Source organism: Panacagrimonas perspica, from assembly GCF_004364935.1.
Lineage (GTDB): Bacteria > Pseudomonadota > Gammaproteobacteria > Nevskiales > Nevskiaceae > Panacagrimonas > Panacagrimonas perspica.
Genome location: NZ_SOBT01000008.1, coordinates 574,138 through 623,434 on the forward strand (window position 1 = coordinate 574,138; position 49,297 = coordinate 623,434).

General features: G+C 64.0%; 33 protein-coding genes, 1 other RNA gene and 2 pseudogenes (1 of these 36 cut by a window edge). 6 read left to right on the top strand and 30 right to left on the bottom strand.

Translation table 11 applies throughout. The features are described from left to right. From DFR24_RS02580 to DFR24_RS02680, 21 genes are all read right to left on the bottom strand, one after another. On the bottom strand, positions 1 to 664 hold the 5' portion of the coding sequence (locus tag DFR24_RS02580) for a DUF3540 domain-containing protein (RefSeq protein ID WP_133879780.1). Its footprint begins 14 nt before the window's first position; the window shows 664 of its 678 coding nt (coding positions 1-664); it begins with the start codon at positions 662 to 664; the stop codon falls past the left edge of the window. 22 nt (positions 665 to 686) lie between these two features. Then, entirely contained in the window at positions 687 to 1,757 is a 1,071-nt protein-coding gene (locus DFR24_RS02585) for a pentapeptide repeat-containing protein (protein ID WP_133879781.1), read from the bottom strand. A gap of 3 nt (positions 1,758 to 1,760) precedes the next feature. Next, positions 1,761 to 4,364: a DUF2169 family type VI secretion system accessory protein gene (locus DFR24_RS02590; RefSeq protein ID WP_133879782.1), complete on the bottom strand. Its 2,604-nt coding sequence runs from the start codon at positions 4,362 to 4,364 to the stop codon at positions 1,761 to 1,763. 62 nt (positions 4,365 to 4,426) lie between these two features. Continuing rightward, positions 4,427 to 7,204 (bottom strand): type VI secretion system Vgr family protein, encoded by a 2,778-nt coding sequence (locus tag DFR24_RS02595; RefSeq protein ID WP_162850995.1) that lies wholly within the window; start codon positions 7,202 to 7,204, stop codon positions 4,427 to 4,429. Positions 7,205 to 7,345: 141 nt separating this feature from the next. Continuing rightward, complete coding sequence (locus DFR24_RS02600) at positions 7,346 to 8,710, bottom strand: tetratricopeptide repeat protein (RefSeq protein ID WP_133879784.1); 1,365 nt, start codon at positions 8,708 to 8,710, stop codon at positions 7,346 to 7,348. Positions 8,711 to 8,713: 3 nt separating this feature from the next. Then, positions 8,714 to 10,060, bottom strand: a complete 1,347-nt coding sequence (locus tag DFR24_RS02605; protein ID WP_133879785.1) for a tetratricopeptide repeat protein — start codon at positions 10,058 to 10,060, stop codon at positions 8,714 to 8,716. An 18-nt stretch (positions 10,061 to 10,078) separates the two neighbouring features. After that, a complete protein-coding gene (gene tssH / locus DFR24_RS02610) occupies positions 10,079 to 12,823 on the bottom strand; it encodes a type VI secretion system ATPase TssH (RefSeq protein WP_133879786.1) in 2,745 nt (914 codons plus the stop codon). A 16-nt stretch (positions 12,824 to 12,839) separates the two neighbouring features. After that, the gene (tssG, locus tag DFR24_RS02615; protein WP_210772627.1) at positions 12,840 to 13,859 is read right to left on the bottom strand and encodes a type VI secretion system baseplate subunit TssG; all 1,020 of its coding nucleotides are present in this window, start codon (positions 13,857 to 13,859) and stop codon (positions 12,840 to 12,842) included. Continuing rightward, a complete protein-coding gene (gene tssF / locus DFR24_RS02620; RefSeq protein ID WP_133879788.1) occupies positions 13,856 to 15,733 on the bottom strand; it encodes a type VI secretion system baseplate subunit TssF in 1,878 nt (625 codons plus the stop codon). Before tssF ends, tssG begins: the two co-directional genes overlap by 4 nt. Positions 15,734 to 15,738: 5 nt before the next feature. Beyond that, entirely contained in the window at positions 15,739 to 16,251 is a 513-nt protein-coding gene (gene tssE, locus DFR24_RS02625; RefSeq protein WP_133879789.1) for a type VI secretion system baseplate subunit TssE, read from the bottom strand. A gap of 113 nt (positions 16,252 to 16,364) precedes the next feature. Further along, complete coding sequence (locus DFR24_RS02630) at positions 16,365 to 17,177, bottom strand: type VI secretion system accessory protein TagJ (RefSeq protein ID WP_133879790.1); 813 nt, start codon at positions 17,175 to 17,177, stop codon at positions 16,365 to 16,367. A gap of 15 nt (positions 17,178 to 17,192) precedes the next feature. Further along, positions 17,193 to 17,726 (bottom strand): Hcp family type VI secretion system effector, encoded by a 534-nt coding sequence (locus DFR24_RS02635; RefSeq protein ID WP_133879791.1) that lies wholly within the window; start codon positions 17,724 to 17,726, stop codon positions 17,193 to 17,195. Positions 17,727 to 17,821: 95 nt separating this feature from the next. Then, a complete protein-coding gene (locus DFR24_RS02640) occupies positions 17,822 to 18,304 on the bottom strand; it encodes an Hcp family type VI secretion system effector (RefSeq protein ID WP_133879792.1) in 483 nt (160 codons plus the stop codon). A gap of 188 nt (positions 18,305 to 18,492) precedes the next feature. Continuing rightward, positions 18,493 to 19,989, bottom strand: a complete 1,497-nt coding sequence (gene tssC / locus DFR24_RS02645) for a type VI secretion system contractile sheath large subunit (protein WP_133879793.1) — start codon at positions 19,987 to 19,989, stop codon at positions 18,493 to 18,495. Positions 19,990 to 20,021: 32 nt separating this feature from the next. Next, positions 20,022 to 20,549, bottom strand: coding sequence for a type VI secretion system contractile sheath small subunit (gene tssB, locus DFR24_RS02650; RefSeq protein ID WP_133879794.1), 528 nt, complete (start codon positions 20,547 to 20,549; stop codon positions 20,022 to 20,024). Between the two features lie 250 nt (positions 20,550 to 20,799). Next, the gene (tssA, locus tag DFR24_RS02655) at positions 20,800 to 21,831 is read right to left on the bottom strand and encodes a type VI secretion system protein TssA (protein ID WP_133879795.1); all 1,032 of its coding nucleotides are present in this window, start codon (positions 21,829 to 21,831) and stop codon (positions 20,800 to 20,802) included. Between the two features lie 21 nt (positions 21,832 to 21,852). Further along, positions 21,853 to 22,947, bottom strand: coding sequence for a hypothetical protein (locus DFR24_RS02660; protein ID WP_133879796.1), 1,095 nt, complete (start codon positions 22,945 to 22,947; stop codon positions 21,853 to 21,855). A 194-nt stretch (positions 22,948 to 23,141) separates the two neighbouring features. Continuing rightward, a complete protein-coding gene (locus DFR24_RS02665; protein WP_133879797.1) occupies positions 23,142 to 23,816 on the bottom strand; it encodes a hypothetical protein in 675 nt (224 codons plus the stop codon). Then, positions 23,816 to 28,477, bottom strand: coding sequence for a bifunctional serine/threonine-protein kinase/formylglycine-generating enzyme family protein (locus DFR24_RS02670; protein WP_133879798.1), 4,662 nt, complete (start codon positions 28,475 to 28,477; stop codon positions 23,816 to 23,818). The genes DFR24_RS02665 and DFR24_RS02670 overlap by 1 nt, the downstream gene beginning before the upstream one ends. Positions 28,478 to 28,484: 7 nt before the next feature. After that, positions 28,485 to 29,162 carry a PP2C family protein-serine/threonine phosphatase gene (locus DFR24_RS02675; protein WP_162850996.1) on the bottom strand — a complete coding sequence of 226 codons (678 nt, stop codon included), beginning with the start codon at positions 29,160 to 29,162 and terminating at the stop codon, positions 28,485 to 28,487. A gap of 171 nt (positions 29,163 to 29,333) precedes the next feature. Beyond that, the gene (locus DFR24_RS02680; RefSeq protein WP_133879800.1) at positions 29,334 to 29,747 is read right to left on the bottom strand and encodes an SRPBCC family protein; all 414 of its coding nucleotides are present in this window, start codon (positions 29,745 to 29,747) and stop codon (positions 29,334 to 29,336) included. Positions 29,748 to 30,283: 536 nt separating this feature from the next. Between DFR24_RS02680 and DFR24_RS02685 the strand changes: the two genes are divergently transcribed. Continuing rightward, positions 30,284 to 30,790, top strand: coding sequence for a hypothetical protein (locus tag DFR24_RS02685; RefSeq protein ID WP_133879801.1), 507 nt, complete (start codon positions 30,284 to 30,286; stop codon positions 30,788 to 30,790). Positions 30,791 to 31,116: 326 nt separating this feature from the next. Here the strand turns inward: DFR24_RS02685 and DFR24_RS02690 are convergent. The 8 genes and pseudogenes from DFR24_RS02690 to smpB form a co-directional block, all read right to left on the bottom strand. Then, a pseudogene (locus tag DFR24_RS02690) lies at positions 31,117 to 31,626 on the bottom strand (IS3 family transposase); the annotation flags it as partial. Positions 31,627 to 31,632: 6 nt separating this feature from the next. Then, a pseudogene (locus DFR24_RS24815) lies at positions 31,633 to 31,800 on the bottom strand (helix-turn-helix transcriptional regulator); the annotation flags it as partial. Positions 31,801 to 31,941: 141 nt separating this feature from the next. Continuing rightward, positions 31,942 to 32,406: an Arm DNA-binding domain-containing protein gene (locus DFR24_RS25485; RefSeq protein ID WP_133879803.1), complete on the bottom strand. Its 465-nt coding sequence runs from the start codon at positions 32,404 to 32,406 to the stop codon at positions 31,942 to 31,944. Positions 32,407 to 32,570: 164 nt separating this feature from the next. Further along, positions 32,571 to 32,923, bottom strand: a transfer-messenger RNA (tmRNA) gene (ssrA, locus tag DFR24_RS02700). 101 nt (positions 32,924 to 33,024) lie between these two features. Then, a complete protein-coding gene (locus DFR24_RS02705) occupies positions 33,025 to 34,245 on the bottom strand; it encodes a TolC family protein (RefSeq protein WP_133879804.1) in 1,221 nt (406 codons plus the stop codon). A 282-nt stretch (positions 34,246 to 34,527) separates the two neighbouring features. Then, positions 34,528 to 35,709: an HlyD family type I secretion periplasmic adaptor subunit gene (locus tag DFR24_RS02710; protein WP_133879805.1), complete on the bottom strand. Its 1,182-nt coding sequence runs from the start codon at positions 35,707 to 35,709 to the stop codon at positions 34,528 to 34,530. Next, the gene (locus tag DFR24_RS02715; protein ID WP_162850997.1) at positions 35,706 to 37,886 is read right to left on the bottom strand and encodes an ATP-binding cassette domain-containing protein; all 2,181 of its coding nucleotides are present in this window, start codon (positions 37,884 to 37,886) and stop codon (positions 35,706 to 35,708) included. Before DFR24_RS02715 ends, DFR24_RS02710 begins: the two co-directional genes overlap by 4 nt. 250 nt (positions 37,887 to 38,136) lie before the next feature. Beyond that, positions 38,137 to 38,646 (bottom strand): SsrA-binding protein SmpB, encoded by a 510-nt coding sequence (gene smpB, locus DFR24_RS02720; protein ID WP_133879807.1) that lies wholly within the window; start codon positions 38,644 to 38,646, stop codon positions 38,137 to 38,139. Between the two features lie 67 nt (positions 38,647 to 38,713). Between smpB and DFR24_RS02725 the strand changes: the two genes are divergently transcribed. From DFR24_RS02725 to DFR24_RS02735, 3 genes are all read left to right on the top strand, one after another. After that, positions 38,714 to 39,658, top strand: coding sequence for a glucokinase (locus tag DFR24_RS02725; RefSeq protein ID WP_162850998.1), 945 nt, complete (start codon positions 38,714 to 38,716; stop codon positions 39,656 to 39,658). Positions 39,659 to 39,881: 223 nt separating this feature from the next. Then, on the top strand, positions 39,882 to 41,270 hold the full coding sequence (locus tag DFR24_RS02730) for a sodium-dependent transporter (protein WP_133879809.1): 1,389 nt from the start codon (positions 39,882 to 39,884) through the stop codon (positions 41,268 to 41,270). A 5-nt stretch (positions 41,271 to 41,275) separates the two neighbouring features. Then, positions 41,276 to 41,563 (top strand): RnfH family protein, encoded by a 288-nt coding sequence (locus DFR24_RS02735; RefSeq protein ID WP_133881435.1) that lies wholly within the window; start codon positions 41,276 to 41,278, stop codon positions 41,561 to 41,563. Here DFR24_RS02735 and DFR24_RS02740 read toward each other — a convergent pair. Continuing rightward, positions 41,538 to 41,978: an outer membrane protein assembly factor BamE gene (locus tag DFR24_RS02740; protein ID WP_133879810.1), complete on the bottom strand. Its 441-nt coding sequence runs from the start codon at positions 41,976 to 41,978 to the stop codon at positions 41,538 to 41,540. The genes DFR24_RS02735 and DFR24_RS02740 overlap by 26 nt on opposite strands. 62 nt (positions 41,979 to 42,040) lie before the next feature. Here DFR24_RS02740 and fur point away from each other — a divergent pair, with 62 nt between their 5' ends. After that, positions 42,041 to 42,475 carry a ferric iron uptake transcriptional regulator gene (gene fur, locus DFR24_RS02745; RefSeq protein ID WP_133879811.1) on the top strand — a complete coding sequence of 145 codons (435 nt, stop codon included), beginning with the start codon at positions 42,041 to 42,043 and terminating at the stop codon, positions 42,473 to 42,475. 667 nt (positions 42,476 to 43,142) lie between these two features. Continuing rightward, the coding region (locus tag DFR24_RS02750; protein WP_133879812.1) for an Ig-like domain-containing protein at positions 43,143 to 49,297 on the top strand (6,155 nt) is incomplete at its 3' end.

Genomic DNA, 49,297 nt, shown 5'->3' on the forward strand with positions numbered 1-49,297 from the left:
TTTGCGAACCGGTGGTCTTGACCATCTTCTCGCCGTTGACGAAGACGTGCTCACCCGTCTGGCGAAGGATCTGTTTGGCCTGGACTTCGACGTAGTCACCACTGACGCGATCCATGCCTTCGGTCCTGCGCGAGTGCTGCTTGCTGTAGTGCATCACGCGATCGAACACGGTGTTGAGGACGGCGCCGACGAGCTTCATCGTATTGCCGATCACCTTGAATTCCCGGCCCATCACGATGGCTTCATCGGAATGGAGTTCGGCGCGTTGCGTGTTCAGCACGAACGCCGCCGTCTTGAATCCAAGCGAGCCCGACGCGACGGTGAGGGCAGCCTCGCCAGTGTCGATACAGGTGGGGCCGTTGAGTCGCAGCGTGTGACTCGTGCCCTCCTCGCGTTGCAGCACCGCGGTGATCCACAGCTGGTCCGGCGCCACGATCAGGGCGGCCACCGTGTCGCCGATCGTCGGTTCCAGCAGGCAACTGACGGCCCGTCGACCCGGGCCCGTCAGCGTGCCGCTGGCGATGGTGAACTGGTCGCCGTCGACTGCGGTGATGATGCCGACGCAGTGCGTCGCCGAGATCGGCCGTTCCCGACGCGTCGAAGGAGCGGCGCGGCCCGGCGACGTGGCGGTGGAAGGGAGGCGGTCTGTTTCGAGAACATTCATGGCGTACTCCAGGTATCGGGTTTCATCGCGTGGCGGCGGCGACGGGCGGCGCCCAGTCTTCCGCCTGCGCGAGCGTGGCGTCGGTTTCGAGCGCGCGTGCACGATCGGAGAACTGGGCGTCCTGCGTCTGCGCGCGGTGCAGCTTGGTGCGGAACATTCGCGCCTGGCGAGCGTCCACGCCCGTCAGATCCGCGTGGCTGAAATCCGCGTAGGTCAACTCGGCGGCGCGCAGCATCGCGCCGGGCAGCTTCGCATGCCCAAAATGGCATTGGAAAAGGTCGGCTTCGTCGAAGCGGGCGCCCGGCAGTTCGCAGGCGCTGAACAGTGATTCGCGGAACGAACTGCGGCTGAAGTTGACGTTACGGCCCTTGGTCTCGCCGAAGAGCACGTGCTTGCCATGGGCGCCGCTGAAGTCGCAGTCGGTCAGCGTCGAACCCTGGAAATTGCACTGCTGCATCGGCACGTCGCGGAAGCTCGATCCGGACAAGTCCAGTCCATTGAACTGGCAGCATTCGAGCGTGAGGCCGACGAACGACTTCGCCTTCAGATCGGTCTTGGCGAACGTGACGCGCTTGAGGTCCGCGCCCTGCAAGGTCATGCCGTCGGCCTTGCACTCGTACACCGTGCTGTGCAGCCAGCGCGTCACGTCGGCGTTGACGTCGACCAGGCTCGAGTTCAGCAGGTTTCCGGACTCCAGGTTGGCGCCGGTGATCGCGCTGCCGTCCAGCACACACTTGGTGAACGAGGCCATCGTGAGATCGGTCTTGCTCAACTGGACGGACAGCAGCGAAGACTCGTTGAACAGGGAGGCGTGGAGATCGGCGCCGTACAGATTCGCCCGGTCCAGCTTGCAAGTGCTGAACACGGCGTTGCGGGCATCCACGCCGGTCATCAGGGCATCGACGAAGGTGCACCGATCGAACACCGACTCGCGCATCATCGCGCCGCGCAAATCACACCCGTCGAAGCAGCAACCGGTGAACACGCCACCGGCCAGATAAGCCTCGTGCAGCACGACGTCGGAGAAGTTCTTGTTCTCGATCGTCTCGCCCATCACCAAGGCGATGGCCAGCAGCTTCTTGTCCATGGCCATGCGTCAGCTGCCTGCAGCATCGCGCTGCGCGGGGCGCAGGCGAGGGTAGATGCGGGCGCGTTCCAGCAGCGCGCCTTCGAGCCGGACATCGGCGTCGAGATGGACGCGTGACAGGTCACTGCCGAACAGGTTGACGTCGCGCAGGTCGGCGCCGCGCAGATCCGCACCGCCGAGAATCGCGTCCTTCAGATCGGCCTGGGCGAAGCGTGCGCCGGCGAGATTGGCTTTTCGGAAAAAAGCACCCTTGGCGCTGGCCTGGCGCAGGTCGGCACCGGCGAGATTGGAATTGGCGAAATGAACGCCGTCGAGCATGGCTCGAACGAAGATGGCGCCTTCCAGATCGCACAGCCCGAGATTCGCGCCCTTGAGCAGTGCCCCGGCGAAGGACGTCCGCTTCATCGCGCTCTCCGTGGTGAACACCGCACCCGGCATCCTGGCCTGGATGAAACGCGCCCCGTCCAGCTTGCAGCCGACGAAGTTGGCAGTCTCGAGATTGGCTGCTTGGAAGTTCGCCCCTCGAAGATCGCACTCGACGAACATGCTGGTTTTGAGATTGGCCCCGGCGAAGTTCACGGTGCGCAGGTCGAGCTGGTGAAACGTCAGGTTCGGCGCGTCGGCGCCGGTCCAGTCGACGTTGCTCCACCTGCTCTCCAGCAGGTTGGCCTGCGAGATGCGCGTCCCGCGGAAGTCGGCGTTGGTCAGGACGCTGCGCATCAGGATCGTGCCTTCCAGTTGCGCTTGGTCGAGCACGGTTCCCTGCAGATTCGCTGCGCCCAGGTTGGCGCCCGTGAAATTGGTGCGGATCGCGATCGCGTCGCGAAGGTTGGCATGAGCGAGCACGGTGCTGATGAAGATCGCCCTGGAAAGATTAGATCCACTCAGATTCGCGCTTTCGAGCCACGCTCCTGTGAAGTCGAGTCCCCGCAGATCCATTCCGGACAGATCGGCGCCGGTCAGATCCATGGTGAGAAACGAGCGCACTCCCCGTTGGAGCAGCCACTCGAACTCGGCGCGGCAAGTGGCGGCGGCTTCGCCCTTCAGCGGGGCCACCGGCAACTGCAGGTGCGCTCCTTCCAGGTAGTTCACCTGATCCGATAGATCCAGCTGCTGCAACTTGGGCGCGATCGTGGCGCCGTCGAACGGTTTGCCCGCGTTGGTGGCCGCGTTCCGGGCTTGCTCCAAGAGCGCGATGCCCTTGAGTTTCGGAGGCCCGGGCGGGATCAACGTGGCCGGGTCGACCTTCATCTCGAGAAATTTTTCGAGTACCGTGAGGGCGTCGTCGACCGCGGCCCACTCCTGCTCCTCCTGTTGACGCCGCAACTTCTTGTAGTACTGCGCCATCTCGGCGGGCTTGGGCTTCGGTTCTGGCGCCGGCATCACCACGCCGAGCGCATCCGGATCTTTTCCTCGCGCTTTCAGTTCTTCGCGCGCGATGGCGACATCGATGCCGGCGCGGTTGCGTTGAGCTTCTTCCTTGAGGCCCTCCATCTTGAACGCCTTCTGCGCGTCTTCTTCGGAAGGATCCACGACATCGAGGCCGGCCGGAATCAGATCTTCGTCATTGAGAATCTCGAACGCCTTGTCGCGGCCCTGCGTGCGCTTGGTCAGCACATCGAGGTAGTGCGCATCGGAGCGGGCATGGCCTTCCCCGATACGCTCGACCGCTCCGAGGATGTGCTGGATGTCCGCACCATCGTCCTCGGCGCACTCGGCCAGACCGTGGAAGATCAGCACCATCCGCTCTGCGTGCGGGAAGAACCACACGGTCGACAGCCGCATCGAGACTTCACGCAGTTTCGATTCGATGCCAGCCTCGGTCTTGACCTGTCGGGCAGCGAAAGCGCGCACGCGCAGCCCCGGCAAATGACCTTCGATCAGAGGGCGGCTCGGATGCAGGTTCTCGAGCGCGTAGGGCTCGTCACCGCGTAGCGGCGATTCGAACCACTGATCGCGCGGCGCCATGTTGAAGTATTTCCAGTTGATGTCCGGCGGAAAACCCGGCGCGTGCTCCTTGGTCCAGGCCTCGTCGTACGTACCTCTCATGGCGACGCGCTGGGGATGGAGCAGGTCGATCGCGCCGTAGCAGGCGGGCACCACGGCCTGGTCCGGGGCCTGGATGCGAGAGGCGGGATGCTCGAGGTTGGGCAACCATCGAAGACCTTCTTCGGTGACGCGGCCCTTGCCCTGTGGATTGGCTGGAAAGTCCGGCCCGCCGTAGGCCTTGCTCCAAGTCAGTGGCATGCGCTCGAACGGAGCCGGCTGACTGACGTTCTTCCCATCCCAGTAGCGGTCACCGAACGCGAGAACGGTCTTCTCGACGTTCCCGAGCCTCGCCCTGACCGCGACGGCCTGACGCTGGTCGGGCTGCGTGTAGGCGTTACCGTGAACGAGGAACTCGGACGTCAGCTTGGAGACGCCCTCGTCGATCACCGGCACCGCCATCTCGGAACCCAGAAAGGTCCACAGCGATTGCTCTCCCCAGACCGTTCCCGCCTCACTCTGGGCGAACGGAACATGCAGGTACGCCGAGATGCTCATCCCAAAGCGCTTGCGGTACTCGATCGGCTTGAAGAAAAGGCCGAGCTGTTTGGGCTTCAGGGGCAGCATGTAGGGCGATGGGGCGTCGGACTGAAAGTGGCGCGGGCGATGGATATGAAAAACGTCTTGCGTTATTCCGGCTTGGGCTCGGGCTTGTCGATCGAGGCGTCTTCGTCAGCCTTTGTTCGTTCCTCGTAGGTTGTCTCCGGCGCAGACGACGGTTCGACGGCCACCAACCCGCCGATCGCGAGTGTCGCCGCTCCGGATGCCCCTCCTGGTCCACCCACCAAGCCTCCAGCGACCGCCGCCGTCGTCACGATGCCTACGTTGGCGACCATCCCCAGTTTTGCGCCCTGTTCTCCCGCGTTTGCCGCGTCCTGGAACTTTCCGTTGGCCGCCATGTTGTTGAGTCGAGCCGCCAGGCCTGGGAATCCGGCTTTTTCGGCGTCCCGGGCCGCGTCTTTCAATTGCTGTTTTGCAGCCGCGTACTGATCGCTCAGTTCGCCGAAACCCATGGCAAAACTCTTTGTCCCGACGAGCACGCCTGCAACGACCCCGAGAGTGGCCGCCGCCATCTGCCCGGGAGTGAAGGCGCCAACCCCGCCCGCGCCGCCACCGGGGCTGATGGATTTCATTGTCCGCATTTCGAGATCCGGACCGGCGGCGGTGGTGATCTTTGCGGCGAGCACGTTCTCCATTTCGACGGCCAGCTTGTTGGTGAGCGCTGCGCCGACGACGGACTCCATGGAAACCGACAACTGCGAGCTGCGAGACAGACCGATCATCGTATCGCTGGCACACCCGATGTAGCCGCTGGTGTTTCCGCCCAGGACGGTCGTATTGCTCTCCATGCTCACCATGTTGATGTTGCCGGTGGCGAGCAGGTCGATGTCGCCCGCGCTGATCGACTGGATCTTGGCGGCCATCATCTTGAGCGGGCCCGACGGCACGCCGATGATCTTCGAGTTGGCGCCCGACACATGCTCCTCGATGTGCGGCGCTGCCAATACGATGGCGACGCCGGAGCTCAGGGTGACGGTCCCGTCGGCCCCGGTGGTGAGATTGCCGGTGACCTTGTGGTTGTCGTCGCCCGTCACGACGTCCTTGCGACCGGCACTGAAGATGGTGGTGGCGGCTCCTGTGGCCGTGAGCTCGTAGGTGCCTCCGACCGTCGTGTTCTGGTTGGCGTCGATCTTGATGTCCTGGTTGCCCACGACATTGATCTTCTGGTTGACCTTGACGACGTGCGACTCGTTGTTCTTGACCTCGACCGAACGATCGCGCGTCACCGTCAATTTCTGATCACGCTGCACGATCGTGGTTTGATCGCGCTGAACGGTGAGCGTCTGATCGCGTTCGACGACGGTCGCGTCGTCGTTCTCGACATGACTGCTCATGTCCTTCTCGGCATGAATGGTCAGCATCTCGCTGCCCTTCTTGTCCTCGAAGCGGATCTCGTTGAAGTTCTGTGGATCGCCGCCCTTGCTCGAACGCGACTTGATGCCGGTCTGCGTGGCGTTGGCCGGCAGGTCGTACGGAGGCATCTGGTCGCCGTTGTAGACACGGCCAGTGATGATCGGCTGGTCCGGGTCGCCCTCGAGGAAGTCGACGATGACTTCCTGGAGGATGCGCGGGATCGCGATCATTCCCCACTTCTTGCCGGCCCAGGGATGCGATACGCGGATCCAGCAGGAGCGGTTCTCCTCCTTGCCGTCCTTGGGCTCGTGACGGTCCCAATGGAATTTGACCTTCACACGGCCGAACTCGTCGACGTAGATCTCTTCGCCTTCCGGACCGACCACGGTCGCGGTCTGCGGACCCTGGACGATGGGCTTGGGTGTGGAGCGACGCGGGCGGAACTGTTGCTTGGCCGGAACCACGGAGAACGAACAACCGTAAGTGGCTTCTTCTCCGCCGGTGGCTTCGTGAGCGTTGTACGCCAGGTTGTACGAGGCTCGCGTCACGAGATACTGCGCGTTGTGCGTCGGATGATTCGTGATCGTCAGCAGGGTGCCGACCCTGAGTGCGCGCGCATTGGTGGTGGCGCTGGCAGCCTCGTAGCCGGTCTGCAATTCTTCGAGGCGCACGCCGGCGTATTGCTCGCCGTCCGAATTCTCGACGTAGCCCCCCGGGTAATCGAAGACCTGAGCGGAGGTGAGCGCGGGCTCCTTGACGTTGGGCTTCTTGGCCCGCACCGGCTTGGGCGGCGTCTTGAAGTCGTAGTCCCAGGTTTCGACTTCGCCGCTACGCATTTCATGCGAGTGCTGCCAGCGGCTGACGTATTCGGCGCCCGGTCGAGTGCGGACACTCTCGTGGTAGTAGGGCAGGGTGCCGAACTTCGGCGTTTCCTTGTGCGTGCTGAACAGGTCGACCAGCACCATCTTGTGCTCGGTCTCGGTGTGCTCGAAGTGGTAGTAGATGCCTTCGTGCTCCATCAGGCGGCTGATGAAGTTGAAGTCGCTCTCGCGGTACTGGACGCAGTACTCCCACTTTCGGTACTGGCCGGCGAGCTTGTCGTCGATGGCCACCAGCTGCGGATAGTCCTCGAAGACCTTGTTCAGGATCTCCGGAACCGTCATGTCCTGGAAGATGCGGCAATCGGTCTTGCGCGTCAGGATCCAGGTCCACGGCCGGATGACGGCCTGGTAGGCGTAGTGCTTGCCGTTGTACGCGCCCGAAGAAAAGCGCGTGACGTACCCGTTGAAGCAACGCGCTTCGCCGTCCGACTGTTCGATCTTCACCGTCATGCCCTGACCGAGCATCTGGTCGGGCTTGATGTCGGGCTTGGTGCTGAGCAGGTCGACCCGGTACTCGAAGAGACGGCCCAGGCTTTCTTCGCCGCTCATCTGCTTGAACAGCAGATCCGGCCCGAGTGGGGTGACAACCTCCATGACACGGTTCATCGACATCGCCCTACTCCTTTGATTCGTGTTGCACCGCGATCGGCGTGCCCCACGATGGTCCCGCATTTGGAGCCGTTCGGGGTGACCGCCGGCCATCCGCTCGTGACGGCGTTCGCAAGCCACGGCCGAGGATCTGCGAAGCGCATCTCATGGCAGGTCCCGGCGGGCGGCAACGACCAGTCCGTGGACGGGTTCGCGATTCTCGCTGCGCAGGACGTCCTGCGTGATCCGGACGTCCTGGAACCCTGCCGCTCGCACGGCGCGTTCGACGTAGACGTCCCGATGTGCGTAACGGCCATGGTACTGCAGGCGATGATCCATCGATCCGTCCCGCAGATGCTCGACGCTGAAGAAAACCCAGCCGCCAGGACGCAGGGCCCGGTAAGCTGCGTGGAGCGCATCATCGATCGCTCCGAAATAGCAGAGCGTGTCAGCACTCGTGACCACGTCGAAGGCGCCGGGATGTGCATCGAGCCAGGCGACGAGTTCACCTTCCTGCAGGTCGTCATAGAGCTTCCGGCCCGCTGCCAGTTCCAGCATCTTCGGCGACAGGTCGACGCCGACGAGGCGCGAGCACAGCGGTTTGATCAGTTCCGCGAGCAGGCCGGTGCCGCAGCCGGCGTCCAGGACTTCCAGAGCAGCGCTGCCGGCAGGAACGCAATCCCGCATCAGGGCGTCGATCAGCGCCGGGGCGCGATACCCGAGCGATGCCAGGTTCTTGTCGAACGTGATGGCGAAATCGTCAAACATCTTGCGCACGTAGGTATCGTCCGCGCGCTGCGGCACCGACTCGGCTCCGCCGCAGGCCGCCAGGAGGTGTTGCGCCGCTGCGTTGTCGGGATCCCGCTCGAGGATTTCCCGATAGCAGACGGCCGCTTCTTCGAGCCTGCCTTGTCTGCAGAGCGCCCTGGCCAGGGTTGCCCGGACCCTGTCGATCCGCGGTGACAGGTCGACTGCGGTGCGATAGTGCCCCAGCGCCTTGTCGATCTCGCCTTGCGCAACGAGCGTTCTCGCAAGGCCGATGTGCAGGCTGGACTGGTGTTGCGCGTCCACGCCGGAAAGGTCTCGCGCGAGCGCCTCCTCGAAGACCTGCCGCGCGTCGGGGATCCGCTCCAGTGCGATGTAGAGGCGGCCCTGCGTGGTTCGCGGAGGAATCGCTTCTGGTGTGAGGAGCAGCGCCTTGTCGAGGTGCTTCTGGCAAGCCGCATGATCGCCCCGCGTCAGCATCATCAGCGCGAGATTGGCGTGCGCGTCGGCGTAGTCCGGCGTGATGTCCAGTGCCCGCTGCACGTGACGGATGCCGGCGTCCAGGTCACCGTTCTGGTATTCGAGCATGCCGAAGAAGTGCTGGGCGTCCGCGTATCGGGGCGCTCGTTCCAGCGCGCGACGATAGGTCGCGCGGGCCTCCTGCAGCTTGCCGGTACGGTGCAACTGGATGGCTTCTCGCGTGAGCGCTATCGCGCGCTCGGGTATCGCCGCAGAGGATCGACTGGCGTGACTGCGACGCGTCACGGCTCAGGCGGGCCGTCGGGCTGCGCAAACGAGGCCGGGGACGGGCTTCGCCATTTCCATCCGCAATGTCACCTTCTCGATGACAGGCTCTTCGAATCCTGCGCGAGCCAATACCGCCCGAACGTAATCTTCCCGATGTGCGTAGCGGCCGTTGAACTGCAGGCGATGACCGTCCTCCTGGTCGAGTCCGTCTTCGACGGAGAAGATCAGCCAGCCGCCCGGAGTGAGTGCGCCGTGGGCCGCGAGCGCGACCGGATCGATGTCACCGAAGTAGCACAGCGTGTCGGCGCTCGCGATCACCTGATACTGACCGGACAGCGACTGCAGGTGGGCGGTGAGCTCGGCCTCGATCAGCTCGTCGTAGATGCCCAGCGTGCCGGCCTTCCGCAGCATGCCTCCGGAGAGATCCACGCCGTCCAGACGCCGCACGATCGTGTGGATCTGCTTGCCGAACAGTCCGGTTCCGCAACCGGCATCCAGAAGGTCGATGACCCCCGGGGACGGCCCCAGAATCCGTTTGAGCAGATCTGCGAGCAGTTCCGGCGCGCAATACCGCAATTCCGCGAGCTTGGTGTCGAAGCTGTCGGCGAAGTCGTCGAAGACCTCGCGCACATACCCGTCCGGAGCCCGCTCCGGCGCGGGCTCACCGCCGAGCGAGACGTAGATGTGCTGGAACGACAGGTTGTCGGGTTCGATTGCGACGAGCTTGGCTGCCTCGGCGCGCGCCAGATCCAGATAGCCGAGATGGGCCATTCCGATGACGGCCCTGCTGCGCATGCTGGTCAGGTTGCTGAAATCGCCGGCGAGCCGGTCGTTGGTCAGCGCCTCGTCCGTTTTGCCCAGCAAACGCAGCAGATTGCCCATGGCATGCGAGACCAGGGGATGGTGCGGCACCTCGTCCTGCAGCGCTTGCAACATCTTCAGCGCGTCATCCATCCGGCCTTGATTGCGGCGCAGGACTGCCAGGTTCACCCGCGGCGGGATCTGCTTCGGATCGAGCTCGATGGCGCGCGCAAGCTGCGTCTCCGCCCCGGCGTAGTCGTTGCGCAGCATCAACGCGAGTCCGAGATTGGCGTGCGCGTCGTGGTACTCGGGGGCCGACTCCACCGACCCGCGCAGCGCCGCCAGCCCGTTATCGAAATCGCCCAGCTGGCAGTAAATGGCGCCGCTGTGATTCAACGCCACTGCGTGATGGGGCTCGGCCTGCAGGATCTGCTGCAGAATTTCGAGCGCCCCCTCGGCATTGCCCTCCTTGCGCAGGTCCTGTGCCCACTCCAGCGCCTCGTCGAGCGTCAGGGTCTTGGTGACATCTTCTTCAGCCTTCGCACCGCGCGGCGTCACGGGATTCATCGGATCGTCCGGTCGCGCTCAGTCGAAGGAATACACGAACTGACCATCGGCTGCGCTGACCTGCACCTTCGGAATCGGCTTGCCCTCCATCATGCGATTGAGGAACTCACGCGAGATGTCCGGCAGCATCGTGTTGGTCAGGATCGCGTCGATCATGCGGCCGCCCGATTCGCTCTCGGTGCAGCGCGACACGACCAGCTTGACCACGTCTTCGCCGTACTCGAACGGAATCTTGTAGCGGGCCTCGACGCGCTTCTTGATGCGGTTGAGCTGCAGCTTGACGATCTCGCCCAGCATCGCGTCGGACAGCGGGTAGTAGGGAATCGTGACAAGGCGTCCCAGCAGTGCCGGCGGGAAGACCTTGAGCAGCGGCTCGCGCAGCGCCTTGGCCATGCCCTCGGGGTCTGGCATCAGCTCCGGGTCCTTGCACATGCCGGCGATCATGTCGGTGCCGGCGTTGGTGGTGAGCAGGATCAGTGTGTTCTTGAAGTCGATCAGGCGGCCTTCGCCGTCTTCCATCATTCCCTTGTCGAACACCTGGAAGAAGATCTCGTGCACGTCCGGATGCGCCTTCTCCACCTCGTCGAGCAGCACGACGGAGTAAGGCTTGCGTCGGACCGCCTCGGTCAGCACACCGCCTTCACCGTAACCGACATAGCCTGGAGGCGCACCCTTGAGCGAGGAGACCGTGTGTGCCTCCTGGTACTCGCTCATGTTGATGATGATCATGTTCTGCTCGCCGCCGTACAGGGCTTCGGCGAGTGCGATTGCGGTTTCGGTCTTGCCCACGCCCGAAGTGCCGGCCAGCATGAACACGCCGATCGGCTTCTGCGGATTATCGAGGCCGGCGCGAGAGGTCTGGATGCGCTTGGAGATCATCTCCATCGCGTGGTCCTGACCGATGACGCGCTTGGCGAGCAGCTTGGGCAGCTTGAGGATCGTGTCGATCTCGTTGCGCGCCATGCGGCCCACCGGGATGCCGGTCCAGTCGCCGACGACACTGGCGACCGCCTGGTAGTCGACGGTGGGCAGCATCAGGGGAGATTCGCCCTGCAACTCGGTGAGCTTGCCCTGCACGTCCTTGAGTTTGGCCAGCGCCTCGGCGCGTTCAGCCTCGGTCAGCGGCTTCTCTTCCGGCGCAGCATCGGCTGCAGGGGCGGGAGTCCTGACCTCGGCTTCGAGCTTGCTGCCGGTGCCTTCGACCGGGTTGGCGCCGCGTCGCAGCTTGGCGCGCAGGTCGAGCAACTCGGTGACGAGCGTCTTTTCTTCTTCCCAGCGCTTTTCGAGATCGACCAGGCGGGTCTTAGCGACCACCAGCAACTCGTTGGCCGCTGTTTCGCGCTCGCCCACGTCGATGCCGATCGCCTTCTCGCGGCCGATGATGCCGAGTTCGGTGTCGAGCGAATCGATGTGCTTGCGGGTGTCGTCGACTTCCGGCGGGGTGGCGTGCAGGCTCACGGCGACGCGGGCGCAAGCGGTATCGATCAGGCTCACGGACTTGTCGGGAAGCTGACGTGCGGGGATGTAACGGCTGGACAGCTTGACCGCGGCCTCGAGCGCTTCGTCGAGGATCTGCACCTTGTGGTGCTTCTCCATCGTGCTGGCGACACCGCGCATCATCAGTACGGCTTTCTTCTCGTCCGGCTCGTCAACCGTGACGCTCTGGAAGCGACGGGTGAGGGCGGGGTCCTTCTCGATGTGCTTCTTGTATTCGGCGAACGTCGTGGCGCCGACCGTGCGCAGGGTGCCGCGCGCCAGGGCGGGCTTCAGCAGGTTCGCAGCGTCGCCCGTTCCGGCCTGGCCACCGGCGCCTACCAGCGTGTGGGTTTCATCGACGAACAGGATGATGGGCTTCGGCGAGGCCTGGACCTCTTCGATGACCGAGCGCAGGCGCTGTTCGAACTCGCCCTTCATGCTCGCACCGGCCTGCAGCAGACCCACGTCGAGCGCGAGCAGGCGCACTTCCTTGAGCGACGGCGGCACGTCGCCGCGCGCGATGCGCTGCGCGAAGCCTTCGACCACCGCGGTCTTGCCGACGCCGGCCTCGCCGATGAGGATCGGGTTGTTCTGGCGGCGGCGCATCAGGATGTCGACGACCTGGCGGATCTCGTCGTCACGGCCGACGATCGGATCCATCTTGCCGCTGCGAGCCTGCTCGGTGAGATCGGTCGTGAATTTCTTGAGGGCTTCCTGCTTGCCCATCTGCGCGGGCGCCATCGCGCCACTGGCCTCGCCCGGCGCGGCGCCGCCCGCCATCGACGACCCGTCACTGGGAGCCAGACCTTCTTCCGCCGAACCCTGCACGATCTTGTGGAAGTCGTCGGCCAGCGCTTCGGGCTTGATCTTCTCGAACTGCTTGGAGATGCCGAGCAGGGCGTTGCGCAGCGAGTTGGTCTTGAGCATGCCGACCATCAGATGGCCGGTGCGCACCGCGCCTTCGCCGAACATCAGCGTGCCGTAGACCCAGCCACGCTCCACCGAGGATTCGAGATGCGGGGAGAGATCCGAGATCGCCGTGGAGCCGCGCGGCAGGCGATCCATCGCCGAGGTGATGTCCTTGGCCAGCACCGAATTGTCTACACCGAAGTGCTTCAGGATCTTCTGCCAGTCGCCGTTCTCGGTCTGTGCGATCTGCGCCACCCAGTGGACGAGTTCCACGTACGGATTGCCGCGGAGCTTGCACAGCACCGTGGCGCCTTCGACCGTCTTGTACGCCGTGCTGTTGAGTTTCCCGAACAGGGTCACGCGGCTGATTTCGCTCATTTGTCTCTCCAGTTGTTCAAGTTGTCGGGATGGCCGTTGCCCTTTCGGCATCCAGTATCAAATCGGCGGCAGGAACATTCTTCTGATAGGACCCTGCCCAGGTCGTCCAGCCGAGACGTCCGAATTGCCCGAGCTTCGCGCGGGGGACTTCCTCAGCCTTCAGCGAAAGCCGAGCGTCCCAGTCCAGTTCGTAGCAGAGGTACTGGCGCAGGATCGCAACGAAACTCTGCAGTGACTGTCCCGAAGGCAGCAGGGATTCGTACTGCGCCAGCGTCAAGGGCCCGACGTGGACGCGAAGCTTGTGCTGACGATCCCAGACCCGGCTGCCGATCACGGCGCCGACGCCGAGCTGCGCACCGCTGCCGAGTTGGCCAAGCCGGGTGCGCTCGGATTCCGGCAACGCCATCCAGTGACCGACGAAGTTCTCGACGCGGACGGGCAGGCCGAAATAACCCTGGAGAATGGAAGCGAGTCCGTCAGCGTTGCGAACCTGCCGCGAAAGCCAGCCGGAGAAGAACAGCTTGACGTGATCGCCGGCCGGATCGCGTTTCTGCAGTGATGAATCACCAATGCCGACCAGGCTGCCCACGTAGTCCGCGAAGCGATCATCGCGCGGACGGTCGAAACTCGCGGTCGGCTGCGCCTGCGACCAGGCGCGGTAGAAGAGGGCAAGGAAACGATGATGGAAAACGTCGAGGAATCGCGCGAGCGTGCGATCACCGCGATGCAGGATGCGTTCTCGTACGAATTCGGTGAGGTGCAGCGGGAGCGAACCGTTGGGACCCAGAAATCCGAAGAATCGCTGCAGCAATCGCGGCGGCTTCTTCGAATCCGCCGGCTCGAGGACCGAGATCGTCGAGGGCGCGAATGCCAGCGAAGGCTCCTGCGCGAAGCGGACCGGTTCATCCTGGGGACGCGCGGCGGTTCCGGTTCGCGGCTTCTTCGGATGAAGGGTCTCGAGCTTGCGCAGTGCAAAGAAGAAGTCGTGATCGAACGGCTTCTCTTGAAGCTTCTGCAGGTATTCCTCAGGTGTCACAGGATCGCCCGTCCGCCTACGCGTGCACGCCAGAGCATGATTTCTCCTCGCGCGACACCGCGCAGCGCTGTCTCCGTGAACGCGTTGACGGAGACGTAACGCGCGAAGAAGCGCTCCATCACGCTGCCGAACAGGAATGCGCTGGCGCCCTGGAAGGCCATCTCGTCGACTTCGACTTCAATATGCAGACCGCGGCCGAAGGTGATCGGACCCGGCATCGGCAGGCGACGCACGAGCGGGCGCACCTTGATGGAGCGCAGCCCGTCGATCTGCTTGCCGGTGGCGGCGTCGCCACCCGTGGCGTAGAGCCCCAACAACTCACGCATCGCGGCAGCGCCGGCCTGCGGTTGCTGATCGAGCAGCGTGAGGTAATTGAGCGACAGGTGATTGATGAAGCGCCATGCGCCGCTCCCTTGCTCACGAAGCGCGGTGTGAGGCCGCGAAGGCCCCTTGACGCACAGGGTGCCGGTGATCGGCGCCATGGTGTCGAGCGTGAAATCGGTCTTGCCGGTCCCGAGCGGCATGTGCAGCGGCAGATCGCGATTGGTGCAGAGCGCGGTGATGGATAGCTGCTTGAGCGCCTCAGGATAGGGGGCTTCCTCTGCATCGACCAGCGAGATGAACACTTCGCTGCCGATATAGCTCGACCGGAATCCGCGACGTTTCTGCCCCTCGGACAACAATCGCGGTTCGCGATCGATCGAGAAGTACGCGGCGTGTTCGGTGCGACTTCCCTGGTAGGCCGCGTAGAAGGGAAGGAAGCGCCTCTCGCCCTGTACGCCTTCGCCGTAGCCTGACACCGTCTGCAGATCGTGGATTTCGAAGTCCATCGGTCGCGTGCGGTCCACCACCACGTGGTATTCGTGCGTGCCGGGCGTCAGATGTACGCGGTCCGTGCGCTTCGGAAAGAGGTTGATCGCAGGCGTGCAGAAAAGGCTGAAGTGGCTGGCGTCGACGACGCTCTCGAGACTGGGAGTACCGCGCGAGAACAGCAGGACGATTTCGAGTTCGTTGTCTGCGCAGCGGGACGCGATCTGCGACAGGCCGCTCAGTTCCAGAAACAGGAATCGCTGTGGAAACGAGTGATATTCCTGCAGCAATCGATAACCCTGGAAGCCGCGCACGGTGACCGGCAGCAGGGCCTGGTCGTCCTCGTAGCCCATCGGCTGCACGCTCTCGGGGCCGAGCCAGTGGTGCCAGCCGGCGGGCCGGCGCGCGTCGATACCCAGGACGCCGATACACGAGCCCAGCGTCAGTTCGTGCAACTGATAGGCGATTTCGTCGGCGCCCGAAAGATAGATCGGAAGGCGATCGAACTTCAGCTGGTTGAACTTGAGGCCACCGCCGCAGCGCAGACGCAGGCGGACTCCGCCCTTGATTCGGCGCGCGTCGCGAAGCCCGGTCAGCGGCAGATCCGGTGCGTAGGAAAAATACTGGGCTTGAGTCACCTCGATCGGAAGCAGGGTGACGTTCTGCGATGTCCTGAACTCGCAAGCCGTGCTGTCGCCCTTTCCCAGCAGGCTCTTCATCGAGGTGCCGCGGGCGATGTTGAAGCCGGATGCCAGCACGGCATCGCCGAGGTTGGGAGCAAACCGCGCCACGATCATGGCCGGTGTCGGCGCCAGGTACTGGGGGTAGACGATCTCGAGCAGCCGTTCCGTGAAGCGCGGGAATTCCGCATCGAGCTTGAGCTGCACGCGCGCCGCTAGAAATGCGGCTCCTTCCATCAGGCGTTCGACGTAAGGGTCGACCACCTCGACGCCATCCATGCCCAGGCGCGCCGCGATCTTCGGGAATTGCCGTGCAAACTCCGCACCCATCTCGCGCAGGTGCGCCAGCTCTCCGTTGTAATGACGTAACAGGCGTGGATCCATGGGCTCTAGGCGTTCACGTCCTGGACGATGGTTTCGTTGGTTTCCAGATCCACCGCGGTGCGCAGCAGGATCTCGAGGGGCACGGGTTGAGCCCAGAGCTTGCCGCGAATCTCGATCTGGATCTGATTGTGATGATCGAGCACGCTTTCCGAAAGAATGGCTGCAATCTGCAGCGTCTCCGGAATGATGCGTGGTTCGAACGCCAGAATCGCATCTCGGATGCGCGCTTCGAGATCGCCGGCGTTGAGACTGGACACCGTCGTTCCCGACAGGGCGGGGAGTCCATAATTGAGCACCGATCGATGAGCGTGCGGAAACCGGACCGGGTCGATCAGGCTGCTCCCGCTGGGCTGGGACGCATTGAACAACCAGGCGAGATCCCTGAGAACGGCGATGCGCAGCATGCGGCCGGTGATCAGGCGCGCATCACGCGCTTCCACCGGCTTGTCGGCGTCGTCGTCGATCAGCCTGTCGAGCAGGGCAGGCTGCAGCTTTTCCTGGGTTGTGAGGGTCGCCATGTGTCTTCAACGGGCAGATCGGATCGGACACATCTTCGGGGCCGGTAGCTTGGATACGAACTAGGGTGCCTGCCGGGAGAGTGGGCTCGGGAGATGGCGTCGCTTTGACGCGCTCAGGTTTCGGGCGAGGTGTCGAACAGGATTTCGCGCACTTGCAGCAGCGGATACTCGCCATTATCCGTTCCCAGCAGACGCTGGCCCAGTCCGTGATAGCCGCCGTCGGCCGACTCTTCCCAGACAGTCTTGCGCGAAAGCGCGATCAGTCCGTCGGATGATGCCTCCGAACCCGGATAGCGCACCGGCAGCATCGCCAGCACTTCGCCGCCGTTGGAGAACTGCAGATTGGCGGGCAGCCATATGCAATCCCGCAGATCGGTGGGAGCTTCGATGGTCAGCTTCGTCAGGCGCGAGAACGGAATCCAGTAGTAGCGGCCATTGACGATCGCTTCAAGGACGGGGCCCAGGCGCGTGTCCGCGTCGGCAATCCAGCTGAAGGCTTCGCCGTCGATCTTTCCCGTCGTGGCGGGAGCTTCTTCAAAGGCCTGCGCGCGCAATCGGGTTGCGGCGTCGGCTTCGCCAGCGCCTGCCCGGAGCTGGGATTCGATCAACAGGGCCAACCACGCTTGCGGCTCACCGAACAGCATGGGCGACTTGCGGCCTGAGAACACTTCGCGGCGCACCAGTTCGCAACCGATGGCGGCCGTGTACATCTCGCGCATCGGAAGCGCGGCTGCATCCATTTCGGCGCAGAGATTGAGCTGATTGAGCGCACGCTCCCACTGTCCTTGCACGCACAGGAGCTGGAACAGGAAAACGCGCAACTTTGCGTCCGATGCCTTGCTCCGCACCTGCGTTTGCAAGGCTGCAAGTGCGCCGGCGGGATCGCCGGATTTCAGAAGGGTTTCCGCGTCGGGCGTAGCGTTCATGCGTGCTGCTCCAGGTCAGGAACCCTCATACCAATTGTCGATAAAGGTCTTGGTTGCGCCACCCGCCGCCGAGTTCGTCTGCGGCGAGTAATTGATTTCAATCTTCTGGTACACGATCTCCACGACCTCACGCCCGTTGGGGGAGGCGGCGTTCGGGTCGGGATCGGGGAATTCGAGATCGAGACGGCTTACGCGTCCGTTCGAAAGCTTGATCACAAGATAAGGCAGTGCAGCCACGCCGGCTGCCTTGCGGGCCGTCAACGTCAGTTCCTTGACGACCTGGTTGGTCGCCAATGCGCTCGCTAACGGCGCCGTTGCACCATCGATGCTCTTGAACAATCTGAGGGGTTTGTGTTGGCGCCTGCCGCTCGCCTGGCCCGAGGAAATCTCGCTGGCACTCGACATGCCCCAGGAAAACCCGCTGATCTGGATCTCACCCTTGTGCTTTTCTTCCGACGCCTCGCCCTGGATGACGCCGGCCTTGTCCGTTTTCAGTGTGACGAACAGATCGACGTTCTGCTTGACGTTCGAACTGGTACTGGCTTGCATGGTGCGGGGTCTCCAGGCGGTCCGATCAATCGATGCAGGCGGCGATATGCGCCGCCTGCATCGAGTTGCTGTCGCCGATCGTCAGAAAAACGGACTCAGGTGGCCTTCTGAGTCTGAATGTTGTAGCTGACCGGGATCACGGCACCGAGCGATCCGTCCGCCTTCTGCGGCGCGTAGCTCATCTTCACCGAGATGAACGCCAGGCTGAAACTGTCGGGCTGAATCCCGACTCCCTCGGAGCCGCCACCCGCGTACGAGGTGACGATGAGGTTTTCAAACTCCAGGAAGTAGAACTCCTGGCCGTGGTCGCCCTGCTTGCGCACCGTCAGCTTGGCCGATTTGATGGGCTTGCCGGTGCAGCAGAGCTTGAAGAGATTGGGCGAGGCCACCGACGTCGCAGCAACCACGCTGATGTCCTGCAAGGAAACCTTGCCTGCGCCCAGGCCCGTGCCTGTGGTCACCATAGCCGGGTTGTGAGCGCCCCAGCTGAAGGAAAGAACGTCGATTTCGTCCGTGTGCTTTGCATCCTGCGACTCGCCCTTGATGCCGTCCAGCTTGAGAAACATATCACCAGCCATGGAAATCTCCTTGTATTGACCGAACCTTGTTCTTGCTAAAAAGAGCCGCGCTTTGACGAATTGTCGAGCGCGGCCATCTGTTCACCACGAATCCAGCTTAGAGACATCAATCGTCGCCTACCGAGACCTCATTCACGCTTCGAGAAGAATCCGGTTTGCGACGTGATGCGGCTCCCAAATCGCCTCGATCAACCGCCGCCCTTTGCGGACGGCAGCTTCGAAACCAGGCGCAACGACACCGTGAGCCCTTCAAGCTGGTAGTGCGGACGCAGGAAAAACTTGGACGAGTAGTAGCCGGGATTGCCTTCCACTTCCTCGACGACGACTTCCGCCGCGGCCAGCGGACGCTGTGCCTTGGTGGTCTCCGACGAATTCGCTGGGTCGCCATCGACGTAGTTCATGATCCAGTCCTGCAGCCAGCGCTGCATGTCGTGGCGCTCCTTGAACGAACCCACCTTGTCGCGAACGATGCACTTGAGGTAGTGCGCGAAGCGGCAGGTTGCGAACAGGTAAGGCAGGCGCGCCGCGAGGTTGGCGTTGGCGGTGGCGTCCGGATCATCGTACTCGGTGGGCTTCTGCAACGACTGCGCGCCGATGAAGGCGGCGAAGTCCGAGTTCTTGCGATGGACCAGCGGCATGAATCCGGCCTTGGCCAGTTCGGCCTCGCGGCGATCGCTGATGGCGATTTCCGTGGGGCACTTCATGTCGACGCCGCCGTCATCGGTCGGGAACGTGTGCGAGGGAAGACCTTCGACCGCGCCGCCCGACTCGATGCCGCGGATGCGCGAGCACCAGCCGTACATCTTGAACGAACGGTTGATGTTCACGGCCATCGCGTACGCCGCGTTGGACCAGGTGTACCTGGAATGGTCCGCAGCACCGGTATCTTCCTCGAAGTCGAACTCCTCGACCGGATTGGTCTTGGCGCCGTACGGCAGTCGCGACAGGAAGCGCGGCATCGCAAGGCCGATGTAACGAGCGTCGTCGCTTTCGCGAAGCGAGCGCCACGCTGCGTATTCCGGCGTCGTGAAGATCTTGGTCAGATCGCGCGGATTGGCCAGGTCCTGCCAGCTGTCCATCTGCATGACGGTGGGCGAGGCCGCCGCGATGAAGGGCGTGTGCGCCGCGGCCGAAACCTTCGCCATTTCGCCGAGCAGTTCGACGTCTGGAGGGCTCTGGTCGAAGTAGTAGTCACCGACCAGGCAGCCGAACGGCTCGCCGCCGAACTGACCGTATTCCTGCTCGTAGATCTTCTTGAACAGCGGGCTCTGATCCCAGGCCGTGCCCTTGAACTTCTTCAGCGTCTTGCCGAGATCCTGCTTGCTGATGTTGAAGACGCGGATCTTGAGCTGCTCGTCGGTCTCGGTGTTGTTGACCAGGTGATGCAGGCCGCGCCATCCGCCTTCCAGCTTCTGGAAATCGTCGTGGTGCATGATCAGGTTGATCTGGTCGGACAGCTTGCGGTCCAGAGCGGCGATCATCGCCTCGATGCTCTTGACCACGTCCGAGCCGATGAGCTTGGTGTTGACCAGCGCCTGCTGGGCAAGCGTCTGCACCGCCTGTTCGACGGCGGAGGTGGCCTCTTCGGTCTTCGGTTTGAATTCCTTGCGCAGCAACGAACCCAGTTCGTTGCCTTCGAAGGTGACGCCCTGCAGGACGCCTTGTTGTTCGGTTGCTTCTGCCATTTCTGCTCTCCGGAATACGGGCGTTGGGTCGGTTATTCGGACTTCGCGCCGCCGTCAGCCGGGGCATCCGTGGGCTTGGCGCTCGCGGCCAGCGACTGCAGCAGCGCCGGGTCCTTGAGCATCTTGGCCACGAGTTCCTCGGCGTTGGTCTTGCCGTCCATGTAGGTGATCAGGTTCGAGAGCTGCTTGCGCGCTTCGAGCAGCTTGTTGAGCGAGTCGACCTTGCCCGCGATGGCGGCCGGGGAGAAGTCGTCCATGCTCTCGAACGTGATGTCCACGCTCATGTTGCCTTCGCCGGTCAGCGCGTTCGGCACCTGGAACGCGACGCGCGGCTTCATCGACTTCATGCGGCTGTCGAAGTTGTCCACGTCGATATCGAGGAACTTGCGGTCCGCCACCGGGGCGAGAGGGTCTGCCGGCTTGCCGGACAGGTCTGCGAGCACGCCCATGACGAACGGGAGCTGGACCTTCTTTTCGGCGCCGTACAGCTCGACGTCGTATTCGATCTGAACGCGCGGTGCGCGATTTCGAGCGATGAATTTCTGACTGCTGGGGGGCATAACCTGTCTCCTTGAATGGCCGAAAATGAGTCCTGGCGCGGACGAGGTCGCCCGCGTGTTTCACCGCCTGAAGTGTCTCCCTACGCTTCCCGGGATCATGTGCGCGATCCTCGAATGGTGCTGCATTCTTGCGCGCACGTTGATGGGGAGCCTGCCCGTCCGATCCTACGCCCGCGATACGCAGCTTGCCAACGTGTTTTTTCCGTTGAAGGCGAGGAACGGTTGCAGGACTGTGAACTGGCTCTCGACATCATTCCTCGTCCCGGACTCCGGTCACGTTGCGGGCCTGATTGAGACCGTCGGGGGCAAGTTCTTTGAGGATGTCGATGAACGACATTTCCATGAGCCGCTTGGCCCGCTGGATCAGGAGCGGGGCAGGGTTGCTGGGCTCGGTGCGTGCCAGGAAGTCCGAAATCTTGTCCATCAGCATGATGGCGTCCTGACGTGAGCGGATGGCTCCGGTCGTGTTGATGCCGGTTCCACCGCCACCGCCGCCCTCGTCTCCACCGAAGCCCGAGCCGTCGCCATCACCGCCGTCGCCACCCGACATGGAAGCCGCCACCCGGGTCACCACCTGGGAGAGCGTGAACAGCGATCCGATCAGAGGTTTGAAGTCCAGCGACCGGTCGGATCCCACCTGTTCGTCGAGAAACGAGGAAAGCCCCTTCGCAGCGGCCAGCGTGCTGGTGACGGTTTCGACGAAACCCGGATCGGCGGAAATGGCGGCCGCGATCTGCTGATCAACCTGGGACTGTGACGGCACTGCCTCGTCGGATCGGGCCGCCGCCTTGCCTGCGGCGACTTCGACCTGACGCAATGTCAGATCGCCGAGCGCGCGTGACGCGAAGAGCTGGGCGCCGCGTGCGAGCCGTTGCAGGCCGCCCGGATCCGCCAGCGCGGACATCGCATTGAGGCGCATCGTCGGGTCGTTGCCGTCGGATGCATCCAGCATCGGGTGGACGGTATCCCAGTATCGTTCCACCAGTTGATGGACGAGCTGCAGGCCGGACAACAGGCCCGGGAACTGGTGGAGGCGCACCTGTGCCTGAGCCAGCAGGCTGGCGCTGCGCACATCCTTCGAGCGCCCCAGCAGTCCCTCCGCGCGATTCCCGACGTCGAGCCAGTCGGGTTCTTCGGCAGGAATGATCGTGTCGCCGAACTGCTGTTCGGGTTTGCCCTGAGCGGCCCGTTCCAGTGCTTGCCACTCCGCGTCGTACTCCAGATCCGGACCGGCGGGGGAGGCGTCGTCGATCGGCGCGAGCAAGGCTTCGATATCGAGCATGTTGAAAATTCCCTTCTGTGGTTATTCGCGCTGATCTTCCGGCGGCAGGATACCGGTGCCTTCGATCGAGAAGATCAGCGATTGGGTGGCGAACTGGCTGCTGTCGAGCTTGAAGCTCACACATTCCTCGAACGAGGACTGTATCGATCCTACGTTGCTGCTGAGCACGCTGTTGGCGCCCAGGCCCAGCACACGGCTGCTTTCGTTGAGGCTGCCGAAGACACCCGAGACGAAGGCAACTGCGCTCGTGCTGGTGAAATCGACCGCCACGACCCCGCCATCCACCGACAGTGGCAGCGTGATCAGTCCGACGTTGCCGCCGGAAATGATGCCAGCGCTGATGCTCCCGCCTGCACCGTTGGCGGTGAGCGCAACGTTGTTCCCGGTGCCGGTTGCGACGACACGGCTCGCGTCGATGGCGCCGGTGGTGGCGGACACGATGATCCCGCCGGCGGTGTTGCCGACGTCGGCGAGTTCCACGCCGTCGGTCTCGACGATCCCGATAGCGGCACCGGCGGAAGCGGTGAGGGTGTCGACGTTCGTATTGAGTGTGATCCCGTCGACGGCCGTCACGTCCAGATCGGCGGCTGTCACGTGCGTGCCGACACCGCTGCCGGCGGCGCTTGTGTTGATCGTTCCTTCGTTGACGACCCGTTCGTCGGGAGTCACGCCAGTGGCGTTCAGAACGATATCGACAGGTCCGGTGAGAGGATCGGTGTTGCCGGCGCTGCCCACGTTGATGATGCCGCTCGCCCCGAGCATGACACCCGCCGGGTTGAACCGCGTGTCGAACCGCTGCATGGAGACGTCGACGGACGTCACGTGGAGCGCATCGTCCGACAACGTCCGCAGCGGCACGTTGTCGTCGAAATTCTTGAAGATCATGTTGGCATTGCGGGCCTGGTACGCCAGGCCGCCGCTTGCCGTGAAGACGCGCGAGCGATGCATGTCCCAGCGCAGACCGAGTTCCTGCAGATCGTTTTCACCGTCGAGTTGTGAGCTGAGCGAGCTTGCGGCGACGAAGGCGGCTTTTTCGGCGCGGATGTAGGCGCGCAGCTCAGGTATCGCGATGGGCACGCTGTAGCTGGCCGATCCGAACGTCGTTCCGATTCGCACGCGCCTTGTTCTCCCTGGTCGCTACCGATCAGCGACCCTCATTCCGAGGGGCGCCCTTTGATTGCCGAGTCGTAGCGGCGCCGCATTTTGCGGCTGACTAAATGTCAGTGCGAGAACTACGACTGTCAATGCGTCGTAGCACATATTCGTGTGATGCCCATCATGTGCATCGGCACCTTCGGCGTCCGCTGAAATCAGCGGCTGCGAATGGCCGCCTGCACCTGTTCGAGCCGCTGCACGCGCGCCTGGAGATCGACCGACTGCTCCACCGATTCGGCCTCACGTGCGTCGCGCAGGCGGCGATCGGTTTCGCCGCGCAGCAACCAGATCCGGGAATCTTCACTGACCGCGTCGACTGCGGCGGGAGGGAGCTGGGTCCATCGTTGCAGGAAGGTCGCGACGTCCCCGTCGGTCCACTCGGTGCTGAGCAGGTCAGATGCGACCGTCAAAGGCGTTTCGGCTCCAGCGACGGGTGCGGCTGCCATTGCGGCGGCGGCCGTCGGATTGGGTCGCGTGGAAGGGGTTGCCGGCCGAAAAAACATCCACCAGGCCGCGATCGCCAGGACGACGAGGACGCCGATTGCAGAGGCGGCCAGCACGACGGCGGAGGGGCGTCGCGTCGTGTTGCCGGCGCCCGCTGCCGGTCGAGCCAAAGGAGCCTGCTCCGGCAGCGGAAGCTCTTCAGGTGCGTCGAGGATCGTGACCTCGTGGCCCGTCAGCGCGCCGGGTGTGGTCGTCGTCTGGCGTTCTTCGAAATCGAGCAGGAGCTTGCGTCGCACCGCGCGGAACCCGGCACGGTCGATGGCGCCGGAGCGTAATTTCTCGTCCAGTCGCGTCAGCTCCCGGTTGACCTCGTTGGCGCTGGTCATTAGTCGAGTTCGCGTACGAGTCGGAAGCCGGTGGCCTCATCCGGGCCGCTGAAGGCGCGGCGGGCGTCCGCATCGCAATCCCGCGGTTCGTCCACGTAGCTGCCTCCGACGGCGACGAAGCTGCCGCCGTTGTCGACGATCTCCCGTACGTTGCCGACGGTGTTCACCAGGCCCCAGCCGTTCATGACCCCGGCATTGACCTGGCGCGGAGCAGTGGTGATGACCTTGTCGCCCTGCATGACGCGGCAATAGCCTTCGACCAGCGGATCCTGACCGCCCTGCGTGGCGGCATGCTTCCACTCGGCCTCGGTCGGCAGCCGGTAGCGACGACCGGTCGCCGTGCTGATCCACTTCGCAAAATTCCTGGCGTCGTTGGCGCCGACGCGCGTGGCCGGCAGCAGGCTGTCGCCGCCCGGCGCAGAGCAGGAGCCGGTGGCCCTGCAATACATCGCGTAATGCAGGTTCGAGATCTCCATCTGCGTGATGCCGAAGGTGCCCATTCCCGCCACCACGACGATGGTCGGGCCCTTGTCGCCGAGCAGCGGGTCCGTGCACTGGCCGCGCGAGCGCGTGCCATGACCCGAGAAGCTCTTCTTGCAAGGATCCGGACCCGAGGCGGCATTGGGCCCCGGTGTCGGAGTGGGTAACGGCACGGGAGTCGGTGAGGGTGTCGGGACCGGGGTCGGCGTCGGAGTGGGGGTAGGCGTGGGCGTGGGCGCAGGTGCACCGGTCTCGAGCGCACGGTACTTGGCATACAGGCCCTGATCGCTCTTCTTCACCACCGCGATGCACTGACCGCGGCGGCCGTCTGTGATCGATCCGCGCCGCCTGGTTTCGCGTTCCAGGTCGGCGCCGCAGCCGGCGACCTCGTAGCGCTCCCGAGCGGCCAGCAGCGCGGACGTGCGCAGCACGGCCAGACCGCGTTCCACCGTCTTGAGCGCGCTGTCGTAATCGTTCTTTGCAGCGAAGCGGTCAGCCAGTTTGAAAGCGCCTTCGGCGATCTGCTTGGGGCCTTCGGTGTTGGCGTAGTTGTTCTCGGGTTCGAGCTTCCGAAGCTGCTGCAGGGCGCTGATGGCGTCGGGCAATTCGGCCGCGGCGGACTTCAACGCGATGGTGCGCTCGAGCTCTTCGATCTTGAACTTCTTCTGCTGCTGTTCGCGCGTCGCGCCGTCCTGTCGTTCGAGTTCCTCGAAGCGTGCGCGTGCGGCACGCAGCGAGGTCGACTGCGGTGCGCGCTTGGCGCCGGCTTCGGCGAGTTGCCGGGCGGCGGCATAGCTCTTCTCCTGGCCCAGCTTGTCGATGCGCTCGCCGTAGGCCGCGCCGAGCGATTCGATCAACTGCGGCAACGTCGGGTCGGACATGCCCTTGGTTGCAGCCAGTGCATTGTCGACCGCTTTCTGCCATTCCGGCGTGAAGCTCTTCTGGCGGATCAGGTTGTCCAGATTCGCGATCTGGGAAGCCTGTGCCTTGCGTCGACCTTCTTCGACCTTGCCCGGCAACGCGACGAGGCGGGCATCGCCGGCACCGATCACCGCCGCTCGTGCGGCAAGAGGTTCGGCCCGGACGAAATCACCGGCGTCGATCGTTTCAGAAACTGTCTTCTCGATGGCCTGCGCGAACGCTTCGCGCCGGCTGTCGACGCTTCCGGCGTCCGCCTTGCCGGCGACCGTCTTGAACGCGTTGTCCACCTCGTTGATCCAGGCGGTCGTCGCGGCCGGGCGCCCGATCAGCTGATCGATGCGCGCCAGGTTGAGGCGCAGGCGATCCGCCTCGGTGGCCGCCTGGGAAATGCGCTGGTCACTTGCCGCGCTGACGGCCCGGAGCTGGCGTTCGAGACGTTCATCATTGGGCAGCAGTTCGAGGCCCAGTCGAGCGGATTCGGCCGCGGACTCCAGGCTGTCCGAGCGCTGGCTGGCACTGCTCTGCGCCAGCAGCATGTTGCCCAGCGAGCTGCCCAGCTTGCGCAGATCGGCGTCGTCTTCACCGACCGACTCACGCGCGGCGAGCCATGCATCGCGGATGCGGGTGCGCCATTCCGACGTGTCGGCCGCGGCATTGAGCAGTGCGGCCACGGCGTCGATGCGCTGCTTGCGCTGCGCCCGTGCCGCGGCAAGACGCTGTTCGTCGTCGGCCATCGAGGCGATCTGTTCGCGACGCGTCTCGACATCCGCTTCCAGCGGCTTGAGAGCCGATGGCGAGAGATAGCCTCGCGCCAGCTCGATGCGCTTGAGTGCCGTGGCAACCTGCGCGGACGGTTCGAGTTGCGGGTCGCTCAGGCTTTCGCGAATGCCACGCTCGAAGCCCTGGATGATGCGGCCATCCTTCAGCAGAGGCTGGGACGGATCGATGACGCGGACCGCTGCGAGGATCGACAGCAGCGCGCTTCCGTCATCGGCGGAATTCTTGAACAGGCCCACGTCGATCTGCTTGCTGAAATCGTCGTTCAGACTGGATAGCTGGGTGTTGCGGTCGGCTTCGAGTCCATCGCGCAGGTCGTTGACCCAGGCCGAATCGGAACCGTACTGGCTCACCGCCAGATCGACGATGGTCTTGGCCTTGTTGTAGTCGTACCGGCCCTGTTTCGGATTCCAATGGCGGGCGAGGCTGCCGTAGAAGATGCCCTTGATCTCGTCGCGACGTTCATCGCGAATGCGCTTCTGATCGTCCGGGTCGATCTTGCCGAGACGCTCGACAAGAACGGCTGCGTCGGCGCACTCGGAGTTGCCGAGACATTTCTCGACGCTGCGCACCTTGCTGCCGTAGACCAGCGCCACGACCATCCAGATCAGGAAGATCAGCGCCACCAGGCCGCCAGCGCCCATCGCGATCAGCGGCAGGGCTTTCTCGCGCTTGGTGCGCGGGCGCAGACCCTCGACGAACTCGCCAGCCGTCGCGATGCGGTCTTCGCGACGGAATGCGAGGCCGCGTTGAAGTGTTCGCCATTGCAGGCTGGTCAGCGTCAGGATGCGCTTGGGCACCAGCCCCTGCTTCATCGCCTGCTCGGCATTGACCTTGTTGAATGGATGGGTGCCGCCGAGCAGTTCGTACGTCACGCAGGCCAGCGCGTAGAGATCGTCCTGCGGCTCCGGATCGCGGCCCTGGAGCATTTCAAGACTGGCGTACGCAGGTGTCAGTGCGCCCAGCGTGCCGGCATCGAAAACAGTCTGTTCGCCGACGGAGTCCGATCGCTGCTTGCCGGCGCGAGCGATACCGAAGTCGAACACCTTGGGTACGCGTGCCGACGTCAGCATCACGTTGCCGGGTTTGAAGTCCGAGTGCACCACGCCTTCGCGATGCGCGCGTTCCAGGCCTCGTCCCATGCCTTCGATGATCGGGAAGGCTTCTTCGATCGGCATGTTCTTGCCGTCGAGACTGCGAATGAGGTTCTTGAGATCCTCACCGTCGACGTACTCCATCGTCATGAAGACGATCGAGCCATCCTTGTCGAAATCGTAGACGCGCACGATGTTGTCGTGCGCAAGCTGCTGTGACCGGCGCGATTCGCGCTGCAGCGCGATCAGCGAATCAGGATGCTGCCGGAACTCATCATTAAGAACCTTGACCGCCACCCGTGGGTTGCGATCACGCGCCTCGATCTTGCGTTCGTCGACGGCGAGGAAAACCACGCCCATGCCGCCGGTTCCGATTTTCTTTTCGAGGACGAAGCGATCCTTTAGGCGGGAGCCGACGTCGACTTTTTCCTCGGGAGCATCCGCACTGGCAAGCTTGCGCCAGGAGCGCGCGCTCCCGCTGCTGGCCCCGCTGGTACTGCTGCCGGTCTGCGATCCCGTCCGCGAGCCCGTGTGCGACCCGGTGACCGAGTCCGGCACAGGGGAGGCGGGAGGCCGTTCAGTCGTCGGGCGCTTGTCGGCAGGCAGCAGGCGAGTGCCGTCCACGCTGAACTGACCGGAACGCGCCATCTGCGTGGCGTCGTCGTACGGGGGCGGCGGCGTGGGCGGGACGACGGGAGGGACCGGCGGGGTCGGCGTCGCGGGCGGCACCGAGCGCGGGCTGACCATGCGCGTCGCATCGTTGTTGCCCGGCGGCGAGGCCATCACGGTGGCGTCGGCCGGAGGTGTGGGGGGACGCGGCGGCGGGCGCGTTCCTGTCTGCGTCGTCGTGGAAGGCGGTGTCGTGGGGGGCGGCGGCGCTGCTGGCGGCCGTGAACCCGTCTGCGTCGTGGTGGACGACGGCTGCGCAGGAGGACGAGGTCCCGTCCCTGTCGCGGTCGACGATGGTCCTGGCGTCGGCGGGGCGGCTGGCGGCGGCGAGGGCGGCTTGGGCGTGGGCAGCAACGAGACAGGACTGATGATCGTCCCGCCCATCGGGTCGTAATCTTCGTCCTCGTCGGGCGCGGCCGGCGGGGTCGGGGGCGTCGGCGCGACGAAAAATACCGTGCGATCTTGCGGCGTCGGCGGTGTAGCCGCCGGCGCGCTGGGTCGCGCGGCCGGGGCGCTTTGCAGTTCCGCGAGCTTGGTCTTCACGGCGCGATGAAGGCGCGGGTCGACGTTGTTTTCGCGTAGCAGTACGTCGAGATCCTCGATCTCGCGCAGATGTTCCTGCGGGTCGATCTTGCCGCGCCCGTTGATCTGGGTGACGAGGTCACCCAGGCTCAGTCGGCCGAGGCGAACGTCATCGAGCCATTGGCGAATCTTGGTCATGCGCGGCTCAGGCCTCGACCCTCACGACGACCGCCGTGATGTTGTCGCGTGCGCCGCGCGCCAGGCAGGTGTCCACCAGCTTGTCGGCGATCTCCTTGACCTGCACCGGCTTGGCGAGCTCGCTGGCGATCTCCTGGTCCGTCATTTCCTTGGTGATCCCGTCGGAGCACAACAGGAAGACGTCGTGCGGCTTCGCCTCCGCCACCGACCACTCGACCACCAAGTTCTGTTCGGCGCCGACTGCCCGCACCAGTGCGGCGGCTTGCGCGTTGCTCTGCAGGTCGGCGGCCGTGAACTGGCCGGTGGAAATCATCTCGCGCGCCTGGTTGTGATCGATCGTGAGCTGTCGCAGGCCGGTGCCGTCGAGCTGGTAGATGCGGCTGTCGCCAGCCCAGGCACAAAGCATGTAGTGGCCCGCGTCGGCCAGCACGCAGGCGGTCGAGCCGACCATCTGCAGGCGATGGGTCTGGGCGTAGTGGATGAGTTCGGCATTGGCGGCTGCGAGCGCGTCATCCACGTGGTCCACATAGTCGACGACCCGCGGCGCACGCACGAGTTGGCGCAGGTGCCGGACGATGGCCTGGCTCGCGACGTCTCCCGCCTCGTGCCCGCCCATGCCGTCTGCTACCGCCCACAGCCGATTGTCGGGATCGTCGAGATAGGAGTCCTCATTGTGCTGGCGCACCGTTCCTCGATCGGATCTTCCGTACGAACTCGTCAGCAAAAAGGCCCCCAGCCGTATGCCTTCATTGGTATGCGGGTGAAGCTAACACTCGCGGTCGCGACTTCCAAGGCTCGATGATGCTCGACATCACACTCTGCACCCGGGTCACGTCTCCGGCGAGCCGGGACGCGATCAGCCGAGACGCTTGAGGCCCGTGTTGATCGCCTGCTTGAGTACGAATCCAAGAACAGATCCCGCCAACGGAAGCGCCGAGTCGAACTCGATCGTCCACTCCACACGGCTGCCGGAGCCGGCGCCTGCGGAAAACTCGATGTGCCCGCGATGGTTCTTGATCGGAAAGCCGCCGCGCGTGATGCGGTAGTCGATCGATTCGTTCGGCGCGAGGGCGGTCACGGTCTCCTCGATGCCTAGCGGGCCGGGGCCGATCTTGCGCACCGAGCCCACGCCGTTGGGTTCGGTCTGCCCGTCGCGGATGCGCCGCACGGGGACGCCGAAAACCGTGCCGAGCCGGTTGTGATCCGCCAGAGCGGCGAACAGGTCGGAGAGGGACAGGCGCGAGTCGTAGGTGATGTCGATGCGATGCATGGCGATTGGGAAGGTGCGAGGACGGCGGAGCGTGATCGCAGGCGGGAGGCTGCGCAAGAGCCGGATGCACGCGCTGGCTTATGCGAGGTCCGGCCGGTCTACCGACAGGTGCAATTCCACCCTCGTTCCGGGGGACAGCGCAGCTCAGGGCACGGCTGCCCAGAGGCCTCGGGTCCACCGGCGGATGTTGCTCATGCCACGACGCCTCGCGGCGATGGCCTGGTCCATTGGCATATGGAAGGAAAGTGCGACCGGGTGGCCAAGGCTCTGTGCTGTGGCGGTCGATTCCGACGCGAGCAGACCTCCGGTTTGGCTGCATATGGCGCGCACACGACCCGAGCCTCGCGGTGGCCAGTCCCTGTCACCCTCGGAAGGTGAAGTTCGCCGGCTGGCTCTCCAACTAGCCGAGGGCAAGAAACGACGTAGAGGCCGTTGACATGCTGGGGGTATAAGCCAAACTCGCGCGCATTGCGGCTCAGCGTGACCATGCCCCGTAATGTTGGACCCGCCGGCTTGGCATTTCATTTGAGATAAATATGGGCAAGTTGTCTTTCGTGATCGCAGGGGTGGTTGTGGCCTTGGGCGTGGCAGCGGTCTATCTGCCGATGGCTGACTCGGATAGTTATCCCGAATGCATGGCCCAAGACGGTAAAGGCGCCGACGCGACGCGGCTGAAAGCGGTATCCATTGCGTGTGAACGCCGTTTTCCTTATGAGCGCGAGCTGACCAGAGGCGAAGACGTTGGCGGAGCTGTGGACTCCCGATGGGAGCGTGATGCCAAGGATGAGCCGTTCCTCAAAATTACGAGGAATACAAGCGAATTCAGATTGCTCAGAGCGAACGCAAAAGCGTCGTGGCTTGCCTGCGACAAAGGAGCTTTCTCGTTCATGGACACGAAAAAGCCCGTCGAATTCACGGTCTTTTTCAACCGCGAGGGAACGGAAGCTCACTTCGAAGGGCCAGCGCTGAAAATGAGCGGCTGCCGGATCATGACGAGGCTATGGGTGATTCGAGACAATTACCGTCCCGATCCTTCCCCGTAAGCTTGAGAAGCGCTCACTGTTCGGGTCCGACGAAGGCAGCTTCTGTTTGCGCGCAAAGGAAGTCGGGGGAAAGCAGAACGTCCTCCCCGGGAAACTTGTTGGCAAGCCTCTCTTGATGTGATGTGCGGAGGGCGACACCTGACATCGGTGCTTCCACTTTCCCGGGTCCGGATCTTTCCCGTCGCCGCGATACTTACCCCGTACTGGCGGGGCAGTACCATCTCAAAATGAGGTGTTGAGGCAGTTGCTTTGGCCGGAGCTGCCTCTTGTCCTGAAGTCGCGCAATGGAGTTGACCGGATACCGCGGACGGATTTGGATTTGATTCTCAAGCGGTGACGGCGATGGTGTTGGATGTGGTTGGCGTTGGGGTTGCGTATCTCCTTTCGTAGTTGATCGGTGATTGATGGCCCAGGCCGGAGTGGCGGCGTCGCGGGTTGTACCAGCCCTCGATCCAGGTGAAGAGCGCGGTGCGTGCCTCGGCTTTTGATTTGAAGCTGCGCCGGTCGATCAGTTCGCATTCCAGGCTGGCGAAGAAGCTCTCGGCCATGGCGTTGTCGTAGGCGTCGCCGACCGTTCCCATCGAAGGCCGCACGCCCATCTTCCTGCAGCGCTCGCCGAAGGCGATGCTGGTGTACTGGCTGCCCTGATCGCTGTGGTGGATCACCTCGGCGGGTCGGCGCTGCTCGATGGCCATGTTGAGCGCCGCCAGAACCAGATCCGAGGTCATCTGCTCGCCGATCGACCAGCCGACCACACGTCGGCTCCAGGCATCAAGGACCATCGCCAGGTACAGGAAGCCGGCCCAGGTCGGCACATAGGTCATGTCGGCGATCCAATCCGACACGTCGCTGTTGACCCATCCAACCGAGCGACTGCTGCCGAGGCGAATGGGCTTTGCGAACGAACCCTCCGCGACTGCGGCATAAAGAGCCGATCGGCAAAGGCCCGTCCGAGCTTGGACTTCCTTGCGACGAAGGATGGAAAGTGCTTCTTGGAGTTCCTTGGCCATGTAGTGCGCTCCTTGATGCGCAGTGGAATCACATGGTCATTCCAAAGAATTTCGATACGAGGCGAAATCCCGTCAGCTTCAAGGCGTTTACGCGTGCAACGTAACGGTTACGTTTGCCAGCACACGGGTCATGGGACGAAGTTACTCTTTTTTTTCCTTCAACCACTCGTACACGGTCACCTGAGCTCGCGTCGGACTAAGGCGGATATTTCTCCGCTTCGCTTCGTCAATCACCCAAGGAGCGAGTTCGTGCGAAGCAGAATGGGCGCTTTTCCATTGACGTTCCGCGAACTTTCTCTTGACGACTTCTTTCAGCTCTCGATTCGCTCGGTGACGAGCATTAGCGCCACTTCGAGAAAAATCGGAACCATGCCGTTGAAGTTGTCCTTCTAGCCCGCCAACTAAACCAAGAGTCCGATCGACACCACTATCTGGGTACACCCCGAGAGACAGGCGCTTCTCCTTTCCCCCCACGCGGTACTTGAATCGCCACCACTTGCCGCCGCTATCTGCTACCTCCAAATACAAGCCCTTTTGATCGCTTAGCCGGTATGCCTTGGCGCGAGGTTTGGCGGCTTTGATAGCAGTGTCGGTGAGAGGGGGCATTTGGGGGCAACTGCTCAAGGAGTGTCGTCTGTTGCCCCCGAAGTTGCCCCCAGGCACATATCCTGTCAACAAGTCCAGAGACGTCCATGGGAATCTTCACCAATAAAAAACCCCTCAATTACGAGGGGTTAGTGAACTTCTATGGATCCTCTTGGACCCTCAATTGGTGGAGCTGGCGGGAATCGAACCCGCGTCCGACAACCATCCGCGCCAAAGACCTACATGCTTAGTCTGTCTTTAGTTTTCATCGTCAACTCCCCGACAGACAGGGATCGTTGACGCCTATCCCCTTGGGATTTTCGTCTCTAGGCGAAGGGCGCGCTTCGAGCTTAGTTGATGAGAGTCGACGGTTGATTCAGGGGCATCAACACCACCTGGTCAACCGCTCACCGGTTAAGCGGCGAGGGCGTAGTTTGCGTCGTTCGCAACTAGCTTTTTTGCACGGCGTTTAACGAGTGGCTATGCAACTCGGCATGCACGTTGGGCTTCCAATCACCGTCGAGCCCAGATCAGCCCCGTGTACAGGCGTAAGACTACCACGCGCGGGCCAAGGTTCCGGCTGATTGCTTCGATCGATCGATCGAGCGGCCGAGCCCGGCCGCTGGCCGTTCCAGAGCGTCAACGCCCCAGCGCGTTCCAGGCGAGGCTCTGCAGAATGAGCTGATGCTGGCTCTGCGCCAGAGACCGTCGAGCAGAGATCAGCCCGAGCGCGCTTTCGTGTGCTTCCCGCTGCCCATTCAGCACTTCGATCCAGCTCCGGTTGCCCGCCTGGTATTGTCGAAGGAAGCTCTCGACCAGCGCTTGTGTGCTGTCAGCGGCCTGCTGCTGCAGAAGGACCTGGCGACTTGCGGAAACCGTTCGCTGGCGAGCGTCCACCAGGCGTGCGGCGGCGTTGCGCTTGGCCGTCTCGAGGCCCGACTTCGCCGCTTCGGCGCGGGCTTCCTCGGCCTTCTTCTTCTGCCAGTTCGTGAACGTGCTGCCGACCTGGTACTGCACGACGAGCTGCGGGGTGTCGGCGGTCTCGTCGAACGCGCGGCCATCGTAGTAGTGCCGGTATTGCACGGCGATCTCGGGCGAAAGCTGGGCGCGGGCCTGCTTGGCCATCTCGGTCCGCTCCGCGATTCGCGCGGCGGCGATCAGCACGTCGGGGTTGTGCTCGACGGCCTTGGTCTCGTCGATCGGCAGAATCGACTTCAGCGCAGCGGCGGGGTCGGAGGATTCGACGCGCTGCGGCGAGATCTGCAGCAACTCCTGCAATTCGTTCCGGCTTCTGATGAGCTGCAGCTGCACCGATTCCTGTTCGACCTGAGCCTGCTGCACGCGACTCTCGGCCGTGCGGACTTCGGACTCGCGGGCGACGCCCTGTTCCTTTCGGCGCAGGATCGTGGCGCGCAATGCATCGAGGGCGTTGATGTAGGCGACGCACTGGTCGGCCTGCTCCTGCGCCTGTGCCATGCCATGGAAAGCCGCGATCGTTCGCAGGCCCAGGTCCAGACGAACCTTGTCCAGATTGGCGTGTGCGATGACCTCGCGCGCTTCGCTGGCGCGGATCTGCGCCAGGGTCACGCCGCCGCTCCACAAGGGCAGAGACGCCTGAACGGAGCTGACGGCGCCATCGCCGCTCAGGTTGGTCACGGCCACCGAGGGCAGGAACCCGCCCCAGCTTCCCGTCACGTCGTAGCCCGCCGCCTGGATGGCCAGCTGGGCTTCGAGGATCTGCGGATTGGCGGCCCATACCTGCTGCAGGGCCTGCGATGCGGTGAGGACCTGCGGGCTCACGCCGCTCTCGGGTTCGCCGAGCAGGTTGGAGAGCTCGGTTTCCTGCGCGACGGGATACATCGTCGCGGCTGATGATCTCGCCGCCGGCGAAACCGTGGCACTCGAATCCCTGGCCGCGGGTACTGCGTCTTCCGTCGTCGTCACCTGAGGCGTCGCGATGGGCGCGGCTCCGTCGTCCGCTGTAGGCGCAGCAGCGGTTTTCGCGTCTGTCGCCACCGCTTCGGTCGAGGTCTGTGCGCCGACGGGTGCAGCCCACGTCAGCGGCAGTAGCAGGACCGTCAGAGCGATGGCGTTGCGCAGTTTGCGGACGCGGCGAGGCGGGGCAAGTGCAGGAGACACTGACTACCTTTCTGTAAGTGATTCGTTGGCAGCTTTGCGCAGCGGCTTCAGCAGATAGTTCGCCACCGTCTTCTGCCCGGTGCGGATATCCACGTTCGCCACCATGCCGGGAATGATCTCGAACGGCGTTCCCTTCAGCGTCTGCGGATGCGGATCCAGCGTTTCGATCTGGACGCGGTAATACGTGATCTGCCCCTGGCGGGACTCTTCGGTCAGCGTGTCGGGGCTGATGTAGCGCACCTTGCCGCGGATCGATCCGTAGATCGTGTAGTCGTACGAATCGATCTTGATGTTCGACGGCAGGCCGAGGCGAAGGAAGGCGACATCCGACGTTCGCACCTTGGCTTCGACGATCAGCGAATCGTCGTTGGGAACGATCTCCAGCAGTTCTTCGCCGGGCTTGAGCACGCCGCCGATCGTCGTGACGCGGATGTTCTTCACGACGCCCTTCATCGGCGCGCGGATCTGTGTCGAGGCCAGCACTGCGGAACGCTGACTGAGCTGCTGCTTGGCCTGCGCATAGTCGTCACGCGCCTTGGTCAGCTCGGCCTGCGCCTCCTGCAGATACTTGTTCCGCCGAGACGTGATCTGTCCCTGCAATTCGGAAGCCTGGCGCCGCGCCTTCAGGAGTTCGGACTCGGAGGCATCTCCGGTGGTGGCGAGGCGTTCGTACGCATCGAGCTCCTGACGGGCGAGGGTGAGGCTGGCCTGCATGGAGGCGATGTCTTCCCGCAACGCGCGCTGCCGTTGATCCATCAGGTTGCGTTGCCCCTGGACGATCCCCGCATCGAGCGCGATATGAGGCGGAAACTCGATCGCAGTGCCGAGCACCTCGGCCCGCAGGCGTGCGATGTTCGCTTCCAGACTCGCGGCCTTTGCGGCGGCTTCGTCGTTGCTGGCCTGCGAACGGGTTGGATCGAGCACCGCGATGACTTGTCCTGCTTCCACCGCTCCGCCTTCCCGAACGCGAAGTTCCACGATGGCGCCGCCATCGACGGCCTGCACGACTTGGCTGCGGCTGCTGGCGATGAAGCTGCCGGCGGCATGGATCTGTTCCTCGAGCTGGGCGACGCTGGCCCACGCGCAGAAGGCGCCGAGAATCAGCAGCAGGCCGGTGGCCGCAGCCAGCGGTCCGCCGAAGCGGATGGGTTCGCTGCCTTCGAAAATCTGCTTGCGAAGCGTCATGCGCCTGCTCCGCTCGGTGCGGTGACCGAGGGCGCCGGGGCCATGCCGGCGGCGGCAGCGGCGCTGAGCGTGCGGACACGATCCGACGGTGCGTCGGCCGCAATCTTTCCGGCCTCGAGCATCATGATGCGGGTGCTGAACTTCAGCCAGCTGTTCTGATGCGTCGCGAAGATCAGCGTGTGCGTGGCGTCCAGGCCCTGCAGGTACTTGAGGAGCTTTGCTTCGGCTTCCTGATCGAGCGACGTGGCCGGTTCGTCGAGCAGCCAGATCTTCGGCTTCTGCAGCACCAGGCGGGTGAGGGCGACCAACTGGCGCTGTCCTATCGACAGGCCGAGTCCGCCTTCCGTGATCTTCAGATCCAGGCCGCGAGGATGTTGCTTGATCAGCGTGTCGAGCCCGGTCTGCGCGGCGGCAGCGGCGATTTCAGATTCCTCGGGCATCGACAGGCCCAGAGCGAGGTTGTCGCGCAAGGTGCCGGCGAACAGGCGAGGGGACTGCGGCAGGTAACCCACCACCGAGCGCAGCCAGTCACGGCGCGCCTGAAGGATGTCGATGTTGCCCACCCGCAGGGTGCCCGCCATCGGCGTCGAAAGGCCGGCCAGCAGTTTCATCAGCGTGGACTTGCCACTGCCGTTGCGACCCACGATCGCCACTCTTTCGCCCGGCGCGACTTCGAGATTGGGCAGATCCATGTTGAGGCCTAACAGAGGATCGTAGGCGTACTTCAGGCCCTCGATCCGGTAGCCCAGCGTGGGTTCGCTGCTGACCGCCGATTGTTCTTCGGTGCCGTCTCCCTTGATCGACAGCAGCCGGTTCAGGATGTCGAGCGAATACGACGTGTGCTGCCATTGAACCAGCACGTTGGTCACCACCGACAACACGCTCAACGCACGTCCCGCGAGAATCGAGCAGGCGATCAGGCCGCCCATCGACAGGTTGCCGGCCTCGATCTGATAAACGCCGGCGATGACGACGCCGAGATAGGCGGTCTGCTGAAACACATAACTCATGTGCGTCGCATTGCCGCTGATCTCGCGGATCTTCATGCCGGCTTCGGCGACACGGTCCGTGACGTGACGCCACAGCGACGAGAAGCGCCATTCGGCCGCCATCGATTTCACGGTCTCGGCGCCGTCGATGGCCTCGAACAGCAGGCCGGACCGAACTGCGCTTTCATCGGTCTGCTGCTTCTGCCAATAGACCAGGCGCTGCTTGGCGATGAATCCCAGCAGCAGGACGATCGGAATCATGATGAGCGGCGGCACCACCACGGACCACCCGCCGATCATGTAGATGATGCTCAGGAACAGCAGCGAGAACGGCAGGTCCGCCAGCGCGAACAAGGTCGTCGAGGTCAGGAAATTCTTGATCGACTCGTGATCGCGCACCTGCGCCACCAGCGTTCCGACGGTTCGCGGCCGCTGGTCCAGCCGCAGCGCCATGACGCGTTCGAGAAAGAATGTGGACAGACCGTCGTCCATGCGTCGCGTCAGGCGCTCCTGGAGCTTGAGGCGGAACGTCTTGAAAGCGAGCTCGAAGAGCATTGCCAGCACGACACCCGATGCCAGCACCCACAACGTCGAGTAGGCGAAGTTCGGCACCACGCGGTCGTAGACCTGCATCGCGAACAGCGACACGACGATCGACAGCAGATTGATCGCCAGCGTGGCGACGCCCACCTGCAGCAGCCAGGGACGATGTTCCGACAGGGCCGCTCGCATGGCGCGGCTCGCGAGCTTGGGATCGGGCGGTTCCGCCGAGTCCGTCGGTGCGGTCAGCAGGCTCCAGACGGCACGGCCAATGTCGGTGACCGAACGGGAAGCGCCTTTGCTGTCCACGACGCGGTAGTTCTTGCCCTCGGCTTCGATCGTGGTGACGAGCACGAACTGCCCGTCCACTTTCGCCCATGCGGGGAGCTGGCTGGCCTTGAGGCCATGGCTGGAAAGACGGACGACGCGATCGGACGGAAACAGGGCTTGCCAGCCGGCGGCGAGCTTGTCTTCGGAGATGGAGCCGCCGCCTCGCATGACGGTTTCAGTGCCTTGGCGCAGCGCGCGCTTCGAGACGAATCGCGAGCGCTGGCTGGCCATCAGGCTCAGCAGGCTTTCCACTACCGGCAGGTGGTCGTCTTGTTCGGGTTTGTCCCCGGCGACCTTGCTGGGCTCAAGCGAATTCATCGACCGCATCCCCGATCTGCGTATGGCGCTGCGCGCGCGCTTGGACAGCAAGAGGCGAGACCCCCAAGGCCTCACCTGGATGTAAAACCCCTGTGCGTCCTATTGTGTCGGAAGCGCTTACCGCGTGCCGCAAGGTTCCCGTAGCGCACGGGTGCAACGGGACCTGTGGTGGCCCTCGAATCGATGGTTGCTGCGCCCAGGCCTGCGGATACGGGAAGGTGCGTCCGGCGACTCCCCGGCCGTCGCTGTCTCAGCCGCCACGGTCCCGCATGATCCGGCCCTTCTCGCGCTGCCAGTCCTTCTCCTTCACGTCTGCGCGCTTGTCGTGCTGCTTCTTGCCCTTCGCAAGGCCGATCTGCAGCTTGGCGCGACCGCGCGTCCAGTGCAGGTCGAGCGGCACGATCGTGAAGCCGGCGCGTTCGACCTTGCCGATGAGCTGCGCAAGCTGGCGTTCGTGCAGCAGGAGCTTGCGCGTGCGGGTGGCGTCCGGATTCACGTGTGTCGACGCCTGCTTGAGCGGAGTGAAGTGGGCGCCGATCAGGAAAGCCTCGCGATTGCGGATCACGACGTAGGCCTCGGCGACCTGGGCGCGGCCGTCCCGCAGGCTCTTGACCTCCCACCCCATCAGCACGAGGCCGGCCTCGAAGGTTTCCTCGATGAAGTACTCGTGCCGCGCTCGCCGATTGAGGGCGATGGTGCGCTTCTCTTCGTCGGGCTCCGGCTTCTTCTTGTTGTTGTTCTTGCTTCGCGGCTCGCTCATCCCCCGAATTATACGGAGCGTGCGCGGCGGGGTTGCGCCGGGAGGCCGGAATGCTACGGTTGCCGGCATGGAATCGACGACCGAACATGTCCTCGTCGCCGACGTCGGCGGCACTCATTGCCGGCTGGCGCTGGGCCGCCGGGACCAAGGGCGAATCGTGCTCGAGAATCTGCGCGTCATGCCCACGCCGCCCGCGAACTTCGAGATCCTGGTGCGCGAATACCTGGCCCAGGCAGGCTGCCCGCAGCCGGCTGCGGTCGCGGTGGCCGCTGCCGGGCGCGTGAATTCGACGCCCGGGCGCAGATGGGTGGCCCTGACGAACACGCCGCTGGTTCTGGAGCGCGAATCGCTCGCTTCGATCGCCGGCGGACGTGCCTGGCTGGTCAACGACCTTGGCGCCGTGGCCGCGGCGCTGCCTCATCTGGCTGCCAGCGAGCTGCGAGATTTCGGTCCCGTGCGTGGCGCGCCGGGCGGGCGCCGCCTGGTGCTGGGAGTGGGAACGGGCCTGGGTGCTTCGCTGCTCACCGAGGGCGGCGAGCCGCTGGATACCGAATCCGGGCATGCGGACCTGGCGGCGGTGTCCGCCGACGAGATCGAATGGAGTGCCCGGCTGTCCACGCAGGGAAGGGTGTCGGTGGAGCACGTCCTTTGCGGCAGCGGCCTGCTGCGGCTGCACGAAGTGGTGTCGGGTGAACGTCTGCCGGCGGTCGACGCGTTGCTCGCCCGCTGGCGTGCCGGGGATCCAGATGCGCGTACGACATTGCTCGGGTTTTCCTCCTGGCTCGGCCGGGTGGCGGGAAATCTCGTGCTGAGTCTGGGAGCCTGGGGCGGTGTGTTCTTGATCGGAGGCGTCGTCGCGGGTCTGGGCGATGCGCTCGACCCGGGCGCCTTTCGCGCGGGATTCGAAGACAAGGCGCCGTTCGCCGATGACCTCGCGCGGGTGCCGCTGCAGCGCATCGTGCATCCCCAGCCCGCGTTGTTGGGAATGGCGGGGCTCGCGCTCACGAATTGAGCGCCGATTCGCCCGGCGGGACGGCTGGCTCTCGTAACGGGGCAACGAATCAACCCGTAGCCCGGACGAACTCCGGGATTCCGTTCTCCCCGATGAGAGAAGCCCGGAGTTCGCCCCGGGTGACGGGTACTCTCGTCGGTGTTCCTCCGTGAAATCCGTTGCGACGTCACCGTCACCCCGAAGATGCGTCCCTATGGGTCGGTGAAGAACCTAAACTTGTCGGATGCAGATCCGCGAAAGCAGCTTCGGCTACTGGTCGAGCCAACCGGCATTCCTGTCGGTCGCCTGCGGCGCGGCGTTGGGAATCGGGAGCAGCGCGCGCGTTCCCTATCTGATGAGTGAGTACGGCGGCTCGGCGTTCCTGCTCGTGTACGTGCTCAGCCTGCTGCTCGTGGGCCTGCCGATCCTGGTGGCCGAGTGGGCCCTGGGCCGCTGGATGCGCGACGAACTTGGCGCCGGCTTCGCGCGGCTGTCGCAGGCCTCGCACGCCAGCCGTGCCTGGCGCTGGCTGGGCCGGCTGGCCGTGATCAGCGCGGTGATGATCCTGTCCTATTACAGCGTGATCGCCGGCTGGAGCCTCGGCTATCTTTTCCGCGGGGCCGGAGGCTTTCTGGCCAACCGCGATTCGAGCGAGGCCTCGCGCATCTTCCTCAAGCTCGCCCGCGATCCGGAACGGAGCCTGGCCTGGCACACGCTGTTCATGGTCGTCGTGACCATCGTCGTTTCTTACGGGTTTCGCGACGGCATCGAGCGCGCGGCCAAGCGCATGCTGCCGGCGGTGTTCGTGCTCACGCTGATGTTCGCGCTGCTGGCGTTCTCAGTGGGCGCACCGGGCGAGGCGGTGAAGGCGATCCTGACGCCGGATTTTTCCCGACTGGGCTGGCGCGGTGTGGTCGAGGCGATCTACCAGGCGTTCTTCACGCTCGGCCTGGGTCTGGGCGTGATGATGACCTTGGGCGGCTATCTGCCGGCGAGCGTGCCGCTGGTGCGCATGGGGCTCTGGGTCATCCTGGCCGACACGATCTTCGGCATCGCCGCCGGCACCGGCCTGCTGGCGCTGCTGCTGGCAGCGGACATGCGGCCTACCAGTGGCCTGACGCTGATCTTCCAGAGCTTTCCGGAGGCCTTGCCCAATTCGGCGGCCGGCGTCTGCCTGGCCGTGCTGTTCTACCTGATCCTGTTTCTGGTCACCTTGCTGGCCGCGGCGACGCTGCTCGAACCGGTGACGCGATACCTGATGGAGCGCTATCGCCAGACGCGCGTCTTTGCGGCGATGGGGGCGGCGGTGCTGGTCTGGTTCCTCGGCATCGGGACCGTGCTGTCCTTCGGCGTCACCGCCGAGCTCCGGCTGTTCGGGCAGAACTTCTTCGAGTGGCTGCAGTTCCTGACGAGCTTCGTGATCGTGCCGATCGGCGGGCTGCTGGTCTGCGTCTACATCGCGCGCGTGCTGCCCAGGGAACTGAGCCTGGCGGTGTGGGGCCCGCGCGAGCGCCGCTTGCACGGGGCCTGGCGCTTCGCCCTTCGCTACCCGGCGCGGCTCGGGCTGGTGGTCGTGCTGTTGCACGGACTCGGTCTGCTCGACTGGTTTGCGAGCCTGTGGGCGACGACCTGAGGTGGCTGCGTGTCGAGGTGGTCTTTGCCACGGCCACCGCGCAGGAAGTTCGGCGGGTAGAAGTGCCCGAAGGCTGCACCGTGGAGCAGGCCATCCGTCAAAGCGGCCTGGAACCGGCGTTGCCGGATGAAGGCCTCAGCCGCGTTGGCGTGTTCGGGCGCTTGTGCGCGCTGTCCGATCGGGTCGCCGAGGGCGACCGGATCGAGATCTATCGGGAATTGACGGCAGATCCCAAGGCCACCCGACGGCGCCGGGCGGCGCAGAAGCTCAGGGACGGCGCTCGTCGGGGTTGACGACGATGTCGGAGTCGTTGTCGCGTGCGCTGCGCTCGGCGGCTGCGCGATCCTGCGCATCGGCCTTGATCACCGCATCGGCGTCCGGCTTCGACAATGCCCCGTCGCCCTTGGCGGGCTCGGCGCCTTCGAGGCGGGTGAGCTGGTCACCGTCGAAGAAGGCCGTGACGGTGCGCTGCGTGATTTCGCCGTAGGGCGATTTGTAGTAGCCGACGTAGTCCCAGCGGTCCGCCCGGAAGGGCGTGGCCGCCAGCGGCGTACCCATCACGAACTTCACCTGATCGCGGGTCATGCCGGGCTTGAGCTTATCCAGATCGCGCTGCTCGATCACGTTGCCCTGGCGGGTCGGCAACTTGTAGATGATCTGGCAACCGCTCAGGCCGATGAGAAGCAGGGACAGCAGCAGGACGCGCATTCGGGTTGAGTTGAGCGGAGGGTGGCGGATAATAAACCCTTATTCCTGCCCAAGGTTCCATCGTGGAATCCACTGACCTGCGTAATGCCGGCCTCAAAGTCACCCTTCCGCGTCTGAAGATCCTCGAAATCCTCGAGAGCAGGGCCACGCGCCACCTTTCGGCCGAGGACATCTACAAGGACCTGATCCAGCACGACGAGGACATCGGCTTGGCCACGGTCTATCGTGTTCTGACGCAGTTCGAGCAGGCCGGGCTGGTCAAAAGGCACCATTTCGAGGACGGCCACGCCGTGTTCGAGCTCGACCGCGGAGAGCATCACGACCACATGGTGGACATCGAGTCCGGCAAGGTCGTGGAGTTTGTCAGCGAGGAGATCGAGCGCCTCCAGCACCAGATCGCCGAGAAGCAGGGTTACGACATCGTCGGCCATAGCCTGGTGTTGTACGTGCGCCCCCGCGGCAGGGCCGCATCGGGTCGGCGCGGCTCCAAGCCGTAAAGCGCGCGCCGAGTCAGCAGGTCGCGTAGCTCGCGACCTGCTCCCCAGTTTCCCCTCTGATGGGCCGCCTCTCGGCGGCCGAGGACCCGTGTTCGCCCGCCGCGTCCAAGCCGGCGGGGGAGGCCGCGCACTCTGCATCCACCGTTACGCCGGGGCACGTATCGATTGCGCGTGCAATTGGCGTGCTCGCTGTGCTCACATGGATCCATGAAACCGACGAAAGAGCCGGTTAAACCGTCCAACGGTCGGACCGGCATGGGCATTCAGTGACAAATCGTGTCCATCGGCGGGGTTCCATTCTCAGCGTTTCATGTAATCAGATTCGAATAAGTTTCGCAAAAACAAGGACGAATACGGTAACTCCGGGGTCGTCAAGTTTGGGCATGGATGCTGCGCGATTCTCAATGGCTCGCAGATCGGCGCCATCGCGGTCTGCAAGCGGTTCAAGCGGGGGCAAAACTGAATTGCGCATCAGATGGCGAGTTGTCGGGCGCGAACAGCAATTCAGCTAACGGAACACGTTTCAACGCAGGCGCACGCTCTTAGCGAGTAGGGGATCGTCGGCGGCAGGGAGCACTGGTGTGAGGTCGCCATCAGTGAGCGGGGGCTCAAAGCAGATTCGTTTCTCATCAATGTTTTCGTTTTCCGATATCTCGGGGAGATCGTCATGCGCGTCAAAATCATCACCAAAGCCACAGGCAAAGTCCGCGAAGTCGAACTTCTCCCCGGACAGACGCTGACGATCGCCGACGGCGAACAACTGCTGATCCCCGAGAACTGGGTCGTCTCCCGTCAGGGCGACACGGTGGTGGTGCGCGACCCGGCCGACAGCACGGCGTCGACCGCGACCGTGCGTCTCGAGGACTCCAGCAACGGTCTGGTCTTCGCGGACGCCGGCGCGTCTCATGAGTCGGGACTCGGAGCGGGTGCGCTGTGGCTGCTCGGAGGCGCCGCGGGTGCCGGTGGCATCGCGCTGGCGGCGGGCGGCGGAGGTGGGGGCGGAGGTTCCGATCCTCGGGATTCCACGGCGCCCGGATCGCCCATCATTTCTGGTGTGTCCGAGGACTCCAACATCGTTGGTGACCAGATCACCAAGGACGCCACGATCACGCTGACGGGCTCCGCGGAGCCGGGCAGCCGCGTGACGATATTCGACGGCACGGTCGAGCTCGGCCAGGTCACCGCGGACGCCAACGGCAACTGGACGTTCACCACCCCTCAGCTGTCGGACGGAACGCATCCGCTCAACGCCCGTGCCACCGACGCCGCCGGCAACGTCAGCGTCGTCTCCAACGCGGTTCCGGTCACCGTCGACACCATTCCTCCCGCGCCCGGCACGCTGGCCCTCGCGGGTCGTGACGACGATGCGGACGGCAGCTTCACGCTGGTCCCGACTGGCGCGGAAGCGGGCGCTGCACTCGTATTCCAGATTTCCACCGACGGCGGAAATACCTGGACGCCGACGGGAGCTGCCCAGAACAACCTCGTGCCGGGCACCTACAGCTTCCGAGTGATCGCCACCGATGTCGCGGGCAATCAGAGCATCAGCGCCGTCCAGGGCGTGACCGTGACCGCGCCTGAGCCGGCGAATCGCGCGCCTGTGGCTGCGGACGCGGCGTTCAGTGTCAGCGAAGACGGCCCTGCTGTCTCTGGCAGCGTTTCTGCCTCTGACGCTGATGGTGACGCCCTCACCTACAGCCTTGTCGGCTCCGCTCCGGCCGGTCTGACGTTCAATTCAAACGGCACGTTCAGTTTCAATCCGAATGGCGCGTTCGAGTCGCTCGACACCAACGAAACAGCCGCCGTCACGTTTCAGTACCGGGCTAATGATGGCCAATTGAGCAGCAATGTCGCGACAGTGACGCTGACGGTCAACGGTGCGAATGATGCGCCGGTTGCAAACAACGACAGCCTCAGCACGGTTCAGAACATCCCGGTCGCCTTCTTGGCCACTCAGTTGTTGGGCAACGACTCCGATGTAGACGGCGAAGCCCTGAGTGTCGCCAGTGTCAGCAGCGGCACAGGAGGCACGGTCGCGCTCGATGGCGGCGTGATTACGTTCACGCCTACGCCTGGGTTTGTAGGCCTCGCCACCTTTACCTATACCGCCACGGACGGCACCGCTACTTCGAATTCGGCGACCGTGTCGGTCTCGGTGGACGCCGCTCCGCCCCCTCCGAACGCCCCGCCTGTTGCGATCAACGGATCGCAAGCGGTTGGGGAGGATGGCCCGGCCCTCTTGGGCAACGTCACGGCCGTGGACCCCAACGGCGATTCGCTGACGTACAGCATCGTGGGTCAGGCGCCGCAAGGCCTGGTGCTGAATCCCAACGGCAGCTTCACGTTCAATCCGGGCCAGAATTATCAGTTCCTGAACAACAACGAGTCGACCACGGTCGCGTTCCAGTTCCAGGCCAGCGATGGTCAGCTCAACAGCAACGTAGGGACCTTCACGATCACCGTGAATGGGGCCGATGAAGGAGGAGAAGGCGGAGAAGGCGGAAACGTGGTTCCGTTGGGAGGAGCTGACAGCTACACCACTCTCGAAGACACGGCACTGGTGGTGACGACGCCCGGCGTGCTTGCCAACGACACCGATGCAAACGGCGATGCGCTGGCGGCAGGGCTGATCACGGGGCCGGCTCACGGCGGCCTGGTCCTCAATGCAAACGGCAGCTTCACCTACACGCCGGCCGCGAATTACGCCGGCCCGGACAGCTTCATCTATTTCGCCAGCGACGGACAGGGCGTCAGCTCGCCGATCACCGTGTCACTGACAGTGACGCCGGTGAACGATCCGCCGAGCTTCTCGCATCTGACGAGCCACACGGTGAATGAGGATGCAGGTCCGCAAACGGTGGCGGACTTTGCCACCTCCATCAGTGCAGGTCCGGCAGACGAGGCGGGCCAGACGCTGACTTTCAACGTGGTCGCCAACTCGAATCCGTCGCTCTTCAGTGTGGCGCCGAGCATTTCGGCGGACGGCACGCTGAGCTACACCCCGGCGGCCAATGCCAACGGCACGGCCACGATCTCGCTGAACCTGTCGGATGACGGAGGCACCGCGAATGGCGGTAGCGGCACCAGCAACACGGTGACCTTCGTCATCAACGTAAACCCGGTGAACGATGCGCCGGTGGGAGTAACGGACGCCTACAACGTCACCCAGAGCCAGCTCGTCGTGACGCTACCGGGTGTACTGGGCAACGACACGGATGCCGAGGGCACTTCGCTGACGGCGACAAAGTTGACGGATCCTGCGCACGGGACGTTGGTATTCAACCCCGATGGCACGTTCGTCTATACGCCGGCTTTCGGTTTCAGCGGCATCGACAGCTTCACGTATCAGGCCGGCGACGGAGCCCTCGACACCGGCGCCGTGACGGTGACGCTGAACGTCACGACGACGAACGTCGCCCCGGTGGCGGTGGCGGACATCTATGCGGCGACGGAAGACACCCCGCTGGTCGTGCCGGCGGCGGCCGGTGTGCTGGCCAATGACACCGATGCCAACGGAAACGCCCTAACGGCTTCGCTGGTGGATGCGCCCACCCAGGGCTCGCTGACGCTGAACGGCGATGGCAGCTTCACGTACACGCCGGCTGCGAATTACAACGGTCCGGACAGCTTCACCTATCGAGTCTTTGATGGCGCGGCCTTCAGCGATCCGGTGACGGTGACGCTGAACGTCGGCGCGGTGAACGATGACCCGGTGGCCAACGACGATGCGGCGACGGTGGCCGAGGGCGGCACGATTGCCTTGATCAACGTATTGGGCAATGACACGGATGTCGACAGCACGCTGGTAGCGGCGTCCATCACGAGCTTTACGCAGGGTGCGAACGGTGCGGTGACGAAGAATCCGGACGGGACGTTCATGTACGTCCACAACGGTTCGGAGACGCTGAACGACAGCTTCACCTACACCCTCGATGATGGTGCAGGCGGCACGGATACGGCCACGGTCACCGTCACCATTACGCCGGTGAACGATGCGCCGGTGGCAGCGGCGGATACGTATGCGGCGACGGAAGACGCTCCGTTGACCGTCGCGGCGCCGGGTGTGCTGTTGAATGACACGGATGCGGAAGGCAGTTTGCTGACGGCGGTTCTGGTCACGGGACCCGTCAGCGGCAGTCTGACGCTCAATTTGGACGGCAGCTTCACGTACACGCCGAATGCCAATTTCAATGGCACGGACAGCTTCACGTATCGGGCCGCTGATGGGACGAGTTTCAGCACGCCGGTGACGGTGACGCTGAATGTCGCGGCGGTGGACGATGCACCGGTGGCGGTGAATGACAGCGTGACGGTGCTCGAAGACAGCGGTCCGACGGCGATTGCGGTGCTGGCCAACGACACGGATATCGATGGCGGCCCGATCTCGATCACGTCGATCACGCAGCCTGCGAACGGCACGGTGGTGATCACGGGTGGTGGCACGGGGCTGACGTATGCGCCCAACGCGAACTACAGCAACAACGGCGTACCCGACATGTTCACGTACACGTTGAGTGGCGGATCGACGGCGACGGTGAGCGTGAATGTCACGCCGGTGGACGATGCACCGGTCGCGGTGAATGACAGTGTGACGGTGCTCGAAGACAGCGGTCCGACATCGATCCTGGTTCTCGCGAACGACACCGACATTGACGGCGGGCCGATTTCGATCGCGTCGATCACGCAGCCGGCGAACGGCACGGTGGTGATCACGGGTGGCGGCACGGGCCTGACGTATGCACCCAACGCGAACTACAGCAACAACGGCGTGCCCGACACGTTCACGTACACGTTGAGTGGTGGATCGACGGCGACGGTGAGTGTGAACGTGACGCCGGTGGACGATGCGCCGGTGGCGGTGAATGACAGCGTGACGGTGCTCGAAGACAGTGGTCCGACGGCAATTGCGGTGCTGGCCAACGACACGGATATCGACGGTGGCCCGATCTCGATCACGTCGATCACGCAGCCTGCGAACGGCACGGTGGTGATCACGGGTGGTGGCACGGGCCTGACGTATGCACCCAACGCGAACTACAGCAACAACGGCGTGCCCGACACGTTCACGTACACGCTGAGCGGCGGATCGACGGCGACGGTGAGCGTGAATGTCACGCCGGTGGACGATGCACCGGTCGCGGTGAATGACAGTGTGACGGTGCTCGAAGACAGCGGTCCGACGGCGATTGCGGTGCTGGCCAACGACACGGATATCGATGGCGGCCCGATCTCGATCACGTCGATCACGCAGCCTGCGAACGGCACGGTGGTGATCACGGGTGGTGGCACGGGCCTGACGTATGCACCCAACGCGAACTACAGCAACAACGGCGTGCCCGACACGTTCACGTACACGCTGAGTGGCGGATCGACGGCGATGGTGAGCGTGAATGTGACGCCGGTGAACGATGCGCCGGTGTTGGGCGGTCTGGGCAGCACGGTGAGCTACACCGAGAACGCTGCAGCCGTAGTGATCGACAACAGCATCACGCTCGCGGACGTGGACGACACGCAGATGGCGTCGGCGTTGGTGACCATTTCGGCGGGCCGGACGACGGGCGACCTGCTCAATTTCACCAACCAGAACGGCATCACGGGCAGCTTTAACGCAGGAACAGGTGTTCTGACGCTGACGGGAACGGCGTCGACGGCGAATTATCTGACGGCTCTGCAATCGATCACGTTCAGCAGCACGAGCGATGACCCGACAGCGAACAATACGGCGACGAGCCGTACGATCAGCTGGACGGTGACCGACGCCAACTCGAGTGGCGTGGGCGCGGCGACGAGCACGACGCAGACGTCGACGATCAACGTGACGGCGGTGAACGATGCGCCGGTGCTGGGCGGTCTGGGCGGCTCGGTGGGTTACACCGAGAATGCTGCGGGCGTGGTGATCGACAACAGCATCACGCTGTCGGACGTGGACGACACGCAGATGACGTCGGCGACGGTGACCATTACGGCAGGTCGCACGACGGGCGATCTGCTCAATTTCACCAACCAGAACGGCATCACCGGCAACTACGTCGCTGCGACGGGCGTGTTGATACTGACGGGTCCAGCGACGACGTCGGATTATCTGGCGGCCCTGCAGTCGATTACGTTCAGCAGCACGAGCGATGATCCGACGGCAAATGGAACGGCGACGAGCCGCACGATCAGCTGGACGGTGACCGACGCCAACTCGGATGCAGTGGGCGCGGCGACCAGCACGACACAGACCTCCACGATCACCGTGACGCCGTTGAACGATGCGCCGGTGCTGGGTGGTCTGGGCGGCTCGATGGGTTACACCGAGAATGCTGCAGCCGTGGTGATCGACAACAGCATCACGCTGACGGATGCGGACGACACGCAGATGGCATCGGCGTTGGTGACCATTTCGGCGGGTCGGACGACGGGCGATCTGCTCAACTTCACTAATCAGAATGGCATCACGGGTAATTACGTTGCCGCTACGGGCGTGTTGACGCTGACGGGAACGACGTCGATTGCCAACTATCTGACGGCCCTGCAATCGATTACCTTCAGCAGCACGAGCGATGATCCGACGGCGAACAACACGGCGTCTAGCCGTACGATCAGCTGGACGGTGACCGACGCCAACTCGGATGCTGCGGGCGCTGCGACGAGCGCGACGCAGACCTCGACGATCAATGTAACGGCGGTGAACGACGCGCCGGTGTTGGGTGGCTTGGGCGGCTCGGTGGGTTACACCGAGAATGCTGCGGGCGTGGTGATCGACAACAGCATCACGCTGACGGATGCGGACGACACGCAGATGGCATCGGCGACGGTGACCATTTCGGCGGGTCGGAC

Coding starts and splice junctions, on each gene's coding strand:
- DFR24_RS02595 (WP_162850995.1), bottom strand. CDS start 7,204: ATGTCGATGAACCGTGTCATGGAGGTTGTCACCCCACTCGGGCCGGAT.
- DFR24_RS02730 (WP_133879809.1), top strand. CDS start 39,882: ATGCAGATCCGCGAAAGCAGCTTCGGCTACTGGTCGAGCCAACCGGCA.
- tssB (WP_133879794.1), bottom strand. CDS start 20,549: ATGCCCCCCAGCAGTCAGAAATTCATCGCTCGAAATCGCGCACCGCGC.
- DFR24_RS02585 (WP_133879781.1), bottom strand. CDS start 1,757: ATGGCCATGGACAAGAAGCTGCTGGCCATCGCCTTGGTGATGGGCGAG.
- DFR24_RS02590 (WP_133879782.1), bottom strand. CDS start 4,364: ATGCTGCCCCTGAAGCCCAAACAGCTCGGCCTTTTCTTCAAGCCGATC.
- DFR24_RS02665 (WP_133879797.1), bottom strand. CDS start 23,816: ATGACCAGCGCCAACGAGGTCAACCGGGAGCTGACGCGACTGGACGAG.
- DFR24_RS02640 (WP_133879792.1), bottom strand. CDS start 18,304: ATGGCTGGTGATATGTTTCTCAAGCTGGACGGCATCAAGGGCGAGTCG.
- DFR24_RS02680 (WP_133879800.1), bottom strand. CDS start 29,747: ATGCATCGCATCGACATCACCTACGACTCGCGCCTGTCCCTCTCCGAC.
- DFR24_RS02725 (WP_162850998.1), top strand. CDS start 38,714: ATGGAATCGACGACCGAACATGTCCTCGTCGCCGACGTCGGCGGCACT.
- DFR24_RS02635 (WP_133879791.1), bottom strand. CDS start 17,726: ATGCAAGCCAGTACCAGTTCGAACGTCAAGCAGAACGTCGATCTGTTC.
- DFR24_RS25485 (WP_133879803.1), bottom strand. CDS start 32,406: ATGCCCCCTCTCACCGACACTGCTATCAAAGCCGCCAAACCTCGCGCC.
- tssA (WP_133879795.1), bottom strand. CDS start 21,831: ATGCTCGATATCGAAGCCTTGCTCGCGCCGATCGACGACGCCTCCCCC.
- tssF (WP_133879788.1), bottom strand. CDS start 15,733: ATGGATCCACGCCTGTTACGTCATTACAACGGAGAGCTGGCGCACCTG.
- DFR24_RS02605 (WP_133879785.1), bottom strand. CDS start 10,060: ATGAATCCCGTGACGCCGCGCGGTGCGAAGGCTGAAGAAGATGTCACC.
- tssC (WP_133879793.1), bottom strand. CDS start 19,989: ATGGCAGAAGCAACCGAACAACAAGGCGTCCTGCAGGGCGTCACCTTC.
- tssE (WP_133879789.1), bottom strand. CDS start 16,251: ATGGCGACCCTCACAACCCAGGAAAAGCTGCAGCCTGCCCTGCTCGAC.
- tssH (WP_133879786.1), bottom strand. CDS start 12,823: ATGAGCGAAATCAGCCGCGTGACCCTGTTCGGGAAACTCAACAGCACG.
- DFR24_RS02710 (WP_133879805.1), bottom strand. CDS start 35,709: ATGACGCTTCGCAAGCAGATTTTCGAAGGCAGCGAACCCATCCGCTTC.
- DFR24_RS02705 (WP_133879804.1), bottom strand. CDS start 34,245: ATGTATCCCGTCGCGCAGGAAACCGAGCTCTCCAACCTGCTCGGCGAA.
- DFR24_RS02630 (WP_133879790.1), bottom strand. CDS start 17,177: ATGAACGCTACGCCCGACGCGGAAACCCTTCTGAAATCCGGCGATCCC.
- DFR24_RS02740 (WP_133879810.1), bottom strand. CDS start 41,978: ATGCGCGTCCTGCTGCTGTCCCTGCTTCTCATCGGCCTGAGCGGTTGC.
- DFR24_RS02685 (WP_133879801.1), top strand. CDS start 30,284: ATGGGCAAGTTGTCTTTCGTGATCGCAGGGGTGGTTGTGGCCTTGGGC.
- smpB (WP_133879807.1), bottom strand. CDS start 38,646: ATGAGCGAGCCGCGAAGCAAGAACAACAACAAGAAGAAGCCGGAGCCC.
- DFR24_RS02670 (WP_133879798.1), bottom strand. CDS start 28,477: ATGACCAAGATTCGCCAATGGCTCGATGACGTTCGCCTCGGCCGACTG.
- DFR24_RS02715 (WP_162850997.1), bottom strand. CDS start 37,886: ATGAATTCGCTTGAGCCCAGCAAGGTCGCCGGGGACAAACCCGAACAA.